The 50,032-nt window shown below is 70.7% G+C and carries 48 protein-coding genes, 2 pseudogenes and 1 riboswitch; of the genes and pseudogenes, 35 read left to right on the top strand and 15 right to left on the bottom strand.

The genetic code is table 11. The features are described 5' to 3' along the window. Positions 1–119 (bottom strand): annotated as a pseudogene (locus BFF76_RS32125) (CDP-alcohol phosphatidyltransferase family protein); the annotation flags it as partial. A gap of 77 nt (positions 120–196) precedes the next feature. On the opposite strand from BFF76_RS32125, the gene clsA reads away from it, so the two are divergent. The 10 genes from clsA to BFF76_RS06630 all read left to right on the top strand — a co-directional run bounded on the left by clsA (position 197) and on the right by BFF76_RS06630 (position 10,215). Then, a complete protein-coding gene (gene clsA / locus BFF76_RS06585; RefSeq protein WP_053931191.1) occupies positions 197–805 on the top strand; it encodes a cardiolipin synthase ClsA in 609 nt (202 codons plus the stop codon). 112 nt (positions 806–917) lie between these two features. After that, entirely contained in the window at positions 918–3,413 is a 2,496-nt protein-coding gene (locus BFF76_RS06590) for a mannose-1-phosphate guanyltransferase (RefSeq protein WP_031094294.1), read from the top strand. A 98-nt stretch (positions 3,414–3,511) separates the two neighbouring features. Next, complete coding sequence (locus tag BFF76_RS06595; protein ID WP_051834607.1) at positions 3,512–4,432, top strand: DUF881 domain-containing protein; 921 nt, start codon at positions 3,512–3,514, stop codon at positions 4,430–4,432. Then, positions 4,429–4,770: a small basic family protein gene (locus BFF76_RS06600; protein ID WP_065847594.1), complete on the top strand. Its 342-nt coding sequence runs from the start codon at positions 4,429–4,431 to the stop codon at positions 4,768–4,770. Before BFF76_RS06595 ends, BFF76_RS06600 begins: the two co-directional genes overlap by 4 nt. Beyond that, positions 4,767–5,606: a DUF881 domain-containing protein gene (locus BFF76_RS06605; protein WP_031094290.1), complete on the top strand. Its 840-nt coding sequence runs from the start codon at positions 4,767–4,769 to the stop codon at positions 5,604–5,606. Before BFF76_RS06600 ends, BFF76_RS06605 begins: the two co-directional genes overlap by 4 nt. A gap of 61 nt (positions 5,607–5,667) precedes the next feature. Continuing rightward, positions 5,668–6,579 (top strand): FHA domain-containing protein, encoded by a 912-nt coding sequence (locus tag BFF76_RS06610; protein WP_199831639.1) that lies wholly within the window; start codon positions 5,668–5,670, stop codon positions 6,577–6,579. Between the two features lie 42 nt (positions 6,580–6,621). Continuing rightward, on the top strand, positions 6,622–7,365 hold the full coding sequence (gene ftsR / locus BFF76_RS06615) for a transcriptional regulator FtsR (protein WP_053931192.1): 744 nt from the start codon (positions 6,622–6,624) through the stop codon (positions 7,363–7,365). A gap of 53 nt (positions 7,366–7,418) precedes the next feature. Next, positions 7,419–7,892, top strand: coding sequence for a bifunctional nuclease family protein (locus BFF76_RS06620; RefSeq protein WP_006123076.1), 474 nt, complete (start codon positions 7,419–7,421; stop codon positions 7,890–7,892). A gap of 169 nt (positions 7,893–8,061) precedes the next feature. After that, complete coding sequence (locus BFF76_RS06625; RefSeq protein WP_031094284.1) at positions 8,062–8,682, top strand: MerR family transcriptional regulator; 621 nt, start codon at positions 8,062–8,064, stop codon at positions 8,680–8,682. A 69-nt stretch (positions 8,683–8,751) separates the two neighbouring features. Then, positions 8,752–10,215: a DNA polymerase IV gene (locus BFF76_RS06630; RefSeq protein ID WP_065847596.1), complete on the top strand. Its 1,464-nt coding sequence runs from the start codon at positions 8,752–8,754 to the stop codon at positions 10,213–10,215. Here the strand turns inward: BFF76_RS06630 and BFF76_RS06635 are convergent. Beyond that, complete coding sequence (locus BFF76_RS06635; RefSeq protein ID WP_031094280.1) at positions 10,137–10,508, bottom strand: PRC-barrel domain-containing protein; 372 nt, start codon at positions 10,506–10,508, stop codon at positions 10,137–10,139. The two genes, BFF76_RS06630 and BFF76_RS06635, sit on opposite strands and share 79 nt — an antisense overlap. A gap of 132 nt (positions 10,509–10,640) precedes the next feature. Then, positions 10,641–10,736, top strand: a riboswitch (glycine riboswitch). Between the two features lie 191 nt (positions 10,737–10,927). Between BFF76_RS06635 and gcvP the strand changes: the two genes are divergently transcribed. Continuing rightward, positions 10,928–13,813, top strand: a complete 2,886-nt coding sequence (gcvP, locus tag BFF76_RS06640; protein ID WP_065847598.1) for an aminomethyl-transferring glycine dehydrogenase — start codon at positions 10,928–10,930, stop codon at positions 13,811–13,813. Between the two features lie 74 nt (positions 13,814–13,887). On the opposite strand, the gene BFF76_RS06645 is transcribed toward gcvP, so the two are convergent. Together BFF76_RS06645 and BFF76_RS06650 are read right to left on the bottom strand one after the other, a co-directional pair. Beyond that, the gene (locus BFF76_RS06645; RefSeq protein WP_031094274.1) at positions 13,888–14,094 is read right to left on the bottom strand and encodes a DUF5999 family protein; all 207 of its coding nucleotides are present in this window, start codon (positions 14,092–14,094) and stop codon (positions 13,888–13,890) included. Positions 14,095–14,385: 291 nt separating this feature from the next. Next, positions 14,386–15,000, bottom strand: a complete 615-nt coding sequence (locus tag BFF76_RS06650) for a hypothetical protein (protein ID WP_031094271.1) — start codon at positions 14,998–15,000, stop codon at positions 14,386–14,388. A gap of 492 nt (positions 15,001–15,492) precedes the next feature. On the opposite strand from BFF76_RS06650, the gene BFF76_RS06655 reads away from it, so the two are divergent. Both BFF76_RS06655 and BFF76_RS06660 read left to right on the top strand, forming a co-directional pair. Continuing rightward, on the top strand, positions 15,493–16,998 hold the full coding sequence (locus tag BFF76_RS06655) for a glutamate-cysteine ligase family protein (RefSeq protein ID WP_065847600.1): 1,506 nt from the start codon (positions 15,493–15,495) through the stop codon (positions 16,996–16,998). A gap of 96 nt (positions 16,999–17,094) precedes the next feature. Continuing rightward, a complete protein-coding gene (locus tag BFF76_RS06660) occupies positions 17,095–17,874 on the top strand; it encodes a CPBP family intramembrane glutamic endopeptidase (RefSeq protein WP_065847620.1) in 780 nt (259 codons plus the stop codon). Positions 17,875–17,898: 24 nt separating this feature from the next. On the opposite strand, the gene BFF76_RS06665 is transcribed toward BFF76_RS06660, so the two are convergent. After that, positions 17,899–18,720, bottom strand: coding sequence for a PhzF family phenazine biosynthesis protein (locus tag BFF76_RS06665; RefSeq protein WP_031094266.1), 822 nt, complete (start codon positions 18,718–18,720; stop codon positions 17,899–17,901). A 44-nt stretch (positions 18,721–18,764) separates the two neighbouring features. Beyond that, positions 18,765–19,259 carry a hypothetical protein gene (locus tag BFF76_RS06670; protein WP_031094264.1) on the bottom strand — a complete coding sequence of 165 codons (495 nt, stop codon included), beginning with the start codon at positions 19,257–19,259 and terminating at the stop codon, positions 18,765–18,767. Positions 19,260–19,483: 224 nt separating this feature from the next. On the opposite strand from BFF76_RS06670, the pseudogene BFF76_RS06675 reads away from it, so the two are divergent. The 5 genes and pseudogenes from BFF76_RS06675 to BFF76_RS06695 form a co-directional block, all read left to right on the top strand. After that, positions 19,484–20,035, top strand: a pseudogene (locus BFF76_RS06675) (dienelactone hydrolase family protein); the annotation flags it as partial. Positions 20,036–20,514: 479 nt separating this feature from the next. Continuing rightward, on the top strand, positions 20,515–21,111 hold the full coding sequence (locus tag BFF76_RS06680) for a PadR family transcriptional regulator (protein WP_079122331.1): 597 nt from the start codon (positions 20,515–20,517) through the stop codon (positions 21,109–21,111). Between the two features lie 189 nt (positions 21,112–21,300). Beyond that, complete coding sequence (locus BFF76_RS06685) at positions 21,301–21,849, top strand: Clp protease N-terminal domain-containing protein (RefSeq protein ID WP_199831638.1); 549 nt, start codon at positions 21,301–21,303, stop codon at positions 21,847–21,849. Between the two features lie 60 nt (positions 21,850–21,909). Beyond that, positions 21,910–22,944: an EamA family transporter gene (locus BFF76_RS06690; RefSeq protein WP_053931198.1), complete on the top strand. Its 1,035-nt coding sequence runs from the start codon at positions 21,910–21,912 to the stop codon at positions 22,942–22,944. Positions 22,945–23,098: 154 nt separating this feature from the next. Continuing rightward, a complete protein-coding gene (locus BFF76_RS06695; RefSeq protein ID WP_065847607.1) occupies positions 23,099–24,055 on the top strand; it encodes a DMT family transporter in 957 nt (318 codons plus the stop codon). Between the two features lie 9 nt (positions 24,056–24,064). Here BFF76_RS06695 and BFF76_RS06700 read toward each other — a convergent pair whose 3' ends face one another. Further along, complete coding sequence (locus BFF76_RS06700; RefSeq protein ID WP_053931200.1) at positions 24,065–24,790, bottom strand: pyridoxamine 5'-phosphate oxidase family protein; 726 nt, start codon at positions 24,788–24,790, stop codon at positions 24,065–24,067. A gap of 36 nt (positions 24,791–24,826) precedes the next feature. On the opposite strand from BFF76_RS06700, the gene BFF76_RS06705 reads away from it, so the two are divergent. Beyond that, entirely contained in the window at positions 24,827–26,158 is a 1,332-nt protein-coding gene (locus BFF76_RS06705) for an aminotransferase class I/II-fold pyridoxal phosphate-dependent enzyme (RefSeq protein WP_079122332.1), read from the top strand. Positions 26,159–26,314: 156 nt separating this feature from the next. Next, positions 26,315–27,304 carry a LysR family transcriptional regulator gene (locus BFF76_RS06710; RefSeq protein ID WP_079122333.1) on the top strand — a complete coding sequence of 330 codons (990 nt, stop codon included), beginning with the start codon at positions 26,315–26,317 and terminating at the stop codon, positions 27,302–27,304. Here the strand turns inward: BFF76_RS06710 and BFF76_RS06715 are convergent. The 3 genes from BFF76_RS06715 to BFF76_RS06725 all read right to left on the bottom strand — a co-directional run bounded on the left by BFF76_RS06715 (position 27,220) and on the right by BFF76_RS06725 (position 29,599). After that, entirely contained in the window at positions 27,220–27,690 is a 471-nt protein-coding gene (locus BFF76_RS06715; RefSeq protein WP_031094239.1) for a pyridoxamine 5'-phosphate oxidase family protein, read from the bottom strand. The genes BFF76_RS06710 and BFF76_RS06715 overlap by 85 nt on opposite strands. An 87-nt stretch (positions 27,691–27,777) precedes the next feature. Beyond that, complete coding sequence (locus BFF76_RS06720) at positions 27,778–28,233, bottom strand: Rieske (2Fe-2S) protein (RefSeq protein ID WP_031094237.1); 456 nt, start codon at positions 28,231–28,233, stop codon at positions 27,778–27,780. Between the two features lie 160 nt (positions 28,234–28,393). After that, the gene (locus tag BFF76_RS06725) at positions 28,394–29,599 is read right to left on the bottom strand and encodes a cytochrome P450 family protein (RefSeq protein WP_208604822.1); all 1,206 of its coding nucleotides are present in this window, start codon (positions 29,597–29,599) and stop codon (positions 28,394–28,396) included. A 638-nt stretch (positions 29,600–30,237) separates the two neighbouring features. Between BFF76_RS06725 and BFF76_RS06730 the strand changes: the two genes are divergently transcribed. Further along, positions 30,238–30,852, top strand: a complete 615-nt coding sequence (locus BFF76_RS06730; protein WP_031094233.1) for a dihydrofolate reductase family protein — start codon at positions 30,238–30,240, stop codon at positions 30,850–30,852. 53 nt (positions 30,853–30,905) lie between these two features. Here BFF76_RS06730 and BFF76_RS06735 read toward each other — a convergent pair whose 3' ends face one another. Further along, positions 30,906–31,100, bottom strand: a complete 195-nt coding sequence (locus tag BFF76_RS06735; RefSeq protein ID WP_065847611.1) for a hypothetical protein — start codon at positions 31,098–31,100, stop codon at positions 30,906–30,908. Between the two features lie 186 nt (positions 31,101–31,286). Here BFF76_RS06735 and BFF76_RS06740 point away from each other — a divergent pair, with 186 nt between their 5' ends. From BFF76_RS06740 to BFF76_RS06790, 11 genes are all read left to right on the top strand, one after another. Continuing rightward, complete coding sequence (locus tag BFF76_RS06740; protein ID WP_065847613.1) at positions 31,287–32,552, top strand: APC family permease; 1,266 nt, start codon at positions 31,287–31,289, stop codon at positions 32,550–32,552. Positions 32,553–32,657: 105 nt separating this feature from the next. Continuing rightward, on the top strand, positions 32,658–33,062 hold the full coding sequence (locus BFF76_RS06745) for a DUF6153 family protein (RefSeq protein ID WP_031094227.1): 405 nt from the start codon (positions 32,658–32,660) through the stop codon (positions 33,060–33,062). A gap of 121 nt (positions 33,063–33,183) precedes the next feature. Continuing rightward, a complete protein-coding gene (locus tag BFF76_RS06750; RefSeq protein ID WP_031094225.1) occupies positions 33,184–33,807 on the top strand; it encodes a DUF305 domain-containing protein in 624 nt (207 codons plus the stop codon). Positions 33,808–33,965: 158 nt separating this feature from the next. Continuing rightward, entirely contained in the window at positions 33,966–34,478 is a 513-nt protein-coding gene (locus BFF76_RS06755) for a DUF4396 domain-containing protein (RefSeq protein ID WP_065847623.1), read from the top strand. 338 nt (positions 34,479–34,816) lie between these two features. Continuing rightward, positions 34,817–35,701 (top strand): HipA family kinase, encoded by an 885-nt coding sequence (locus tag BFF76_RS06760; RefSeq protein WP_065847616.1) that lies wholly within the window; start codon positions 34,817–34,819, stop codon positions 35,699–35,701. Further along, positions 35,698–36,081: a DUF3037 domain-containing protein gene (locus BFF76_RS06765; RefSeq protein ID WP_053931204.1), complete on the top strand. Its 384-nt coding sequence runs from the start codon at positions 35,698–35,700 to the stop codon at positions 36,079–36,081. Before BFF76_RS06760 ends, BFF76_RS06765 begins: the two co-directional genes overlap by 4 nt. A 201-nt stretch (positions 36,082–36,282) precedes the next feature. Continuing rightward, positions 36,283–37,044 carry a 3-oxoacyl-ACP reductase FabG gene (fabG, locus tag BFF76_RS06770; RefSeq protein ID WP_031094216.1) on the top strand — a complete coding sequence of 254 codons (762 nt, stop codon included), beginning with the start codon at positions 36,283–36,285 and terminating at the stop codon, positions 37,042–37,044. Positions 37,045–37,066: 22 nt separating this feature from the next. After that, positions 37,067–37,822, top strand: coding sequence for an SDR family oxidoreductase (locus BFF76_RS06775; protein WP_031094213.1), 756 nt, complete (start codon positions 37,067–37,069; stop codon positions 37,820–37,822). Positions 37,823–37,940: 118 nt separating this feature from the next. Next, complete coding sequence (locus tag BFF76_RS06780; protein WP_031094211.1) at positions 37,941–39,521, top strand: ABC transporter substrate-binding protein; 1,581 nt, start codon at positions 37,941–37,943, stop codon at positions 39,519–39,521. 89 nt (positions 39,522–39,610) lie between these two features. After that, on the top strand, positions 39,611–40,330 hold the full coding sequence (gene ung, locus BFF76_RS06785) for a uracil-DNA glycosylase (protein ID WP_031094209.1): 720 nt from the start codon (positions 39,611–39,613) through the stop codon (positions 40,328–40,330). A gap of 75 nt (positions 40,331–40,405) precedes the next feature. Then, complete coding sequence (locus tag BFF76_RS06790) at positions 40,406–40,900, top strand: tetratricopeptide repeat protein (protein WP_031094207.1); 495 nt, start codon at positions 40,406–40,408, stop codon at positions 40,898–40,900. A gap of 46 nt (positions 40,901–40,946) precedes the next feature. Here BFF76_RS06790 and BFF76_RS06795 read toward each other — a convergent pair whose 3' ends face one another. Beyond that, entirely contained in the window at positions 40,947–41,606 is a 660-nt protein-coding gene (locus tag BFF76_RS06795) for a TetR/AcrR family transcriptional regulator (RefSeq protein ID WP_053931205.1), read from the bottom strand. Positions 41,607–41,686: 80 nt separating this feature from the next. On the opposite strand from BFF76_RS06795, the gene BFF76_RS06800 reads away from it, so the two are divergent. Continuing rightward, a complete protein-coding gene (locus BFF76_RS06800) occupies positions 41,687–42,898 on the top strand; it encodes an FAD-dependent monooxygenase (protein WP_053931206.1) in 1,212 nt (403 codons plus the stop codon). Between the two features lie 33 nt (positions 42,899–42,931). Further along, complete coding sequence (locus tag BFF76_RS06805) at positions 42,932–43,837, top strand: Gfo/Idh/MocA family protein (protein WP_031094201.1); 906 nt, start codon at positions 42,932–42,934, stop codon at positions 43,835–43,837. On the opposite strand, the gene lnt is transcribed toward BFF76_RS06805, so the two are convergent. The 3 genes from lnt to BFF76_RS06820 all read right to left on the bottom strand — a co-directional run bounded on the left by lnt (position 43,761) and on the right by BFF76_RS06820 (position 46,944). Next, positions 43,761–45,392: an apolipoprotein N-acyltransferase gene (gene lnt, locus BFF76_RS06810; RefSeq protein ID WP_053931207.1), complete on the bottom strand. Its 1,632-nt coding sequence runs from the start codon at positions 45,390–45,392 to the stop codon at positions 43,761–43,763. The genes BFF76_RS06805 and lnt overlap by 77 nt on opposite strands. Positions 45,393–45,506: 114 nt before the next feature. Next, entirely contained in the window at positions 45,507–45,977 is a 471-nt protein-coding gene (locus tag BFF76_RS06815) for a nuclear transport factor 2 family protein (RefSeq protein ID WP_031094195.1), read from the bottom strand. 88 nt (positions 45,978–46,065) lie between these two features. Further along, positions 46,066–46,944: a universal stress protein gene (locus BFF76_RS06820; protein ID WP_031094192.1), complete on the bottom strand. Its 879-nt coding sequence runs from the start codon at positions 46,942–46,944 to the stop codon at positions 46,066–46,068. Positions 46,945–47,164: 220 nt separating this feature from the next. On the opposite strand from BFF76_RS06820, the gene BFF76_RS06825 reads away from it, so the two are divergent. Beyond that, positions 47,165–50,032 (top strand): bifunctional nitrate reductase/sulfite reductase flavoprotein subunit alpha (locus tag BFF76_RS06825; protein WP_065847618.1); only part of this gene is annotated, 2,868 nt, incomplete at its 3' end.

The raw sequence follows: 50,032 nt of genomic DNA on the forward strand, positions 1-50,032 counted from the left end.
AGCAGGGCCCAGCCGTCACTGTTGGGCCCGCCGAACACGGGGCGCAGAATCAGCCACAGGAAGAGCGGTACGCCGACGAGACGAGCCATGCTGAGGATGTGGGACACCTCTCTTCGCACCCCTGTGCGCCGATGCCCGGATGGTGAGGGTAGGGTCAGGGGGCATCATTGGCACGTTCTTCACAGGAGGCCCCCGGGTGGAGGTCCAGGAGACTCGAGTTCAGACGGACCGAGTACTCACCATCCCCAACATCCTCAGCATGGCTCGTCTCGTCGGCGTACCGCTCTTCCTGTGGCTGATTCTGCGCCCCGTGTTCGGCGGGCCCAACAGTGACGGCTGGGCCCTGCTGGTCCTGATGCTGAGCGGGATCAGTGACTATCTGGACGGCAAGCTCGCCCGCCGCTGGAACCAGATCAGCAGGCTCGGCCGGCTCCTGGACCCGGCCGCCGACCGCCTGTACATTCTGTCGACCCTCGTCGGGCTCACCTGGCGCGAGATCCTGCCACTGTGGCTTACGGCAGCGCTCCTCGCACGTGAGCTGATGCTCCTCGTCATGGTGGGAATCCTGCGCCGCCACGGCTATCCGCCGCCCCAGGTGAACTTCCTCGGCAAAGCTGCAACATTCAACCTGATGTACGCCTTCCCCTTGTTGCTGCTCAGCGACGGAAGTGGTTGGCTTGCTTCGCTGGGCACCATTTTCGGATGGGCGTTCGCCGGATGGGGTACAACCCTCTATTGGTGGGCAGGAATCCTTTACGTGGTCCAGGTCCGCCGTCTCGTCAAGGCGGATCAAGTAGCCGATTAGCTCGTTGACGTGGTGCCGTGCAGCGTCGCCGGCCCGCACCGGATAGTCGTGGTGTTGCCCCGACGGGCTAAGTCGGCCGGACCGTCGTCTCTTCGAGGAGGACGTTACCGATATGAAGGCCGTCGTGATGGCAGGCGGTGAAGGCACCCGCCTTCGCCCAATGACCTCAAGCATGCCCAAGCCGCTCCTGCCCGTGGCCAACCGGCCGATCATGGAGCACGTGCTACGGCTGCTCAAGAGGCACGGGCTCAATGAGACCGTGGTGACCGTCCAGTTCCTCGCCTCCCTCGTCAAGAATTACTTCGGTGACGGCGAAGAGCTCGGGATGGAGCTCAGCTATGCCAACGAGGAGAAGCCACTCGGTACCGCGGGGAGCGTGAAGAACGCCGAGGAGGCACTGAAGGACGACACCTTCCTGGTCATTTCAGGCGACGCCCTCACCGACTTCGATCTCACGGACCTCATCGCCTTCCACAAGGAGAAGGGCGCCCTCGTCACGGTGTGCCTGACCCGGGTCCCGAACCCGCTGGAATTCGGGATCACCATCGTGGACGAAGAAGGAAAGGTCGAGAGGTTCCTCGAAAAGCCCACCTGGGGCCAGGTCTTCTCGGACACCGTGAACACGGGCATCTACGTCATGGAGCCCGAGGTCTTCGACTACGTCCAGGCCGACACGTCGGTTGACTGGTCGGGCGACGTGTTCCCTCAGCTCATGAAGGACGGCAAGCTGATCTGCGGCTACATCGCAGAGGGCTACTGGGAAGACGTGGGCACGCACGAGAGCTACGTGAAGGCCCAGGCCGACGTGCTGGAGCGCAAGGTCGACGTCGAACTCGACGGCTTCGAGATCTCCCCGGGGGTCTGGGTCGCGGAGGGCGCCGATGTCCACCCCGACGCGGTCCTGCGGGGGCCGCTCTACATCGGTGACTACGCCAAGATCGAAGCCGGCGCCGAGATCCGTGAACACACCGTGGTCGGCTCGAACGTCGTCGTGAAATCCGGTGCGTTCCTGCACCGGGCGGTCGTGCACGACAACGTCTACGTCGGACAGCACAGCAATCTGCGTGGCTGTGTGATCGGCAAGAACACCGACATCATGCGGGCTGCACGCATCGAGGACGGTGCGGTCATCGGCGACGAGTGTCTGGTCGGCGAAGAATCGATCATCCAGGGCAACGTCAGGGTCTACCCCTTCAAGACCATCGAAGCCGGCGCCTTCGTCAACACCTCCGTGATCTGGGAGTCGCGTGGCCAGGCGCATCTCTTCGGTGCCCGCGGTGTCTCCGGGATTCTGAACGTCGAGATCACCCCGGAACTCGCCGTACGGCTCGCCGGGGCGTACGCGACGACCCTGAAGAAGGGCGCTACTGTAACCACCGCCCGTGACCACTCCCGTGGTGCCCGTGCGCTGAAGAGAGCGGTCATCTCGGCGCTGCAGGCGAGCGCCATCGACGTCCGGGACCTGGAGAACGTGCCGCTTCCGGTGGCCCGGCAGCAGACCGCGCGGGGCAGCGCCGGCGGCATCATGATCCGTACGTCCCCGGGCGTGCCGGACTCGGTCGACATCATGTTCTTCGACGAACGGGGAGCCGATCTCTCCCAGGCGCGGCAGCGGAAGCTGGACCGCGTCTACGCCCGTCAGGAATACCGCAGGGCCTTTCCCGGAGAGATCGGGGACCTGCACTTCCCGTCGAGCGTCTACGACTCCTACACGGGCTCCCTGCTCCGCAACGTCGACACGGCGGGCATCGCGGACGCGGGTCTCAAGGTGGTCGTCGACGCGTCCAACGGCAGTGCCGGGCTCGTCCTGCCCAGCCTTCTGGGACGCCTCGGCGTGGACGCGCTGACCATCAACCCGGGCCTCGACGAGTCCCGGCCGACCGAGTCGGCCGAATCGCGGCGTGCGGGACTCGTGCGCCTCGGCGAGATCGTGTCGTCCGCGCGGGCCGCCTTCGGCGTGCGGTTCGACCCCGTGGGTGAGCGGCTGTCCCTGGTGGACGAGCGGGGCCGCATCATCGAGGACGACCGGGCACTCCTGGTCATGCTCGACCTCGTGGCGGCGGAGCGGCGGAGTGGCCGGGTGGCCCTGCCGGTCACCACCACCCGTGTCGCCGAGCAGGTCGCGGCCTACCACGGGACGCAGGTGGAGTGGACGACCACGTCACCCGACGATCTGACCCGGGTGGGCCGGGAGGACACCACCATCTTCGGAGGCGACGGACGCGGTGGCTTCATCGTCCCCGAGTTCAGCAGCGTCTTCGACGGTGCGGCGGCCTTCGTCAGGCTGATCGGCCTGGTGGCCAGGACTCAGCTCACTCTCAGCCAGATCGATGCGCGTATCCCGCGCGCCCATGTGCTGCGTCGCGACCTCGCCACACCGTGGGCCGTCAAGGGCCTCGTCATGCGCCGGGTGGTGGAGGCCGCCGGAGACCGGAGCGTGGACACCACCGACGGCGTCCGCGTGGTCGAGACCGACGGCCGCTGGGTGATGGTCCTGCCCGACCCGTCCGAGGCGGTCACCCATCTGTGGGCAGAGGGCCCCGACGACGCCTCGGCCCAGGCGCTGCTCGACGAGTGGGCGGCCGTGGTGGACAGCGCGGGCGACTGAACCGATGATCCCTCGGTCCGGAAGCCGTGTGCCACGGCTTCCGGACCGCCGGTGGGGCCATTCGGCGGTAGCAGGCATGACGTGCGACGATGTGCGGCATGTCGCAGCCGCCCCCCGATCGGAGTAGCGCTCCGCCGCGTGCCCGCCCCGACGCGTCCATGTCGCTGCTGACCACCGTGATGGAACACAGCCTCGACGAGGGATACGCCGAGGCTTCGGCACGTCGCAGAGCCGAGGGCAAGGAGGGTATGCCCCGCACCCTCAAGGCGAAGCTGGGCCTCGCCGCGGGTCTGGTGCTGGCCGCTCTCGTGGTGACGCTCGGTGCTGCCGAGGCGCAGGTCGCGGCGCCGGTCGTCGCCAAGGAGCGCGAGGAGCTCATCGACCGGGTGAACGCCGAGACATCCACGGCGGACACCCTGGAGGCGGAAGTCGAGAGCCTGCGCAAGGACGTCGGCGAGCGCCAGCGCAAGGCTCTGCAGCAGCACGGTGGGGACCAGGGCGGTCTGGTGGCGCTGCTGTCGGGCGCCACCCCCGTCGAGGGCCCCGGGATCAAACTGGTCGTGGACGACGCCGAGGACACCGACCAGGGCGGTGGCGGGCCCCGTGAGTCCACCGGCTTCGCCGACACCGGGCGCGTACGTGACCGCGACATGCAGCGCGTGGTCAACGGGCTGTGGCAGTCCGGCGCCGAGGCGGTCGCCATCAACGGGCAGCGGCTGACGGCCCTCTCAGCGATCCGGGCGGCGGGCGACGCCATACTGGTCGACAACAGGCCGCTCGTGCCGCCGTACACGGTGCTTGCGGTGGGGGACGGGAAAAAGCTCGCCACGGCCTTCCAGGACAGCGCAGACGGCCAGTATCTTCAGGCGCTGCACGAGAGCTTCGACATCCGCACCAGCCTCTCCGAGCAGGAGAAGGTGCGCCTTCCGGCCGCGCCCAGCCTGATCGTACGTACAGCAGAGCCTCAGGCCGCAGACACGGGCAGTGGTGCGGCAGACACAGGGAAGGGCACATCGTGATCGCCGTACTGGGCCTCGTCGTGGGAGTCGTGGTCGGACTGTTGGTCCGGCCCGAAGTGCCGGCGGTGGTCGAGCCCTATCTGCCGATCGCCGTGGTGGCCGCGCTGGACGCCGTCTTCGGCGGTCTGCGGGCCATGCTCGACGGGATCTTCGTGGACAAGGTCTTCGTGGTGTCGTTCCTGTCGAACGTCGTGGTGGCCGCGCTGATCGTCTTCCTCGGCGACAAACTGGGCGTCGGGGCCCAGCTCTCCACCGGCGTGGTGGTCGTGCTCGGCATCCGCATCTTCTCCAACGCCGCGGCCATCCGCCGGCACGTCTTCCGGGCCTGGGGCCGATGAGCAACGAACAGAACCCGAGCGGCGAACAGAACCACCACCGCCACGCGCGCCCCGGCGGCGCGCTCCCGCCCGAAGCGCCCGCACCGGCACCGCCTCCCGCGGCCCGGCCCGAAGGGACATCGGGGCGCCAGCGGCTGCGGGCAGGACTCTGGCCGCCCAGGGTGAGCAGGGCCCAACTGATCGTTGCGCTCCTGCTGTTCGTCCTCGGTCTGGGGCTGGCCATCCAGGTGAGGTCGAACAGCGACAACAGTGCGCTGCGCGGTGCCCGTCAGGAGGACCTCGTCCGCATCCTCGACGAGCTCGACAACCGCACCCAGCGCCTGGAGGACGAGAAGCAGCGTCTCGACGACCAGCGCACTGAGCTGGAGAACAGCTCCGACCAGGCGGAGGAGGCGCGTAAGCAGACGCGCGAGAAGGAGCGCCAACTCGGCATCCTGGCGGGTACGGTCGCGGCGCACGGCCCCGGCATCACGCTGACCATCAGCGACCCGACCGGTGCGGTGGAGGCGGACATGCTCCTCGACACCATCCAGGAGCTGCGTGCCGCGGGCGCCGAGGCGATCCAGATCAACGGCGTGCGGGTGGTGGCCGATACATACTTCTCCGGTGACGGGGGAGAGCTGGGAGTCGACGGCCGGAAGATCGAGGCCCCGTACGAGTTCAAGGTCATCGGCAAGCCGCAGGACCTGGAGCCCGCTCTGAACATTCCCGGTGGCGTGGTGCAGACGCTCGAGAAGGAGCAGGCCACGGCGGAGGTGACCCGCGCCGAGGACATCGTCGTGGACGCCTTGCGACCGGCGGAGCGGCCTGACTACGCTCGATCGTCGTCCCAGTGAGGCGGTGGCGCGCGGTGTTCGAAGGAGACGGGCGGCAGGTTGCGGGGGGTCGGCGCAACAGATCGGTGACGCGTGGTGGAAACTGTCGGGTGGATACGGACGTTGTGAAGATGTCCGGGTCGGCAGGTGTGTTCATTCAGGGTTCGTCCTGCCCCACGGGCGGGTCTATTTCGGTCAAGGGGAAACGCCCGTGAAGTTGTTTGCGAAGTTGTTCGGAAAGAGTGCCCGCGAGGACAGCAACAGCGCTGCCCGCCACCGCGCTCCGCGTCAGGGTGCCGAGGAGCAGGGCTCGGAGCGCCCCCTGTTCCGCGACGAGGTCCAGGGAGCCGCCGGTGGGTCCGGCGCGCCGTCCGTTGACCCTGGAGGCGCAGGGCGCATAGGTTTCGATGAATCATCGACCTCGAACACGGGTGGAGGCTTCGGCCCCACTGCGGAGGGTTCGTCCATGCCGGTTTGTACGAGGTGCGGGCACAGGAATGCCGAGGCCAGCCGTTTCTGCTCCAACTGCGGTGCGCCGCTGCGGGGCGGAGTGCCCGAGCGCGCCACGGAGACGACCTCGACCATCTCCATCTCCGGGATCGAGGCGTACGAGGCCGAGGCGACAGGCCAGAGCGCCGTTCCCTCGCTCTCCCCGGAGGCTCAGGCCGCCGTCGACGCCCTGCCGGCGGGGTCGGCGCTTCTGGTGGTCCGGCGCGGTCCGAACTCCGGCAGCCGCTTCCTGCTGGACGCCGACCTGACGACGGCCGGCCGCCACCCGCAGGGCGACATCTTTCTCGACGACGTGACCGTGTCGCGGCGTCATGTGGAGTTCCACAGGAGCCCGGACGGTAGTTTCACCGTGGGCGACGTCGGCAGCCTCAACGGCACCTATGTCAACCGCGAGCGCATCGATTCCGTCGCGCTGACCAATGGCGACGAAGTCCAGATCGGGAAGTACCGGCTGGTCTTCTACGCGAGCCAGCGGGGCGTGTGACCCTCCCCCGGACTCCGTCCGGGGGGACCCCCAGGAAGGTCCATGCTGCGAACACCGACAGGCGGTGCCGGTAACGGCACCGCCGCCGCAGGCGAGCGCGCGATGAGCATCGGCACGGTGCTTCTGCAGCTGCGCGACGAGTTTCCTGAAGTCACCATCTCCAAGATCCGCTTCCTGGAGGCGGAAGGCCTGATCGATCCCCAGCGGACGCCGTCGGGCTACCGGAAGTTCAGCCCTGCCGACGTCGAGCGGCTGGCTCAGGTGCTGCGCATGCAGCGCGACCACTATCTGCCGCTCAAGGTCATCCGTGAGCACCTGGAAGCCCTGGCTCGCGGTGAGCAGGCGGCCCTGCCGTCCCACGGCGGGCCGGGAGAGCCGGTCGACCCGCTCAGGGAGCAGGACCCGGGGCAGGCCACAGCTGCCCGTATCGGACGCCCGGAGCTCCTGGCCGCCACGGAGGCCACCGAGGAGCAGCTGGACGAGTGGGAGGCGTACGGGCTGATCGTGCCCGCCTCCGGCGGCAGCTACGACGCCGAGGCGGTGAACGTGGCGCGTCTGGTGGCGGACCTGGGCCGATTCGGCCTGGAGCCCCGGCACCTGCGGGCCGTCAAGGCGGCCGCGGAGCGCGAGGCCGGGTTGGTCGAACAGGTGGTCGCGCCCCTGCGCCGGCACCGGAATCCGCAGACCAGGGCCCATGCGGAGGCCACGGCGAAAGAGCTTGCGGAGCTCTCCGTCCGGCTTCACGCGGCGCTCGTGCAGACCGCACTGAAGGTCAGCTTCCACTGAGTGTGGAGGAGCCCGACTATCCAAACATGGCGGGCACGTCCTAGGGTTGCTGTGTGAACGAGCTCGACGTTGTGGGTGTCCGGGTGGAAATGCCCTCCAACCAACCGATCGTGCTCCTGCGTGAAGTGGGAGGCGACCGGTATCTCCCTATCTGGATCGGCCCTGGGGAAGCGACCGCGATCGCCTTCGCCCAGCAGGGCATGGCTCCGGCCAGGCCGCTGACCCATGATCTCTTCAAGGATGTGCTCGAGGCCGTGGGCCAGGAGCTCACCGAGGTCCGGATCACGGACCTCAGGGAAGGGGTCTTCTACGCGGAGCTGGTCTTTGCCAGCGGGGTCGAGGTGAGCGCCCGTCCGTCCGACGCCATAGCGCTCGCCCTGCGCACCGGTACGCCGATCTACGGCAGTGACGGGGTGCTGGACGACGCAGGCATCGCCATTCCGGACGAGCAGGAGGACGAGGTGGAGAAGTTCCGGGAGTTCCTCGACCAGATCTCGCCGGAGGACTTCGGTACGAACAGCCAGTGACCGTCCTGATGACGGTTGTGTCTGCGCATCCGGCAAGCCGTTCCCGGAAATCAGTCACGGGAAACCACCCTCAGGGTGATTATCACTCGGCGTGCCGAGTGTGGCGATCGTTGACGCACCCCTGGTGACTGCCTACCTTCGAGGTGGCAGGTCTAGGACGGAGGTCGGCGTGAGAAGCAGCGGCGACGGTACGGCTGCGGGTGGGCCGTACCGGCAGCACGGGAGTGCAGCCGACCACTCCATCAGACAGCCGGTTCAGCCGGCGGTGGTGGCAGCGGACGGTGTGGCAGCAGGGGCAGGGGACATCGGCTACCGGGGGCCGACAGCGTGCGCCGCGGCCGGGATCACCTACCGACAGCTCGACTACTGGGCGCGTACGGGGCTGGTGGAGCCGAGCGTGCGCCCGGCATACGGGTCGGGGACACAGCGTCTCTACAGCTTCCGGGACGTGGTTCTCCTCAAGATCGTCAAGCGGTTCCTGGATACGGGGGTCGCTCTGCAGAACATCCGCACCACCGTTCAGCACCTCAGGGCCCGGGGATTCACGGATCTCGAGCGGATGACCCTGATGAGTGACGGTGCGACGGTTTACGAGTGCTCCTCGCCCGACGAGGTCGTGAGTCTGCTGCAGGGCGGCCAGGGCGTCTTCGGTATCGCCGTGGGTGTCGTCTGGCGGGATGTCGACGCGGCGCTGTCCCAGCTCCACGGGGAGCGTGTCGACACCGGCGAGACCCTGATCGGCAACAACCCCGCCGATGAACTGGCGAGGCGTCGCAACCGCGCGGGCTGAGCCGCCGGACGGTGCGGCGCGTGTGCCGGGCGGGGCGGTTGTCAGTGGCGTAGGGCAGCATCGGTCGGTGTGAGAGCCGCGCCGACCATCCTGCATCTGGACATGGATGCCTTCTACGCCTCTGCGGAGCAGGCGGCGAAGCCCAGCCTGCGCGGCAAGCCGGTGGTGGTCGGTGGTCTGGGGATGCGCGGCGTGGTCGCCACCGCGTCGTACGAGGCCCGGCGTCTCGGCGTGCACTCGGCGATGCCCATGGCCCAGGCGAGGCGGCTCGCGCCCAACGCCGCGTATCTGGTCCCGCGTTTCGCGCTCTACCGGACGGTGAGCGACCAGGTGATGGAGCTGCTCGGCCGGCTGTCGCCGCTCGTCGAGCCGCTCAGCCTTGACGAGGCCTTCGTGGATCTCGAGGCGGGCGGGGTGGCGGACGACTCGGCTTCCGCCCGTCTGGTCGGTGAGCAGCTGCGCACGGTGATCAAAGGGGTCACCGGACTCAGTGGTTCCGTCGGTCTGGCCGGCTCCAAGATGCTGGCCAAGATCGCCTCTGAGGAGGCGAAGCCGGACGGGCTGCTGCTGATCGAGCCGGGCACCGAGCGTGAGCTCCTGGCGCCCATGCCCGTGCGTACCCTCGCGGGTGTGGGGCCCGCCACGGGCGACCATCTCCGGCGCGCCGGGATGACCGTCGTCAGTCACCTGGCGGAGGCCGGCGAGGCGGAGCTCGTGAGGCTGCTCGGCAAGGCACACGGGGTGGCGCTCCACCGCATGGCGCGGGGCTACGACGATCGTCCCGTCGTGGCCGAACGGGACGCCAAGTCCGTGTCGGTCGAGGACACCTTCGACGTCGACCTGCACGACCGGGTGCGCGTCAGGACGGAGGTGGAGCGGCTCGCGGACCGGTGTGTGCGGCGGCTGCGGAACGCGGAGCGGTCCGGGCGCACGGTCGTCCTCAAGGTGCGCCGCTACGATTTCTCGACCCTCACCAGGTCCGAGACGCTGCGTGGCCCCACCGACGACCCCACGGTGGTCAGGGAGGCCGCCGCGCGGCTCCTGGAGGCCGTGGACACGACAGGCGGTGTGCGGCTGCTCGGAGTCGGTGTCACCGGGCTGGCGGACTTCACGCAGGAGGACCTGTTCGCGCAGGCGGCCGACGCGGAGCACGCCGCCGAGGAGTCCGCGGTGGCGGATGCCACCCCGGAGGAGCGGGACGGCGCGTCGGAGGGGGCGGCGGGAGCGGAGGCCCGGGGGAGCGAGGGACAGCCGGCCGCGCGGCGCTGGCAGGCAGGGCATGACGTACAGCACGACGTGCACGGTCACGGCTGGGTGCAGGGCAGCGGCGTCGGCCGCGTCACCGTGCGCTTCGAGGAACCGTGGACGCCGCCCGGACGGGTGCGCACGTTCCTCGTCGGTGATCCGGCGCTGAGGCCCGCCGACCCGCTTCCCCTGGTGCGTGACCCGGTGGACTACTCCTCCTGGCCGGCCAGCTTGCCGAAGTCCCTGTCGGGGCCGGTCCCGGCAGAGGAGGACGAGTCGAGTCCGTAGTGGCGGTAGAGCTGCAGTTCCTGCTCAGGAGACAGATGGCGTCCCACGCCGAAGTCCGGTGCGTCCTTGATCAGCGACCTGTCGAAGGGGATCAGCAGCGCACCGTCGACGAATTCGCTCGGCTCGAGTGGGACGAACGCGTCCCTGGTGAACAGGCCGGTGCGGACGGCGGCCCACTCGGGCACCCCGGTGGCGTCGTCGAGGTAGACCTCGTCCACCGTTCCGATCTTGGCACCTTGACGGTCGAAGGCCTTACGGCCGATCAGGCTGCGCGGATCGATGTCGGTCTGCACGGTGCCTCCCACTGTTCACGACTGGATGAGGTGTCGCGGCTGCTCCACAGGCACTACGAAATGCCAGATCCGGACCGTCGGCCACTCGAGACGGCCCGCGCCTGCCCCGCTGGTAGGCTGGAACACGGCTGCTGACCCTGTGCGGGAGAGTCCTCCGGAATGGTCCGGAGGCGCCGAAGGAGCAACTCCTCCCCGGAATCTCTCAGGCCCCCGTACCGCACGGACGAGGTCACTCTGGAAAGCAGGGCGGGATCCGTACGGCAGCGCGCCGCGACGGGTGCCTCCCTCACCGACGGTGAAAGCCGGTATGCCCAGGCGTGCCGGTGAAGCTCTCAGGTCAGATGACAGAGGGGGAGGCCGTCCGGGCAGCCACGCCGTGGCGCCCCTCGCAGGTCGTGACAGACCAGGAGGCCTCCATCATGACCCCCCGTCGCACTCCGCTCTCCCAGCTGGAGCAGGGCATTCCGTTCGAGCACCGCCACATCGGGCCCGATGCCGGGGCTCAGGCGAAGATGCTCGCCCAGGTCGGCTACGGCTCCCTCGACGAGCTCACCGCCGCCGCCGTGCCCGACGTGATCAGGAGTGCCGAGGCGCTGAACCTCCCCGAGGCCCGCACCGAGGCCGAGGTCCTGGCCGAGCTGCGCAGTCTCGCCGACCGCAACCAGGTCCTCGCACCGATGATCGGGCTCGGCTACTACGGGACGTTCACCCCGCCGGTCATCCTGCGCAACGTCATGGAGAACCCCGCCTGGTACACGGCCTACACGCCGTACCAGCCGGAGATCTCCCAGGGACGTCTCGAGGCCCTGCTGAACTTCCAGACGATGGTCGCCGACCTCACCGGGCTGCCGACCTCGGGTGCCTCGCTGCTCGACGAGGGCACGGCCGCGGCCGAGGCCATGGCTCTGGCACGGCGGGTCGGCAAGGTGAAGGGCGGCGTCTTCCTGGTCGACGCCGACACCCTGCCGCAGACCGTCGCCGTGATCGAGACCCGCGCCGAGCCGACCGGTGTCGAGGTCGTCGTCGCCGACCTCACCGACGGCATCCCGGCGGAGGTCGCCGAACGCGGCGTCTTCGGCGTGCTGCTCCAGTACCCGGGTGCCTCCGGCGCCGTACGCGACATCAGGCCCGTCATCGAGCAGGCGCACGGGCTGGGCGCGATCGTGTCCGTCGCCGCCGACCTGCTGGCCCTGACGCTGCTCACCTCGCCCGGCGAGCTGGGCGCGGACATCGCCGTGGGCACCACGCAGCGCTTCGGCGTCCCGATGGGCTTCGGCGGACCGCACGCCGGCTTCATGGCCGTGCGCGAGAAGTTCGCCCGCAGCCTGCCCGGCCGCCTCGTCGGTGTCTCCGTCGACACGGACGGCAACAAGGCCTACCGGCTGGCACTGCAGACCCGGGAGCAGCACATCCGCCGGGAGAAGGCCACCAGCAACATCTGCACGGCCCAGGTGCTGCTCGCCGTCATGGCCGGTATGTACGCCGTCTACCACGGGCCCGAGGGGCTGCGGACGATCGCCCGGCGCACCCACCGGTTCGCCGCCATCCTGGCCGAGGGCCTGCGTGCCGCCGGGACCGAGGTCGTGCACGACGCGTACTTCGACACGCTCACCGTCCGGGTGCCGGGCACGGCGGCCGACGTGGTCACCGGTGCGCGTGAGCGCGGGGTGAACCTGCGCCTCGTCGACGCCGACCACGTCTCCGTCGCCTGCGACGAGACGACCACCCGGGCCCGGATCGCCGCCGTCTGGGCGGCCTTCGGCGCCGGTGGCGACATCGAGGCCCTGGACGCCGAGGCGGCCGACGTGCTGCCCGAGGGACTGCTGCGCTCCGACGCCGTCCTCACCCACCCGGTGTTCCACCAGTACCGCTCCGAGACGGCGATGCTGCGTTACCTCCGCAAGCTCGCCGACCGTGACTACGCGCTGGACCGCGGCATGATCCCGCTCGGCTCCTGCACCATGAAGCTCAACGCGACCGCCGAGATGGAGTCGATCACCTGGCCCGAGTTCGGCGCGCTGCACCCGTTCGCGCCGGCCGAGCAGGCGCAGGGCTTCCTCACCCTCATCCGTGAACTGGAGGAGCGTCTCGCCGAGGTCACCGGTTACGACGCCGTCTCCATCCAGCCCAACGCGGGCTCACAGGGCGAGTTCGCCGGGCTTCTGGCCGTCCGCGCATACCACCGGGCGAACGGGGAGCACGGGCGCACCGTCTGTCTGATCCCGTCCTCCGCGCACGGCACCAACGCCGCGAGCGCCGTCATGGCCGGCATGAAGGTCGTCGTGGTGAAGACCGCCGACGACGGCGAGGTCGACATAGACGACCTCCGTGCCAAGATCGCGAAGCACCGCGACGAGCTCGCCGTCCTCATGATCACCTACCCCTCCACGCACGGCGTCTTCGAGGAGCACGTCGCCGACATCTGCGGCGAGGTGCACGACGCCGGCGGCCAGGTCTACGTGGACGGCGCCAACCTCAACGCGCTGGTCGGTCTCGCGAAGCCGGGCCATTTCGGTGGCGACGTCTCCCACCTGAACCTGCACAAGACCTTCTGCATCCCGCACGGCGGGGGCGGCCCGGGCGTCGGTCCGGTCGGGGTGCGCAGCCACCTGGCGCCCTACCTCCCCAACCACCCCCTCCAGCCCGCAGCAGGCCCGGAGACCGGTGTCGGACCGATCTCGGCCGCGCCGTGGGGCTCGGCGGGCATCCTGCCGATCTCGTGGGCCTACGTACGCCTCATGGGGGGCGAGGGTCTGAAGCGTGCTACGCAGGTCGCCGTACTCGCGGCCAACTACATCGCCAAGCGTCTCGAACCGCACTTCCCGGTCCTCTACAACGGCCCTGCCGGTCTGGTCGCGCACGAGTGCATCGTGGACCTGCGGCCGGTCTCCAAGGCGACGGGTGTCAGCATCGACGACATCGCCAAGCGGCTGATCGACTACGGCTTCCACTCGCCGACCATGTCGTTCCCGGTGGCCGGGACCCTGATGATCGAGCCGACCGAGAGCGAGGACCTCGCCGAGATCGACCGGTTCTGCGACACGATGATCGCCATTCGCGGCGAGATCGACAAGGTCGCCTCCGGTGAGTGGAGCGCGGACGACAACCCGCTGCGCAACGCCCCGCACACGGCCGCGGCGCTCGGCGGGGAGTGGACGCACGGCTACAGCCGCGAAGAGGCGGTCTTCCCGTCCGGCGTCACGCCCTCGGACAAGTACTGGCCGCCGGTCCGCCGGATCGACGGCGCGTTCGGCGACCGCAACCTGGTCTGCTCCTGCCCGCCGCTGGACGAGTACGACCAGTAAGCCGGGCGGACACGCGTCGGGGCCGGTACGGAGACCTCTCCGGGCCGGCCCCCCCGTGTTCCGTCCGGCCGCGGTCAGGCGGCCTTCACCACCCGGCCGCCCTTCAGCGGGCGGTGGGGGGCGATGATCTGCCCGTCGGGGAGCAGCTCACCGGTGTCCTCGAACAGCAGGACGCCGTTGCACAGCAGGCTCCAGCCCTGTTCCGGGTGGTGAGCCATCAGGCGTGCCGCTTCCCGGTCGTTGGAGTCGGCGGTCGGGCAGGGTGGCTGGTGCTGGCACATGGCTGGGTTCTTTCGCTGCGTCGAGTCGAATGTCCTGCGGCCGGATGATGTGATCATGGCCGCCCCCGTATCTAGTCGGTCCGGTTCCAGTGTTGCCCTGCGGACGTCTCTCCGCAGGGATTTCGCGGCAGCTGGTGTTCTCCTTCCGTGACGCATCACCCGGCCGGACGGTTCAATCCAACTGCACTGTCCGTTCGGATGGTTCGGGGTGACCTGTCCGGACTAGTCCGGACAGGCAGTGACGCGCCCCCGCCGGGCAGCGGCTCGGCGGGGGCGCGTGAGGAAGGAGGGTCAGGCGGGCGACCCGAGGAGGCCGGGGATCTCGGGGAGGTCCGGAAGCGGTGCCGGGGCGACACGGAGTGTCATGACGGGAAGCAGGTCGGCGACCCGGTGCGGGCGGTGGGCCGTGAAGCCCGGAGGAGCGGGTGCCAGGGGCACCAGCACATCGGTCGGCGCGAGTGCGCCGCTGCCGGCGTCGGCGTCGACGTCGTGGTGCAGCCACAGCGTGAACATGTACAGCTCGGGCACCGACAGGAGACGTGGCTGGTACTGAGCCGTCGTCGACTCCGCCTGTCTCACTGCCAGTTCGGTGGAGACGATGTACGGGCCCTCGAAGAAGTGCGAGAAGGTCCAGCCGTCGGCGGTGAGCATCGTGTCCGCGGCGGCGACGACGCGCTCACCGCTGCGGATCAGGAAGCGCCAGCCGGCGAGGCGAGTGCGCGGTGCCGTCTCGTTCGGCACGATCCGGTCCAGCACGTGGACGGGAAGCGGCAGTTCGGGACTCAGTGCTCCCTGGACGGAGCGGAGAGCGGGCGTGTGGGCCTCACGGACTGCGGTATGAGAACCGAGTGCCGCGAGAACGCTGCGCAGTGCGGGCGCTGGGGCCGGGGAAACATGCAGCGGCATAATGGGTCGCCTCTCACTTCGGAGACACGGTGATGCGTGGGCGGGTGCAGACGGCGCTGTCGGCGTGTGGGGCCAGAGGGAGGCCGGTGACGGGGCGGACGGGCCGATGCGTCAACTCTCTGCCTCGTTCGCAGAGTTTATACGACAAATGTTCACACCATGTTTCGGCTACCCGTCCCGAGTATTGCGCGCAAGGGGGATTCGAGTCTTTGTATTGCGCGGTTTCTGTGGATCCGGGTCGTGCCCGACCCCCGTCGCCAGGTACTTTCCCGATGCGGCGGTAGGCTGAAACCCATCGGTGTATCAGCCGTGTACCTCGGCCGCGCAAACTGCATATGCCCCATGCCTTCGGAATGTGCCTCCGGCTTCAGGCAACAGACTACTGGGCACCCGTGAGCCGCGGGGGCGTTACGGATCATCTCGGCGGGGCATTATCGATCGTGATACGAGCGGCCTGGGCCGCGGGCCGCCCACTCGAGGAGGGACCCTTCGATGGGCGAGAAGGTCGTGGCGGGTGCCTTTGCCCCGTCCGATCGGCAGGCGTACCGCGAGAAGCTCACCCAGTGCCTGAAGGGACTGGAGAGGCTCCTGTCGGAGCGGAGGTTCGATCGCCCCAGAAATCTCATGGGGCTGGAGATCGAGCTGAATCTCGCGGGTTCGGACGGCATGCCGAGGATGCGGAATGCAGAGGTGCTCCAGCGCATCGCCAGCCGGGATTTCCAGACGGAACTGGGGATGTTCAACCTGGAAGTGAATATTCTTCCCCACCGGCTGAGCGGCCGGGTATTCGATCAGCTGGCTGAGGAGTTGCGCACGGGGCTCGCCTATGCGCACCGGAAGGCCGCGGAGGTAGATGCCGGGATCGTGATGATCGGCATCCTGCCGACCCTGGGGCGGGACGACGTGGTGTCGGCGAACCTGTCGGACGTCGACCGTTATACGCTCCTCAACGATCAAATGGCGGCCGCGCGCGGCGAGGAATTCATCCTCGATATCGAAGGGGTCGAGCGATTGGTCTCGACCTCTGCTTCGATCGCGCCGGAATCGGCGTGCACATCGGTTCAGCTGCACCTGCAGGTGACGCCGGACCGCTTCGCGGACGTATGGAACGCGGCCCAGGCCGTCGCGTCCGTGCAGATCGCCCTCGGAGCCAACTCTCCCTTCCTGTTCGGCAAGGAGCTGTGGCGCGAGTCGAGGCCGCCGCTCTTCCAGCAGGCCACGGACGTGCGGCCGCCCGAACTCCGTAATCAGGGGGTGCGCCCGAGGACCTGGTTCGGGGAGCGCTGGATCAGTTCCGCGTACGAGCTCTTCGAGGAGAACGTGCGCTTCTACCCGCCCCTGCTGCCGATCTGCGACGAGGAGGACCCACTGAGGGTCCTCGACGAGGGCGGTGTGCCGGCGCTGGCCGAACTCGTCCTGCACAACGGCACGGTCTACCGGTGGAACCGGCCGGTCTACGGGCTGGCCGGCGGCGTCCCTCATCTGAGGGTGGAGAACCGGGTCCTGCCCGCCGGCCCCACGGTCGTCGACGTGATCGCCAATGCGGCCTTCTACTACGGGCTGGTGCGGGCGCTCGCCGACGAAACCCGGCCCGTTTGGACCAGGCTGCCCTTCGAGGCGGCAGCGGAGAACTTCGACGCCGCGTGCCGCCACGGGATCGACGCCAAGCTGCTCTGGCCGCGCTCCGGCCGTTCCGGCGGCGTGGCGAAGGTGTCCGCCGTCGACCTCGTACGGGATGAACTGCTGCCGCTCGCGGCCGCAGGGCTCGACGCCTGGAACATCGAACCCGCGGACCGTGACCGCTACCTCGGCGTCATCGAGGAGCGCTGCCGGCTCCGCGTGAACGGCGCGTCCTGGCAGGTCGACACGTACCACCGAGCCTTGGAGGCGGGCCTCGAACGGGAGGGCGCACTGGCGGCCACCACCCGCCGTTACGGGGAGCTCATGCAGGTGGGCGAGCCGGTGCACACCTGGCCCGTCGGCTTTCCCGCCCCCTGAGGGGGACGGCCGCCCGGTGTCCCGCCGCCGCGGCCCCGTCGGGCAAGCTATGACGACGCATGGCTGACGGCAGGTGTACAGGTGGAGGCGGGGCGCGTGGCTGAATCCATTCCTCACGAGGAGGTGTCCCGGCGGGTCCTCCGGTCGGAGACGCTGCTCGTGCTGGCTCTCTCACTCGGGGCCAGCGGGGTGTCCGCCCTGATCAGCTTCATCGGGTCGCTGACGAAACCGGGCGGCCTCAAGGACCAGGCGGCGACGCTGAACGGCTCGTACGCCCCCGGGCGGCCTTGGCTGGACCTTGCCTGGCAGCTGTTCGGCATCGCCTCGGCCCTGGTGCCGGTCGCGCTGGTGGCGCACCTGCTCATCCGGGAGGGCGCCGGTCTGCGGACCCTCGGTCTCGACCGCGCCAGGCCCTGGCCGGACCTGGGCCGGGGCACCCTGGTCGCCGCGGGTATCGGCAGCGCGGGGCTGGCGTTCTACCTCGTGGCGCGGGCCGCGGGATTCAACCTGACGGTGGTTCCCGAGTCCCTGCCCGACGTGTGGTGGAAGTTCCCCGTACTGATCCTCTCCGCGTTGCAGAACTCCCTCGTGGAGGAAGTCATCGTCGTCGGCTATCTGCTGAGGCGGCTGGGGCAGCTCGGGTGGACGCCGATGGCCGCCCTGGTGGCGAGTTCCGTGCTGCGCGGCTCGTACCACCTGTACCAGGGGATCGGCGGTTTCATCGGGAACCTGGTCATGGGCGTCGTCTTCGTGCTGCTTTACAGGCGCTGGGGGCGGGTCGGGCCGCTGGTCGTCGCGCACGCCCTGCTCGACATCGGGGCGTTCGTCGGATACGCCCTGCTCGCGGGCGAGGTGGACTGGCTGCCCACCCCGTGAGCGGGCGGCCCGCTGCCGCCGCTCTCAGAGCCCGGCGAGCAGCTCACCGTCGATCACCGTGACGGCGCTGCCCGTCAGCAGGGTGCGCTCACCGCGCAGCGAGGTCCGCACCAGGCCCGACCGTGCCGAGGCCTGGACCCCGACGAGGTCGTCGCGGCCGAACCTGGCCGACCAGAAGGGCGCGAGAGCGGTGTGGGCGCTGCCGGTCACCGGGTCCTCGTCGATGCCCACCGCGGGGAAGAAGCCGCGGGAAACGAAGTCGTACGCGTCTGCGGGGTCCTCGGCTGCCGCGGTGGCGATGACTCCGCGGCGGGAGCACGAGGCCAGCGCGGCGAAATCCGGCCGCAGAGTGCGAACGGCCCTCTCGTCGGCCAGCTCCACCAGGAGGTCACCGACCTGCTCGCCCGTGTCGTGGACGGACAGCGGCGCCACGCCCAGCGCCGCTGTCAGTCCGGGCGGGGCGGAGACGGGCTTCAGCGGCGCCGTCGGGAAGTCCAGGGTCAGGGTGCCGTCGGCGTGGGCGGTGGTGCGCAGGACGCCGGAACGGGTGGCGTAGCGCACCGTTCCGCCGGCGACTTCAGTGGTGTGCAGGACGTGGGCGGCGGCCAGTGTCGCGTGCCCGCAGAGATCGACCTCGGTGGTGGGGGTGAACCAGCGCAGCGCCCAGTCGGCCTCCCCGCCCGGCGGCAGCGGATGGACGAACGCCGTCTCGGAGAGGTTCACCTCGGCGGCGACGAGCTGGAGGCGGTCCGCTCCGGGGAAGGCCCCGGAGTCCAGGATCACGACGCCGGCGGGGTTACCGGCGAAGGGGCGGTCGGTGAACGCGTCGACGATGCGGATCTTCATGCAGCAGACCGTAGGCGGGGCCGCTCCGAGTGGTCCAAGGCCAATCACGAATGTGCGGCTCCGGATACTTCGGGCCTTACACGCGCGGGGTCGAGATGGAGTTCGTACGCCGTGTAGCACTCGCTGATCTTCGTGCCCACCGAGGCGCCACAGGAACAGAGTTGGTTCGGCCCGTTCCAGCCGTGCAGCCCGCAGCAGCCGGAGTGGTCTCCGTCCCGGTCGGTGTGCAGCTCCGGGGCGTCGTCGCAATGCAGCACGATCGTGTTGCGCGGCCCGCCCGACATGAGAAACCCGTCCCCGTCCGGAGGGGACGCACTGGGGCCGCCCGGAAACATGGGGACCGGCTCGTCGGTGGGCAGGAACGGGGCACCCCAGGGCTCGGGATCGAATGCGTAGAACCCTCTTGCCACGGTGGAGGGCGCCCGCCGGTATCCATCAGGTCCGATCCGGCCGTCGAACTCCGGCCTGGCCGGCATCTCCGACAGCTGGACGTCCCCCGTCAAGGGACCTGAACAGGCGGCGCACAAGAAAATGGTCACGGAGGAGTCCTAGCCCCTCACGGGTGTGGGAGCAAGTGGCTTTCGCCGCGCCCGACTCGCCGTCCGCGAGGCGAGGCGGACGGGTCCATGCTCGGCCTGCCAGGGCATTCCTGATCTCTTCCGGAGTGGGTCCGTCTGTGTCCTGTGCGCACCACCCGTCGGGGTGGGCGGTAGCCATACTCGTGCTGCGGCGCCACCGGGCGCCGCAGCACGAGGGGAGCGAAATGGCTGAGGTGCTGGTGTTCCACCACGGGCACGGGCTGACCATCGGCGTCCAGCAGTTCGCCGAGCGGCTGCGACGGGGCGGGCACACCGTCCACGCCCCGGACCTGTTCGAGGGGCAGGTGTTCGACAGCCTCCGTGAGGGCTTGGGCTACGCCGAGGACGCCGGGTTCGACACGGTCATCGCGCGCGGTACCGCCGCCGCCGAGGAACTGCCCGCGGAACTCGTCTACCTCGGGTTCTCGCTCGGCGTCCTGCCGGCGCAGAAGCTGGCCCAGACCCGCTCCGGCGCGAAGGGCGCGCTGTTGCTGGAAGCATGCGTCCCGGTCGCGGAGTTCGGCGGCGCCTGGCCCCACGATGTCCCGGTCCAGGTCCACGGCATGGACGCGGATCCGTTCTTCGCCGGGGAGGGCGACGTGGACGCAGCCCGGGCGCTCGTCGCGACGGCGGCGGACGCCGAAGTGTTCCTCTACCCCGGCGACAGGCACCTGTTCACTGACAGCAGCCTGCCGTCGCACGACGAACACGCCGCGACGCAGGTTGCCGGTCGTGCTGGGTTTTCTCGACCGCATCGGATAGCCCGACATTTCGGCGAGGAGCACCCAGGCCGAAGGCGGCCCGCGCCGGCCATCACTTCCAGGACTGGCGCGTCGCCGACCCCGAAGCCCGCGTCCCCGCCCCGGGAACAGCGGCGTGGTCCTGTCTCGCTGACCACACCGAGGCCCGTCCCCCGCCCTGGTGGACGGGCCGGCCCATGAGGCCACCGGGACGCGCCGTCACGGAACCGCCCCCGTGGAGGCTGTGTGACCCCGGTTATCCGGGGTGGCTGTTCAGCCGTGCTGCTCGCCTCCTTCGCCGGCGAGGAGGTGCTTCCTCCACGCGTCCAGCGCGACGTCGGCGCTGGACGCCAGGAAGGCCGTCGCTGCCCAGCGTGTGAAGCGCCTTGCCGGGTGATAGTTTCCGATATATCGTTGAGGTATCGCGACAGTTCGGAGAAGGGTCGCGCAGCGATCATGACGAGAGGAGTGCAGTCATGCGTTCACATGGAGACGGCCATGGATGCGGCCCCGGGCGCCGAGGCGCCGGCAGGGGAGAATTCGAAGGCGGCCGCGCCGCGTTCGGCCCGTTCGGGCCGCCCTTCGGCGGCGGGCCCTTCGGCGGCGGCCGCGGCCGGGGAGGTGGCCGGGGGAGGGCCAGGCGCGGTGACGTGCGCGCGTCGATCCTCGCGCTGCTCACGGGCCGCTCGATGCACGGTTACGAGATGATCCAGGAGATCGGTGAGCGCAGCGGAGGGGCCTGGAAGCCCAGTCCCGGCTCGGTGTACCCCACCCTCCAGCTACTGGAGGACGAGGGTCTGATCGTCAGCGCCAGCGAGGGCGGCAAGAAGATGTTCACCCTCACCGGTCTCGGTCGCAGCGAGGCCGAGTCGGGCCCCGACGCCCCCTGGGAGGAGGCGGGACGCGGTGTCGACTGGGAGGGCGTGAACGAGATCCGGCAGGCAGGCTTCGGTCTGATGGAGGCGTTCGGCCAGGTCTGGAAGACCGGCTCTGCCGACCAGCGGCAGAAGGCCCTCACGGTGATCAACGACGCCCGTAAGAAGCTGTACCTGATCCTCGCCGACGAGCACTGAGCCGTGCGGCACACGCAAGCGGAGAAGGGCCCCCTCGTGGGGCCCTTCTCCCGTCCGCCGCGCGGCACGCGGGGGGCGCGGCCTCATCCGCAGGGATGAGGGACCTCCCTCCGGTGCCCGCCTTTGGCGGGATGGCGGATGGGCCGCGCCGGGGATGTGTTCGCTCGCCGGGACTGATGGGGTGGAGATGTGCATATCCGGACGTCAGGGATCCCCGAACAAACCCCGCCGAACCACCCGTGGGCCGGTGCCGGGCTGAGCAGCGCGATGACCGTCGTGGTGACCGGGGCGCGAAGGCGGGCCGTGCGCGACGGCGACCGTCATGTCGATACCGCTCATCTCCTGCACTCCCTCGTCGAGGCGGACCCCGCGGTCCGTGAGGTCTTCGACGGCGGGCCGCAGCTGGCCAGGGTGCTCGGATACCTCGTGCAGCGCAGCATCGGGTACGGCCTCCGCTGGCAGGGAGCGCAAGCGGATTCGGGCGGGTTCCCGGCCGTACGGGCACCCGCGGGTGAGGGGTGGTCGCCCGCGGCGGTGGCGGCACTGGACCGTGCCGGCCGCGGAGCGCTGCTGCGCGGGGAGCTCCACGCCGATGGGCTCGATCTGCTGGCGGCGCTGGTCGCGGATCCGCGGAGCCGCGCCGTCGAAGTGCTGGAGCGGGCCGGAGTCGAGGCCGAGTGGCTCGGCGCCCGTGCGGCGGACAGAGAGGGTGGGGGGATCCGCAGGGGTGATCACTGACACTGTGTGGACAGGTGTGAAAGGGGTGACGCTGATGACGCCTGCTGCCATGATGTGCCGATGCACGCGTCTCAGGCGAGAAGTGCCGGTCTGGGCCTGGCCCTTGCCTCGGCCTTCGCATTCGGTGGTTCAGGGGTGGCGGCCAAGCCGCTGATCGAGGCGGGGCTCGACCCGCTGCACGTGGTGTGGCTGAGGGTGGCCGGCGCCGCTCTCGTCATGCTGCCGGTTGCCTGGCGGCACCGGAATCTCGTGCGGGAGCGGCCCGTTCTGCTGGCCGGCTTCGGGCTGTTCGCCGTAGCCGGGGTGCAGGCCTTCTACTTCGCCTCGCTCTCGCGCATCCCGGTCGGCGTCGCCCTCCTCATCGAGTATCTGGCACCCGCACTCGTCCTCGGCTGGGTGCGCTTCGTGCAGCGGCGGCCCGTCACCCGCGCCGCCGCGGCCGGTGTGGTGCTGGCGGTCTGCGGACTCGCCTGCGTCGTCGAGGTGTGGGCCGGCCTGAGCTTCGACGTGATCGGGCTGCTGCTCGCTCTCGGCGCGGCGTGCTGCCAGGTGGGCTACTTCGTCCTGTCGGACCAGGGCGCCGGCCACGGGGACAAGACGGAGGCGGAACCCCCGCATCCCGTGGGCGTGATCGCGTACGGACTGCTCGTCGGCACGGCCGTGCTCACGGTGGTGGCCAGGCCGTGGGGCATGGACTGGTCGGTACTCGGCAGCAGTGCGGACATGGACGGGCGCGACGTCCCCGCGTGGCTGCTGCTCGGCTGGATCGTGCTGCTCGCGACCGTGCTCGCCTATGTCACCGGTGTCGTGTCGGTACGGCTGCTCTCCCCCCAGGTCGCGGGCGTCGTCGCCTGCCTGGAAGCGGTCATCGCGACCGTGCTCGCATGGGTCCTGCTCGGTGAGCACCTCTCCGCGCCGCAGCTCGTGGGTGGCGGCGTGGTGCTGGTCGGCGCCTTCATCGCGCAGTCGTCCGCGCCCAGACCGCCGTCGGGGCCCGTGGCGTCGGGTCCGGGGGTGGCGGCCGCGACGGCGGCGGAAGCGCCCGATCCGGCAGCCGCCGGAAGCGAGTTGTCCCGGCCTCAGGCACCGTCGTAGGGTGTCGATCATGCCGCAGACCGTACTTCCGCCTCCTGCCGCCTAGCGCGAGGCGGCCACTCCGGACGAAGACCGGGCTCGGGTACGCCCCGAGCGGTTCGTCGCTGCCCGCGCGCGGAGCCGAGCGACCGACCACCTTCTTCTGGAGAGTCACGTGTCCCACCCTGTTTCCGGCCTGCCCGTCGGGCGGAGCCTGGTCTATCTCGTCGTCGCCGGCATCGCATGGGGTACGGCGGGCGCGGCCGCGTCCCTGCTGTACCGGATCAGCGATCTCGGGCCTCTGGCCCTGTCGTTCTGGCGCTGTGCGGGCGGTCTCGTCCTGCTGGCCGGGGCGCTGGCGCTGCGTCCCCGCCGCCCGCGTACCCCCACCGAGCCGCGCCGTCGGCGGCTGCTGCGCATTCTGGGAACCGGCATCGGTCTCACCGTCTTCCAGAGCGCGTACTTCGCGGCGGTCGAGGCGACCGGGCTCGCCGTGGGGACCGTGGTCACGCTGGGCGCGGGGCCCGTCCTCATCGCGGTCGGCGCGCGGCTGACCATGGGGGAGCGGCTGGGCAGGGGCGGGCTCGCCGCGGTGGCCGGAGCGCTCGCCGGACTTGCCGTGCTGGTGCTCGGTGGTGAACCGGCCGAAGTGCGGCCCGTGGGGCTGCTGCTGGCCGTACTGTCCGCCGCAGGCTACGCGGCGATCACGCTGCTGACCCGGTATCTCGGCAGGGGCGGCGAGGCGGGCGACTCCCTTGCCACCAGCGCGTGGGCCTTCGGCATCGGCGCCGTGGGGCTGCTGCCCATGGCGGCTGCCGAAGGCATCGTGCCGCACACCGCCGAGACGGGCCACGTGCTGTTGCTGCTCGTCTACGTGGCGGCGGTGCCGACCGCACTCGCGTACGCGCTCTACTTCGCGGGCGCCGCGGCGGTCCGCTCCGCCACCGTGTCCGTGATCATGCTGCTCGAGCCGGTGAGTGCCGCGGTCATCGCGGTGACCGTGCTGCGGGAACGGCTCACCGCGGCCACGGTCGTCGGGACGCTGATCCTGCTCACCGCCGTGGCGGGGCTGGCCCTTGCCGAGACGCGCGGTGCCGCCGCCGCCCGCCGTCGGGCAGCCGTGGCGGCCTGACCCGCCGGATCACGGCGCGGGAGACAGGCCGGCGTCGGGCCGGAGCGCGGTGAGGTAGTCCGGCACCTGGACGTCCGGGTCCAGATCGCCGGACGGCACCGGTGCCGCGTACGACGGGGCCACCGGAACCACGCCCGCCCAGTGCGGCAGCGAGAGGTCCGCCGGCTCGTCGTTCGGGCCGCCCGTCCGGATCTTGGCGGAGACCTCGTCGAGGTCGAGACGGATCACCGCGGTCGCGGCGAGCTCCTTCGCGTCCGCCGGACGCGAGTCCTTCGACCGGCCCGGCACCACCTGGTCGACGATGGCGTCCAGTGCGATGCGCCGTTCCTCCGGGTCCGTCACCGTGCGCGCCGTGCCGTGGACCACGACGGAGCGGTAGTTCATCGAGTGGTGGAAGGCGGAACGGGCCAGCACAAGGCCGTCCACATGCGTCACGGTCAGGCAGACGGCCAGGCCGGGATCCGCCGCGCCCGCCGCCCGCAGCGGGCGCGAGCCGGTCGAACCGTGCACATAGATCCGCTCACCGACCCGGCCGAAGAGCGTCGGGAGGACGACGGGCGCGCCGTCGCGGATGAAGCCCAGGTGGCAGAGGTATGCCTCGTCGAGTATGGAGTGGACCGTCTCCCTGTCGTACGAGGCGCGTTCCTTGGCGCGGGTCGGGACCGTGCGCTCCGTCGTCGGGTAGGCCGCGGCCCCGGGAAGGCCGGTGCTGTCGTGCATGGCGGTGTCCGGCATTTGCTTACTCCATTGCACTAGTGCATAGTAATTTTTGTGCTAGGAGAGTATCGGATCGGTGGGCGGCGTGCATCCGACATTGCCGCGAGTGTGGAGCAGGGTGTCGCTGCGGGTGACCTGGAGCCCGGTCATGTGCTGCCGCCCATGCGGGAGTTGGCGACTCTGCTCGGCGTCAATCCGAATACCGTTGCCGCCGCATACCGGACACTGCGCGAGCGCGGAGTGATCGAGACGGCGGGGCGGCGGGGGAGCCGGGTGAGGTCGCGGCCCGCGAGTACGGCGCGTGGATCGCTCCGGGTGGAGGCCCCGGCGGGGGTGCGCGACCTCGGTGACGGCAATCCGGACCCCGCGCTCCTGCCCTCTCTCGGGCCGGCGCTGGCCGCCGCCTCGGACGCGTACGCCCGCCGGCCCGGCATGTACGGGGACGACCCGGTGGTCCCGGAGCTGGCGGAGCTGGTGCGGGCCGGTCTTGACTCCGACGGGGTTCCGTCCGGCCCGGTGGCGCTGGCGTCCGGGTCGCTCGACGCGATCGAGCGGGTGCTGTCGGCGCATCTGCGGCCGGGTGACGCCGTCGCGGTGGAGGATCCGGGGTGGGGCGCACTGCTGGACCTGATCCCGGCGCTCGGCATGCACGCCGTGCCGGTGGCGCTGGACGACGAGGGTCCGCTGCCGGAAGGCGTGGAGCGTGCACTGCGGGCGGGGGCCAAGGCTCTGGTGGTCACCGACCGGGCGCAGAATCCGACCGGTGCCGCCGTGGGGCGGGTGCGGGCAGCTGAGCTGCGGACCGTTCTCGCGGGGCATCCCGGGGTGCTCCTGATCGAGGACGATCACGGCCACGCGATCGTCGACCTGCCGGTCCACCCCCTCGCCGGTGTCACGGAGCGCTGGGCGTTCGTCCGGTCCGTCTCCAAGGCGTACGGACCCGACCTGAGGCTTGCCGTGCTCACCGGGGACGCGCTGACCGTCGACCGGGTGACGGGGCGTCAGCACCTCGGGCCCGGCTGGGTCAGTGGGCTGCTGCAGCGGACCGTGGCGCACCTGTGGGCGACGGGCGCCGTGGACGCTGCGGCGGTCGCCCGCTCCTACGGGGAGCGCCGGGACGCACTGGTGCGGGCGCTGGGGGAACGGGGGATCGCGGCGTACGGGCGGACCGGGATGAACGTGTGGGTGCCCGTGAGTGACGAGACCGGGGCTGTGGCCAGGATGCTGCACTCGGGCTGGGCGGTGGCTCCGGGGGCGCGGTTCCGGCTGGCCTCGCCGCAGGGGGTGCGTCTGACCGTCTCGACGCTGTGCGCCGCCGACATCGACCCACTGGCGGACGCGGTCGCGGCAGCGGTGCCGCCCGCCCGCCCGCTCAGCCATGGCTGACTGCCCGGGTGCGCGCGATCCGGCTGAGCCGCGCGCCCGGCCCTGGGGAGTGCGGCTCCCGCGAGGATCGCCGGTACGGCCGGGGGGTGCTCCCGGCGCACGGAATGACGTAGGACGGCTGATGTTTCGTGTGGCACCTGGCGTAGCATCGCTTATGTGTTGAATCTGGAGCGCCTGCGGACACTGGATGCCCTCGCACGGCACGGCTCGGTCAGCGGGGCGGCCGACGGCCTCCACGTCACCACCTCGGCGGTCTCTCAGCAACTGGCCAAACTGGAACGCGAGGTCGGGCAGCAGCTCCTGGCCAAGAACGGCCGGGGGGTCCGTCTCACCGACGCCGGCCGACTGCTCGCGGGCCATGCCGCGAAGATCCTCTCGCAGGTGGAGACCGCGCAGTCCGACATCGAGGCCCAACGGGGCCAAGTGGTGGGGGAGGTCCGGATCGCGGCCTTCCCGACGGCGGCCCGGGGGCTCTTCCCCGGCGCCCTCACCACACTCCGCGCGAGGCATCCCGAACTCAAGCTGCGTACGAAGGAGCAGGAGCCGGAGAGCGGCATCCGGTCGGTGCTCCGGGGCGATGCGGATCTCGCCGTGGTGCTCGACTGGAGCAACAAGCGCCTGCCGGTCCCCGGCGGTCTGGGCAAGGCCGAACTGCTCGACGACGCGCCGGACATCGCCATGCCCTCGGGTCATCCCCTCGCGGACCGGGCGGAGGTGGACATCGAAGATTTCGCCGAGGACGACTGGGTGTCCTGGCCGGAGGGCGAATTCTGTTACGACTGGCTGATGTTCACCCTGCGGTCCAAGGGGGTCGAACCACGCATCGCGCACCTCGCGGGCGAGCACCACACGCAACTGGCGCTGATCGCTGCCGGATTCGGCGTATGCGTGGCGCCCCGGCTGGGGCGGGGGCCGGTGCCGGACGGTGTGCGTCTGGTGCCCGTGCGGCAGCCGATGCGACGTCATGTCCACGCGGTGTGGCGAGCGGACGCGGACCGGAGACCGTCGATCAGGGCCGCCGTGGATGCCCTGCGCTCCGCGGGCCGGGCACTGCACAGCCCTCAGGCCGGCCCGGACAACTTCCTGAAGTCCCAGGACCTGACGGCCTGCGGTGTCAGCCGGAGCCAGGCGTGCCGTTCGTCGTGAGGCATGGACTCGAGGCCGAAGTACTTCGACGCGAACAGCCGCTCCGGAGACTCCAACTCCGCGCATTCCGCGCCCCTGCGGGGGGCCTCACCCACGAAGGTGACCTCACCGGCGAGCTCCACCCCGCGTAGCTCGCCGTACTCCACCCCGTCGTCCACCACCACGGCGATCTTCGGGTCGCGCCGGAGCTGTGCCCAGCGCAGGCTGCGGGTGAGGGAGTAGAGCCAGACGGAGCCGCCGTCCCACACGAACCACAGGGCCCCCACGTGCGGCATGCCCTCCGGGGAGACCGTGGCGACCCGGCAGGTGCGCCGCTGTGCGAGATAGGCGTCCCGTTCCGCGTCGGTCATCATGATCCGACGGCCACGACGCTGGGCAACGGTCACGGGACGCCCTTCCTGTGTTCCGGCCACGTTCCGGGCATCATGGAGGCTCACTCGCGTTCACGCAACGGGCCCGCCCGGCCCGGTCCCTCAGGCCAGCGTGATCGAGCCGTTCGCCACCCGGATCTGCTTCTCCGGCAGCGGGACGGTCGCCGGCCCGCCGGTCGCCTCGCCGGTCGTGGCGTCGAACGTACTGTTGTGGCACGGGCATGTGATGACGCCGTCGGCGATCCCCTTCACCGCGCAGCCCTGATGGGTGCACTTCGAGGAGAACGCCTTGTACGTGCCGGCCGTGGGCTGCGTCACCACGACGCCCTTGTCGGCGAAGACCATGCCGCCGCCCTCGGGGATGTCGGAGGTCTTCGCGAGGACCATGCCGTCGCCGGTCGCTCCGTCACCGCTCCCGGCCGGCCTGACCGTGTCCGAACCTCCGGTGTCCTGCGTACCACCGCACGCGGTGAGGGCGGCGGCCACGCCTGCGGCGCCGACCGCCGCCACGACCGAGCGACGCCCGAAGTGGGCCTGGCTCTCCTGCGATGCGCTCATGCCAACATTCCCTTCATCGGAGTGACAAGACCTCGGAAGTGGATACGCATCGGTGGCCCCACGCGTTCAGCCGCGTCCGGCCAGGCAACGATCGTGAGGAGCGGCACGGCGAGCGAGGCGGGCCCCGGCGAGGCGGTCCAGGCAGGTCATACGGGCGTGCTCAGCCGTGCAGCCGCACCGGCAACGCCCGCACGCTGTTCCCCACGAAGGAGGCGTGCCGCGGCAGTTGGGCCTCCGGAACGGCGAGGTCAAGGTCGGGAAAGCGCGCGAACAGCTGCGCGAGCGCGACAGTGCTTTCCATCCTGGCCAATGGCGCTCCCATGCAGAAGTGGGCGCCGTGCCCGAGTGAGAGGTGCCTGTTCCCAGCGGTGCGGGTGATGTCGAACCGGTCGGCATCGTGGCCGTGCGCCTTCCTGTCGCGGCCGGCCGCGGAGTAACCGGCGAGCACCGGAGTCCCCTTGGGGATCACGGTGCCTTCGAGCATCAGGTCGCGGGTCGGGTAGCGGAAGGGGAAGTAGCTGACGGGGCTGTCCCAGCGCAGAGTCTCCTCCACCACGTCCGCCCAGCTCGCCTCGCCCGACCGGACGAGCGCGAGCTGATCCCGGTGGGTGCACAGGGCGCGTACGGCGTTGGTGATCAGATTGAGCGTCGTCTCGTGTCCCGCGATGATCGTGAGCATCAGAGTGCCGATCAGTTCGTGGGGGCCGAGCCGGTCGCCGTCCTCCTCCCGGGCGGCGATCAGGGCACTGGTCAGGTCATCCCCCGGCTTCTCGGCCCTGGCGGCTGCGACGCCGCTGAGCACCTCGACCATCTCCCGGTTGGCCGCGACCGCCTCCTCGGGACCGATGTCGGTGGCGACGACGCGGTTGGACAGATGGTGCAGCCGGTCGTGATGTCCGGCGTCCACTCCCAGCAGCTCACAGATCACGCCCATGGGCAGCGGCAACGCGAAGTGCGTACGCAGGTCGGCCACACCGCCACCGGAGGTGGCGGCACGGTCGAGACCGTCCAGAAGCGATGCGGTCAACGCCTCGACGTGAGGGCGCAGTTCCTCCACCCGTCGCGTGGTGAACGCTTTGCTGACGAGGGCCCGCAGCCGTCGGTGGTCGGCCCCGTCGGCGGTGGTCATCCCCTGCACCGTCGCGAAGGTCCTCAGTGGCCATCCGTCCGGGATCCCACCGGCCTGGAGCGCCGCGAAGTGCCGGGCGTCCTTGGCCACATCGGGGTGTGCCAGGAACTCCTTGAGGGCCGCATGGCCGAGCACGGCCATGCCCTCCACCCCGCCGGGCAGGAGCACTTCGGTCACCGCTCCCCGGGACAGCAGGCGGGCGTTGGCCGCGTGCGGGCAGCCGCCGGAGGGGTCCATGGGGTGCGGGCTGCCGGGTGCGGCGTTCGCCGGTGACGTATTCACAAGCGCTCCAGTTCGAAGGGCGGACGGGTGTGCGAGTCGGGCACATCGCGCTCTACGGTGGGTGGCCTCGGCCTCTCGGGTGGGCCGGCGCACTCTCGGGCAGTTGCTGGGCGGGCCCCGCAGCCCTCGGTCACGCGAGCGGGAGCCCCGGGACGCGTCGAACTGGGCTGTGATGCTGGGGACATGGGCAGCGTAGACCAAAGGGTGCTGTCCGGCACCGGTCATCTTCCGGCGGCGCGTTGTGCGCGTGAGAATCCGGGCAGGAGGTGTCCGCGGCTCGGGGCAAGGGGGCCTCAGGGGAGGGCGTCCCTGTCTCCCCTGCCACGCACGCGGCACGTCAAAGACGGCTCGCGAGCGGGAGGACCGAAGGGGCCCGGCTCAGGCACCGTGCGGCAGCCGGATCGACCGCTCCCGAACCGCCCGTGCCCGTGCGATCGTCGCAAGCGGGGCGGTGCGACGTGGGCGGGTGCAACGCCGGTCCGCATCCGGACCGATGAGTTTCCGTGTTCCGCGGTGTCCAAGGAGCGGAGGCGGTGGCGCCTCCCGCCTGACAAGCTGAAACGGCCATCGAGGCCGAAGAGGAGTGGTGCACCGTGAAGCTGGTTGTGCAGGAGTTCCTGACGCTCGACGGTGTCTCCCAGGGACCCGGTTCCCCGGACGAGGACACCAGCGGCGGGTTCGAACGGGGTGGCTGGTTCGTGCCGTACCTGGACGAGGAGTTCGAGCGGGTCGCCGGCTCCTGGCTCGGCGAGGCGGACGCCTTCCTGTTCGGCCGCCGTACGTACCAGAACTTCGCGCGGGACTGGCCGACCATGACCGACCACCCCTTCGCCGCCGTCCTGAACGGCCTGCCGAAGTACGTGGCCTCCCACAGCCTGACCAAGGCTGAGTGGAACCCGACCACGATCCTGTCCGGCGACATCCCCGCCCAGGTCGCCGACCTGAAGAGGCAACCGGGCCGCGAACTGCAGATCCACGGCAGCGCCCGGCTGGCACAGTCCCTGCTGGCCGCCGGGCTGATCGACACGCTGCGGCTGGTGATCGCCCCAGTCGTGGTGGGCCAGGGCCGACGCCTGTTCCCGGACGGCGGCGCACCGGCCGGTCTGCGGCTCGTCAGCCACCGGACGACACCGGGCGGCCTGTCGGTGCACATCTTCGAATCCGCGGGGCGTCCGGAGTTCGGGACCTACGGGGCCGACACGCAGTAGGCCGTGGCTGCGCCTGCGCCGGGTCATGACACGGGTTGGAACGGTGCTTCTCGTCAGTCGGCCGGCCCGGTGCGGAGCCGCCGTACGTCCCGCACGAGCGTGTACGAAGCGCTCAGAAAGATCACAGATGCAGCCCCGAACCAGAGTGCCGACGCCCCGGAGCCGTACTCGCGAACGGCGAGAACAAGCAGCATCAAGCCGGCAAGGACGCCGAAGGCTGAGATCAGAGCGCTGATGCGGGGCGTCATACAGGCATCATCAACGACAACCCCGGCCAACGCCAGTGATCCAGTGGACAGCTGGGCACGTTGCGTCCGTACGGACCGGGTCGGCGGCAAGCGTGGACCGGGGCAGCCCGGATGCACAGGCTCATATATCGTCTGCCGATGTCGGATGCCGTAGCAGAATGCGGCTGTGCCGCGAGGAGCGACCTGATGGGCAAGCCACCGACCTCCGACGAACTGCCTGACGAATTGCAACGCCGTCTCGGGCTGCCCGATGCCGTGGTGATCGGCCTGGGATCGATGATCGGCGCCGGTATCTTCGCGTCACTCGCTCCGGCGGCGCACGCCGCCGGGTCCGGGCTGCTGCTCGGCCTGGCCCTGGCCGCCGTGGTTGCCTACTGCAACGCTTCCTCCTCCGCGCGGCTCGCCGCCCGGTACCCGGCGTCCGGCGGGACCTACGTCTACGGGCGCGAGCGCCTCGGCGACTTCTGGGGCTACCTGGCAGGCTGGGGCTTCGTGGTCGGCAAGACGGCCTCGTGTGCCGCCATGGCGCTGACGGTCGGCTGGTACGTGTGGCCGGGCCAGGCACACGCGGTTGCGGTGGCCGCGGTGGTGGCGCTGACCGCGGTGAACTACGCCGGTGTACAGAAGTCCGCACTCCTGACCCGCGCGATCGTGGCAGTGGTCCTGGCGGTGCTCGCCGCGGTGGCGGTCGCTGCTCTCAGCTCGGGCGACGCGGATGCCGCCAGGCTGGATGCCGGCTCCGACGCGACGCCCGGCGGGGTGCTCCAGGCGGCGGGTCTGCTCTTCTTCGCCTTCGCCGGATACGCGCGCATCGCGACCCTGGGCGAGGAGGTCCGTGACCCCGCGCGCACCATTCCCCGTGCCATTCCGCTCGCACTGGGCATCACCCTCGTCGTCTACGCCGTCGTCGCTGTCGCGGTCCTGAGCGTTCTCGGCCCGCAGCAACTGGCGGAGGCCACGGCGCCGTTGTCGGACGCCGTCCGGGCCGCGGGCGTGGACTGGATGACACCGGCGGTACGTGTCGGGGCGGCTGTGGCGGCGCTCGGCTCACTTCTCGCGCTGGTCCTCGGTGTCTCCCGCACCACGCTGGCCATGGCCCGCGACCGGCATCTGCCGCACGCGCTGGCCGCCGTTCATCCACGGTTCAAGGTGCCGCACCGGGCCGAGCTGGCTGTCGGCGCCGTGGTGGCGGTGGCCGTCACGACGGCGGATGTGCGCGGGGCGATCGGGTTCTCGTCCTTCGGGGTGCTCGCGTACTACGCCATCGCCAACGCCTCTGCCTGGACCCTGACCCCGGAAGAAGGCCGCCCCCCGCGTTTCGTTCCGGTCCTCGGGCTGGCCGGCTGTCTGGTTCTGGCTTTCGCCCTGCCCGTCTCCTCGGTGATCTCCGGGAGCGCGGTGCTGGCTGTCGGTGCCGTCGCCTACGGCATCCGGCGCGGCCTTACGCAGTAACCGTTCCAGCGCCGTCCCGAGATCACCGGCAGTCCTGTCACGCGGTCGGTGGATCTTCGGCGGCGGGGGGAGCGCGGGCGCCGGGTCGGATCGTACGATGACCGCATGACCAGCACGATGCAGCCGTCGAGTCGTCGCCCTGCCGGGCGCGGCTTCCTGCTGCTCGTCCTGGCGGTGCTCGCCGGTGTGCTCGCGATGCACGGCCTTGCACCGGGGTCCGCTCCCACGAAGGCGTCGGCGGTCGCAGGCGGCCACGCCATGATGCCGGCACACGAAGAGGCCGGTCACCAGGTGGTCGGAGACTGCTCGCACGGCGATGGCGGAGCGAATCATCACGCGGACGCCACCTGCGCGGCGACCGGCACCGGTGCTCCGTACGCGCCTCCCGTCCCGGCCGCGGCACTCGACGCCGGGCCCGTACCCGTGGCGCTGCCCGGCAGTGCGGCGGGGACCCCCGAGAGCGGCCGGGCGCCGCCCGACCTCGCTGAGCTGCAACTTCTGCGGATATAGGACCGCCCGCACGGCACCTCCTCGCCCGGCTCGGCCGGCGGGTGATGCCGCGCTTCGGCACATCCTCGTTCCGCATCCGCGCCTGCCTGATCAGGGCGGCGCACCAAGGAGTCGCACCACCATGAAGAAGAACCTCATCCGCCGGACCGCCCTCGTCGTCGCCGCAGGCGCCGCTTCCCTCGTGCTCGCCGGGTGCGGGTCGGGTGACGGCACCTCCGGCGCGCATGACGGTCACGGCTCGTCGTCCTCGGCCTCCTCGTCCGCTCCGGCCCCCCGGGGCCAGCACAACGCCGCCGACGTCGCGTTCGCCAAGGGGATGATCCCTCACCACCGTCAGGCCGTGGAGATGGCCGGCCTCGCGACCGGCCGGGCCGAGTCCGCCGAGGTCAAGAAGCTCGCCGACGAGATCAGGAAGGCCCAGGACCCGGAGATCAGGACACTGTCGGGCTGGCTGACATCCTGGGGTGAGCAGGGTCCCGCCGAGGGCGCCATGGACCACTCCATGCACGGGTCGGGCGGCATGATGACGCCCGAGGAGATGGGCAGTCTGAAGAAGGCGTCCGGCGAGGCGTTCGACACTGCCTTCATGGAGATGATGATCAAGCACCATGAGGGTGCCGTGGCGATGGCCAAGACGCAGAAGGCCGACGGCGCCTTTCCGCAGGCCATGACGATGGCGGATGCCATCATCACCTCGCAGACCGCCGAGATCGCCACCATGAACGGCTTGCTCCGCAAGAGCTGACTCACCCGACAAGGGGGGGTGTGCCGGGCCACACGGCCCGGCACACCCCCCCTTGCCTTGCCGGGCTCACTGCGGGGAATACCCCCAGGGGGTATGTTGTTATTCGGTGGGTCCGCGGGGAGCGGGTCACACTGGACGGGAGATTGGGGTTGACGGTCATGGACCACAGCGCACACCACACCGGCATCGCTCACGACCACGCCGCGCACCGGGCGCACGGCGGCCACGGGCAAGGGGGCGCGTCCTGGGGGACAGCGGCGAAGGCGACGCTGCACTGCCTGGCCGGTTGTCTCATCGGCGAGGTCCTCGGCATGGTCATCGGCACCGCCCTGATGTGGGGCAACATCCAAACGATGATCCTGGCGATCGTTCTGGCGTTCACCTTCGGCTACTCCTTCACCCTCTTCGCGGTCCGGCGGGCCGGCCTGGACTGGAAGAGCGCGGTCAAAGTCGCGCTGGCCGCGGACACCGTCTCGATCGCGGTCATGGAACTCGTCGACAACGGCATCATCGCCCTGACGCCAGGGGCGATGGACGCCCACTTGTCCGACGCGCTGTTCTGGACGGCGCTGCTGGGCGGCTTCGCCGTGGCTTTCGTGATCACGACGCCGGTCAACAAGTGGATGATCGGCCGGGGCAAGGGCCACGCCGTCGTCCATGCCCACCACTGATCCGTCGGCTCGGCGCCGCGCCCGGCCGCACCCTTCACGGTGCGGCCGGGCGCGTTCGCACGGCTGACCGTCCTCCGCTGTCCGTCCTGCGCGGCCTCAATCCGCAGGAGGGGCATCCGGTCGCTGGTGAAAGGGTGATCGGCATCCTCACTGCCGCGAACCTCGACCGGCTCGCCACCGCCGTGAAACGCGGCTCAAGAAGACTCAGTACCCGGAGCGTGCCGCCGGTCAGCACGCCCCGGATTCTCCCCAGGGGCTGATCGGTGCGATTCCCCAGGTTCCATGACCCTGCCCCGGTCCATGGATCTTCAGGGAGCCCGGCCGTATAACCTGGGGAAATGCTGACAGAAGTCACCGCGACCCGCTATGTCACGCCCCTGCGGGAGGGCGGATCGCTGCCCGGGATCGTCGAGGCCGACGACCTGGGCACGTATGTCATGAAGTTCACCGGAGCGGGGCAGGGCCGCAAGACCCTGGTCGCGGAGGTCGTCTGCGGGGAGCTCGGCCGTAGGCTGGGGCTGCGGGTGCCGGAGCTGGTGACCATCCAGCTCGACCCCGTCATCGGTCTCGCCGAGCCGGACCAGGAGGTGCAGGAGCTCCTCAAGGCCAGCGCCGGACTGAACCTCGGGATGGACTACCTTCCGGGCTCGCTCGGATTCGACCCGCTCGCCTACGAGGTCGGCGCCGCTGAGGCCGGAAGAGTCGTGTGGTTCGATGCGCTGATCAACAACGTGGACCGTTCGTGGCGGAACCCCAACATGCTTGTCTGGCACGGCGATCCGTGGCTGATCGACCACGGGGCCACCATGATCTGGCACCACAACTGGCCCGGCGCGCAGGCCTCCGCGGCGAAGCCGTACAACGCCTCCGACCACGTCCTCGCGCCGTTCGGGCCCGACATCGCCACCGCGGCTGCCGAGCTCGCGCCGCTCGTCACGGAGGAACTGCTCACCGAGGTGACGGCGGCGGTGCCGGATGAGTGGCTGGCAGGCGAACCGGGCTTCGAGACAGCGGATCAGCTGCGCCGCGCATATGTGGAGCCCCTGCTGGCACGCGCCGGCAGCATCCACGAGCGCATCGTCCTGGAAGCGCCCACGAAGACCCGGCCGTCCCAGGCCCCCGGATGGCTCACCGGACGCCTGAGCCCACGGCCGAATTCCACCGAGAAGGACCGCGACGTGCAGGCGGGCGCCGCACACGACAGCAAGGGCGGCGGCCGATGAGCAAGCGCGATGTCTTCGAGTACGCGGTGCTGCGCGTCGTTCCCCGGGTGGAGCGCGGTGAGTGCTTCAACGCGGGTGTGCTGGTCTACTGCCGGGCCAAGTCCTTCGTCGCCGCGCGGACACACCTGGACGAGCGCAAGCTCGAGGCCCTGGACCCGCAGGCCGACGTGCTCGGTGTGCGGGCCGCCCTGCGGGCGGTCGAAGGCCTCTGCGGCGGCGGTGAGGCGGCGGGCCAGGCGGCCGGTGACGACGCGGGGCGGCGCTTCCGCTGGCTGATCGCGCCACGCTCCACGGTCGTCCAGCCCGGTGCCGTGCACAGCGGTCTGACCGCGGATCCGGCCGCTGAGGTCGAGCGCCTGCTCGACCTGCTGGTGCGCTGACCTGAGGGCCGTCGCCGCCACCCGGGGGCGTGGGGCGGCGGCGCCGTCGGGTGTGACATGCGCCCATGCCCCCGTGTGCCGTTGACACCGGGTGCCGTGGCTTCTAGCGTCTCGTCTGCTGAAGGTACTAAGCGGTTGCTCAGTTATCGGGAACTTCCTGACGTCCGCTGAGCCGCGATCCAAGGGCGAGGAGAACCAAGCATGTCCACCACCGAGCAGCGCGTCGCCATCGTGACGGGAGCGGCACGGGGCATCGGCGCCGCCACCGCCGTACGCCTGGCGGCCGAGGGCCGCGCCGTCGCCGTACTCGACCTCGACGAGGCGGCGTGCAAGGACACGGTCGAGAAGATCACCGATGCCGGGGGCAGGGCCCTCGCCGTCGGCTGCGATGTGTCGGACAGCGCCCAGGTGGAAGCCGCCGTCGCGCGTGTGGCCGCCGAGCTCGGCGCCCCGACGATCCTCGTCAACAACGCTGGTGTGCTCCGCGACAACCTGCTCTTCAAGATGAGCGAGTCCGACTGGGACCTCGTGATGAACGTGCACCTGAAGGGCGCGTTCCTGATGGCGAAGGCCGTCCAGGCGCACATGGTCGAGGCCAAGTTCGGCCGCATCGTCTCGCTCTCGTCCTCCTCGGCGCTGGGCAACCGGGGCCAGGCCAACTACTCCGCCGTCAAGGCCGGTCTCCAGGGCTTCACCAAGACGCTCGCCAAGGAGCTCGGCAAGTTCGGTGTGACCGCCAACGCCGTCGCCCCGGGCTTCATCGTCACCGAGATGACCGCCCAGACGGCGGAACGCGTCGGCATGGGCTTCGAGGAGTTCCAGGCCGCCGCCGCCACGCAGATCCCGGTGCAGCGCGTGGGGCGTCCCGAGGACATCGCCAACGCCATCGCCTTCTTCACGGGCGAGGACGCGGGCTTCGTGTCCGGGCAGGTCATGTACGTCGCCGGCGGACCGCTCAACTGACCCCGGAAGGGCAAAGGACAACATGACTGTGCAGGACACTGGCAAGGTCGCGCTCATCACGGGCGCGAGCCGGGGCATCGGCTACGGCATCGCCGAGGCGCTCGTCGCCCGCGGCGACCGGGTCGTCATCACGGGCCGCGGTGAGGACGCCCTGAAGGAGGCCGTCGAGAAGCTCGGGGCCGACCGGGCGGTCGCCATCGCGGGCAAGGCGCACGACGAGGCGCACCAGGCCGCAGCCGTCGAGCGTGCCATGGAGGCGTTCGGCCGGGTCGACTACCTGGTCAACAACGCGGGCACGAACCCCGTGTTCGGGCCGATGGCCGAGCTCGATCTCAACGTCGCCCGCAAGGTCTACGAGACCAACGTGATCTCGGCGCTCGGGTTCGCCCAGCAGACCTGGAAGGCATGGCAGAGGGAGAACGGCGGGGCGATCGTCAACATCGCCTCCGTCGCGGGCGTCTCGGCGTCCCCCTTCATCGGCGCCTACGGCATGAGCAAGGCGGCCATGGTCAACCTGACCCTCCAGCTGGCGCACGAGTTCGCTCCGGTCGTGCGGGTCAACGCGATCGCCCCGGCCGTGGTGAAGACCAAGTTCGCGGAGGCGCTGTACGAGGGCCGCGAGGCCGAGGCGGCGGCCGCCTACCCGCTGGGCCGGCTCGGTGTCCCGCAGGACATCGGCGGTGCGGCGGCGTTCCTCACGTCCGAGCAGTCCGACTGGGTCACGGGGCAGACACTCGTGGTCGACGGCGGTATTTTCCTGAACGCCGGCGTGGCCTGAGAGAGGCCTGCGCCGGTTTGGCCTGATTGGATCAAGTGCCCTGCCGGGCCATCGGATTGTTCCGGCAGGGCGCTGCGGTATGGTCTGCCGACCCCCAGGCCGATCGAGGAGCGTGCACGTGTTCTACCGGGCCAGTCTGCAGGCTGCTGCAGCCCTTGCATCCCTGTCACTGCTAGCCGGCTGCGGCCTGCTGTCCGACAGCAGTTCGGAGACGGACCAGCAGATATCGGTCGGTACGACGAGCTCGCCCTCGACCCTCGACCCGGCGGCGGCTTGGGACGGCTCCTGGGAGCTGATGAGGAACGTCTTCCAGACCCTGGTGAGCTTCCCGACCGGCAGCACCAGCCCCGAGCCCGACGCGGCGGAGGAATGCCTGTTCACCGATGCCACGAGCATGGCCTACCGGTGCACCCTGCGTTCCGGCCTGAAGTTCTCCAACGGGGAGAAGATCGACGCCGAGGCCGTGAAGTACTCCATCGACCGGATCATGAAGATCAAGGTCAAGGGCGGTCCCGCCGGCCTCCTCGGATCCCTCGACCGGGTGGAGACAAAGGGTGATGACACGGTCATCTTCCACCTCGCCAAGGCGGACGCGACCTTCCCGTTCATCCTTGCCACTCCCGCGATGTCGATCGTCGCCCCCGGCGACTACCCGGCGGACAGCCTTCGCGACGACGGCAAGGTCACCGGTTCGGGTCCGTACGTCCTCGATTCGTACGAGCAGGGCAAGCAGGCCGAGCTGACCAAGAACCCCGGTTACAAGGGTTTCGCGGACCGGAAGAACGACGCGGTCACGATCCGGTACTTCGAGGACTCCGCCCCCATGGTGGAGGCGCTGAAGAACAAGGAGATCGACGCCACCTACCGCGGCCTGACCGCCGAGGAGGTCATCGGCCTCGAGGACAACAAGAAGGACAACGACGGCCTGCAGATCGTCGAGTCGGTCGGCGCCGACATCCGTTTCCTCGTCTTCAACCCGGACGACCCGGCCGCCGGCAAGCTCGCCGTCCGGAAGGCCATCGCCCAGGTGGTGGACCGCGACGCCCTGGTCGCCAAGGTCTACCGCGGCACCGCCGAACCGCTCTACTCCATGGTTCCCAAGGGCATTGCCGGACACGCCACCAGCTTCTTCGACTCCTTCGGCGACCCGGACGTGGCCGAGGCCAGGGCGCTGCTCACGGAGGCGGGCATCACCGAGCCGGTCAAGATGACCTTCTGGTACACCACCGACCGCTACGGTTCCTCCACCGCTCCCGAGTTCGCCGAGCTGAAGCGCCAGCTCGAGGCGTCCGGACTCTTCCGGATCACGCTCAAGAGCGCACCGTGGAAGACCTTCCAGGAAGGGTTCACCAAGGGCGACTACCCGGTCTTCGGGCGTGGCTGGTTCCCCGACTTCCCGGACCCGGACAACTTCATCGCCCCCTTCGTGGGCCAGGACAGTGTCACCGGCACCCCGTACGTGACCAACGAGATCACCCAGGAGCTGCTGCCGACCTCCCGCAAGGAGAGCGACCGCGGTGCGGTCTCCGACCAGTTCAAGCGGGCCCAGGAGATCCTCGTGAAGGACGTGCGCCTGCTGCCCCTGTGGCAGGGCAAGCTCTACGTGGCGGCGGGCGAGGACATCGGGGGCGGCGAGCGCGCGCTCGACCCGCAGACGGTCATGCAGATGTGGGAGCTGTACCGCAAGACGAGCTGGTAGAGGGGCTGCGGCGGCTCGGCCGGGCCCGTTGTCAGTGGCCCCCGGTAGGTTCATGGTCAAGAACCGATTGTTTACCGGAGGTTGTGGACGTGACCGACATCGACCTGCTGCCCGAGTCCTGGCGCGGCGTCCTCGGCGAAGAGCTGCGGAAGCCCTACTTCGAGGAGCTCGCGGCCTTCGTCGAGGAGGAACGGGCCCGGGGGCCGGTGTATCCGCCGAGGGAACAGGTCTTCGCCGCGCTGGAGGCCACGCCGTACGACCGGGTGAAGGTGCTCGTCCTCGGGCAGGACCCCTACCACGGTGAGGGCCAGGGCCACGGACTGTGCTTCTCTGTCCGGCCCGGCGTCAGGACGCCGCCCTCGCTGCGCAACATCTACAAGGAGATGAACGACGAGCTCGGCCTGCCGGTCCCGGACAACGGATATCTGATGCCGTGGGCCGAGCAGGGCGTGCTGCTGCTCAACGCGGTGCTGACGGTCCGGGGCGGCGAGGCGAATTCGCACAAGGCCAAGGGCTGGGAGAAGTTCACCGACGCGGTGATCCGTGCGGTGGCCGAGCGCCCCGACCCGGCCGTCTTCGTCCTCTGGGGCAACTACGCCCAGAAGAAGATCCCGCTCATCGACCAGGACCGCCATGTGGTGGTCAAGGGCGCGCACCCCTCGCCGCTCTCCGCCAAGAAGTGGTTCGGCTCCCGCCCCTTCACCCAGATCGACGAGGCCGTCGCCGCACAGGGACACGAGCCCATCGACTGGCGGATCCCGGACCTGGGCCTACAGCCGACCCGGCCGACCGCGGGGGCCCGCGCCTGAGCGGGATCGCCGATGCCTGCGACTAGCGTCTGAGTGACCGGAACAGGCCGGGCGGTGATCAGGGAGACCTCTGTAGTGGATCAGCGGGAAGTGCCGGGCGACGCCGTCATGACCAGGATCGGCCAGGCGGTCATGCTGCTCCACGCGGGGGACAGAGAAGAGGCCCGGAACCGGTTCGGGACCCTCTGGTCGGAGATCGGTGAGAGCGGCGAAGCTCTGCACCGCTGCACCCTCGCCCACTACATGGCCGACACCCAGGACGATCCCGGGGACGAGCTGGCCTGGGACCTCCGGGCACTGACGGCCGCGGAGGGCCTCGCCGGGGCGGTGGTCACGGAGCCGGACGCGGCGTGCCGGGACGCGACCGCGGTGCGGGCCCTCGTTCCGTCGCTGCACCTCAATCTGGCGGCGGACTACGTGAAACTGCAGCGCTTCGAGGCGGCCCGGGTCCACCTGGACAGGGCCTGGGACGCCGTCGAGGTGCTGGAGGACGACGGATACGGTGGAGGCGTCCGCGCCGCCATCGGACGCATGGAACGGCGCATGCGGGGGAGCGCGGCGGGGGAGTGAGACCGGGAAGCGATGGCCCGCCGCCCGCGCGGCACCGGTGTTCCCGTCACCCGCCGGTCGCGGCGTCACCGGACGAGGCCGGCGCGGCCGTTGCGCCGGGACCGAGCATGCCCCGTAGCAACTCGGCGCATCCTGTGGCCAGTTGGGCCTCCGTCGGCACGGCCCGGTGGTAGGACCCCACGGCACACGCGAACATCATCCCTTCGGCCCATGCCACGACCGACAGCGCATGGCGTTCCGGTTCCGCGGACCCCGCCGCGGCCATCAGGGCGACCAGCGGTTCGCGGAACCGTCTGCCCGCCTCGTCGTAGAACGTCCTGAGCGCGGGGCGCCTCGTGGCCTCCAGGGCCAGCTCGTAGCGGCACACCAGGAGCTCGGCGCTGCCGGTCAGATAGCGGTGCAGCGCGTGTGCGAGCCCTGCGGCCATCTCTTCCGGACCGCCGCTCGCCGCCAGTTCCCCGGGTGCGAGCACCTGCCCCTCGAGCTCGGCGAGCCGGCGTACCGCGGCCTCCAGCAGCGCCTCCCTCGTGCGGGCGTGGTTCGACGTCGAACCCTGGGGGAGGCCGGCCCGCTCGTCCACCGCCCGGTGCGTCAGACCCCGCATTCCGCGTTCCGCCAGGAGGCCGAGCGCGGCGTCGGCGATCAGGGCGGCGCGGAGGCTGCCGGCCCGCGGAGCGCTGTCTGGGAGTGTCGAACGTGTGGACATGGAGCCCAATCTACCGTCGCCACTACACCTGTAGTACGGTGAGGTGGTTACTACAGATGTAGTGCGAAGGGGGTTCAGTCATGGCGACATCCCGAGCGGTGGTCATAGGCGGTGGCATCGGCGGACTCGCCGCCGCCGCGGCATTGTCCCGGAGCGGCTGGCAGGTCACCGTGCTGGAGCGCGCCGCCTCGCTGGAGCCCGTCGGAGCGGGCATCAGCCTCGCCCCCAACTCACAGCGCGCCCTCGACGTCATCGGGCTCGGCGACGAGGTAAGGGCCCTGGCCGCCTGGCAGGGCGACGGGGGCATGCGTACGCCGTCCGGGCGCTGGCTCGCCCGAACGGACAGTGCCGCCGCGGCCGAACGGTTCGGCGGGCCGCTCGTGCTGCTGCGCCGGTCCGCACTCATCGGCCTGCTCCGCGCCCTGCTCCCCGAGACCGCAGTCCACACCGGCACACCGGCACAGCTCGTCGCGCCCGGCCGCGCGGACGGGCGCCGGGCCGTGGTCAGGACACCCTCCGGAGACATCGGGGCCGACCTGGTCATCGGCGCCGACGGCATCGGCTCGGCGGTACGCACCACGCTCTTCCCGCGCCATCCCGGACCCTCGTACAGCGGCTTCACCACCTGGCGCGTCATCTCCCCGGGACTCGGCCGCACCTTCAGCTCCCACGAGACCTGGGGCCGCGGCGCGCTGTGGGGCAGCCACCCCCTGAAGGACGGCGGGATCTACGCCTACGCGGCGGCGGCCGTCCCTGCGGGAGCCCGGGCGGCAGACGACGAGAAGGCGGAGCTGCTGCGCAGGTACGGCGCCTGGCACGATCCGGTCCCCGGGATCATCGCCTCGGTCGGGCCGGACCAGGTGCTGCGCCACGACGTGTACCACCTGGACGACCCGCTGCCCTCGTACCACCGCGGCCGCACCGCGCTCGTCGGTGACTCCGCGCACGCCATGGTGCCGTTCCTCGGCCAGGGCGGCAACCAGGCCATCGAGGACGCCGTCGTGCTCGCCCACCACGTGACGCCGGACGGGGACCTGGGCGCGGGCCTCGCCGCCTACAGCGCGGCCAGGGTGCCCCGTACGACCGCCGTGGTCCGCAAGTCGGCGCAGGTCTCCCGGATGACGAGGCTGTCCGGGGCGCCGGCCGTCGCCGTCCGGAACGGGCTGATGTCCGCGGTCTCCCGGCTCGGCCCGGGGCTCGTCCTGCGGACGTTCGACGGCATCTGCGACTGGCAGCCGCCGCAGCGCACGTATGCTGCCGGAACCAGGGAAGGACAGAGCACGCGACCGTGACAACGCCCTGGTCAAGGCGACAGGGAGAACCTCGTGAAGGTCGGCTGCATCGGGCTCGGCGACATCGCGCAGAAGGCGTATCTGCCGGTACTGACGACCCTGCCCGGCGTCGAACTGCATCTGCAGACCCGTACCCCGGCCACGCTGGCAGCCGTGGCCGGGGCACACCGGATTCCCCCGGCGCGGTGTCACGAGGACCTCGGCCCGCTCCTGGCCCAGGGGCTGGACGCCGCCTTCGTGCACGCCCCGACCGCCGCTCATGCGGAGATCGTCGGCCGGCTGCTCGAAGCGGGCGTCCCCACGTACGTCGACAAGCCCCTCTCGTACGAACTCGCCGAGTCCGAGCGTCTGGTGGCCCTCGCCGAGGAGCGCGGCGTCTCGCTCGCGGTCGGGTTCAACCGCAGGCTCGCCCCGTCGTACGCGCAGTGTGCCGAGCACCCGCGCGAACTGATCCTCATGCAGAAGAACCGGGTGGGGCTGCCCGAGGACCCGCGCACCATGGTGCTCGACGACTTCATCCACGTCGTCGACACCTTGCGCTTCCTGGTTCCCGGCCCCGTGTCGAGCGTCGTCGTGCGGGCACGGGTCGCCGACGGGCTGATGCACCATGTGGTGCTCCAGCTGTCCGGCGACGGATTCACCGCCATCGGCATGATGAACCGGCTCAACGGATCGACGGAGGAGATCCTCGAGGTCTCGGGGCAGGACGCCAAGCGGCAGGTCCTCAACCTCGCGGACGTCGTCGACCACAAGGGGCAGCCGACCCTGCGCAGACGCGGCGACTGGGTGCCGGTCGCCCGCCAGCGTGGCATCGAGCAGAGCGTGCTGTCCTTCCTCGACGCCGTCCGGGCCGGGCGGGTGCTCAGTGCCCAGGACGCTCTGGAGACCCACCGGCTGTGCGAGCGGGTCGTCCTGGACGCGGTGGAGCAGGCGTCCTGAAAGACCTCAGCCCCGCCGCGCCGAGGAAGACGGCCAGGACCGCGAGCGCGCCGTACACGGGCCAGGCGCCCAGCCGGACGTAGAGGGTGGTGCCCCCGGCGAGCGGTACGTCGTACACGGCGGCCCCGCTCGCGTCCGTACCGAGCTGTCCTCCCACCCGTTCACCCCGCGGGCCGTACACCGCGCTCACGCCCGTGAGCGTCGCGTGCACCATCGGGCGGCCCGTCTCGGCCGCCCGCAGAGCCCCGAGCGAGGCGTGCTGCGCGGGGGCCCAGCTGTGCTGGAACGTCGAGGTGGACGACTGGGCGACCAGCAGCTGGGCCCCGTCCTTCGCCAGCTGCCGGCTCATGTCGGGGAACGCCGACTCGAAGCACACCAGAGGGCCCACCCGCAGCCCGTCCGGCAGGTCCATCACCACGGGGCCGCTGCCGCGCAGCCGGTCCTCGCCCGCCGCCTTGCCCACGGAGGTGGCCCACCCGAGCACCGCGCGGGCCGGGACGTACTCACCGAACGGGACCAGGCGCATCTTGTCGTACCGGTCCCCGGTCGGGCCCTCCGGGCCCACGAGCACCGCGGATTTGAAGATTCCGGTGCGGTCGGGGCCGTCCGTGCGACGTGCGTCCATGTTGACCAGCACCTCGGCGCCGACCAGACGCGACAGGGCCGCGACACGGTCCGCCGTTGCCCGGCTCCGGGACAGATCGACGCCCACACTGCTCTCGCCCCACACCACGAGGTCCACGTCACGGCCCGCCAGGCCGCGGGTCAGCTCCTCGCCGCGCGTGAAACGGCGTTCGACGCTGCCCGGGCCCTCGACGACACCCGGCTGTACGACCGCGATCCGGGCCGTACCGGAATCGTGGGGCTGCGGCGCCCAGACCGCTGTCGCGCCGACGGCGACCGCCCCCGCCAGCAGACACGCGGCCGCGGCCGTGCGGGCCGCCGGCACGGCGATCAGCAGCGCGAGCGCCGTGTTCGCGGCCACCACGCCCAGACCGACCAGCCACACGCCGCCGACCGAGGCGACGCGCAGCGCCGGTGGTACGTCCCACTGGCTGGCACCGAGCAGCCCCCACGGTCCGCCGAGCCCCTCCCAGGAGCGGACCAGTTCGATCATCAGCCAGCCGGAGGGCACCACGGCCACAGCGGCCACCGAGCGGCGGACGGACGGCGAGCCCCCGAGCAGCCGGGCCACGAGCAGGCCCCAGGGGGCCCACAGCAGACCGAGCAGGGCGGCGAGCACCACGATGAACACATGAAGGCTCGGCATCAGCCAGTGGTGCACGGCGAGCACGAAGCCCACACCGCCGAGCCAGCCGTCGGCCGCCGCGCGGCGCCCCGTTCCCGCCGACCGGATCAGCAGCAGCCAGGGCACCAGGGCGACATGGGCGAGCCACCAGAGCGAGGGTGCCGGAAACGCGAGTGCGGGCAGAGCTCCCGCGCACAGAGCCGCCGCACCCCGCCCGGTACGGGACCGCAGCAGCTGCCGCCCGTACGTCCGTGCGCCGCTCTCGCCCGGCCGCCCGGCCGGAGGCCGCTCGCCCCGCATCGGCATGCGTCTCCTCCTCGCCCGTCCTGCGCTTGCCCCCAGTGTGGTGCAGAAGGTCAGCGGCGCCCAGGGGACGTGCCGGGGCCGGCAGGGCGTGCGGCGGCCGCCACCGGCAGCGGATCAGCCGGCGTCCGCCCCGGGCGCGTACCGCCATTTCCGGTGCGCCGTGGCGGTCCGGATCCGCCAGCCCTCCTCGGTACGCCGCAGTTCGAAGACGTACCGGCCGCCGGTGACCAGGGCCGGAGCCGACTCCCCGTCCCAGGCTTCCGGGCCCGCGGGACTGAGGTAGTCGGCCCGCAGCCGCGCCCGGTCGCCCGGATAGCCACCCAGATCCTCCAGGTCCAGACGCCGGTTGACGATCAGATGCTGGCGGGCCGGGAAGCGCCGCAGGCCCTCCGCGAGCCACCCTCCGGCCTCGGCGGCCGGCCCCTCGGACCCGCCCGCACCGCGGTAGTCGGCACGTCCGTCCGGCGTGAACAGAGCGCCGTAGTCCTCCCAGGCGCCGTCGCCCACCGCCATTGCGTAGTCGGTGATCACCGCATCGATGGAGAGCCGGTCCATCACCGTCGCCAGAGCCACGCGCTGTGTCATCGCCCAAGTCTCGCCCGTCGGGAGCGGCACGCCTAGGGTCGCGCACAGCTCATGACCCCGTGTCAGACGGGGAGACCACGGCCCGGCGTCAGGCGGGGACGACGGCCACCGGACCGAGAGCGTGCGTCACCGTCGTCTGCGCGACGGGGGACAGACCGAGCCCCAGGGACTCGCCGCCCCGGCGCCGCCCGACCACGGTCAGCGCGGCGGTGGCCGATGCCGTCACCAGCATGCGCGCCGCCGAGCCACGGACAGGTTCGCGCACGACGACCACCTGCGGATACTTCTCCTCCCGGCCGGCGGTGAGCTCGGCGAGGGACCGCTCCGCCGAGTCCGCCGCAGCCTCGCTGTCGAACACGGGACCGCCCGACAGCATCGACGAGAACATCGTCCACCCGTGTACGAGCCTCAGCCGTGCGCCCGGCCGGGAGGCGGCGGCTTCGAAGGCGAAGTCGAGGACGGCGCCGCTGCTCTCGTCGGCGGCGATCCCCGCGACGACGTCCAGGAGAGCCGCCCGCCCGGCCTCCTCCGCAGGACCGGCCTCGCTCCCGTCCGTCCGGCCGGTGTGGACGACGACGACCGGACACTGTGCCATCGACGCGGTGGCCAGACTGTCGGACCCCATCGCCAGCGAGCGGAATCCGCCGAGACCGCGGGATCCGACGACCACCATCGAGGCGTCACGGCTGAGCGAGGTCAGCGCCGCCGACGGAAAGTCCAGCGGGGAAAGGGTCGAGGTCGACAGTCCGGGGGTGAGCCGGGCGACCCGCAGCACGGCCTGCGCGAGCAGCTCCTCGGCCTGCTGCAGAGCCTTCTCCTCCTCCGTACGCCGGGCAGGCGGCCGGACATGCACGATCAGCAGTGGCAGACTGCTGCGCACCGCCTCGTGGGCGGCCCAGTCGAGCGCCTCCCAGCTGTGCGCGGAACCGTCCACGGCGGCGATCACGGGAAGGTCGTCGGCGGTCATGCAAGCCTCCAGGGGCGGTCGGAGAGGTACCGGGCCGGGGTCGAGGCAGCCGGAACCGTGATTATGGCCCGGCCGAGTGCCGCAGTCCCGGCGGGCCCCTCACCGGCGTCCGCCGGTGACTGTGCAGGGGACGTAACCACGCTTGATCGGCCCGCGTGACACCCGGGAAACGGGCGTTTCGTACCCTCGCGACATCAGCGTTCCCCATGAAAGGCCGCCCATGACCGTGCCGAATCCGCAGCCGGACACTCCCGCCCAGGTGCGGACGGTCTGCTCGTACTGCGGTGTCGGATGCGGGATGGTCCTCGACATCGGCAGGGGTCCCGACGGGCGGCGTACGGTCCTGAAGGCCACGGGCGACAAGACGCACCCCGCGAACGGTGGCCGGCTCTGCACCAAGGGGGCGACGAGCGCCGAGATGCTGGCCGCCCCGGGCCGGCTGACCGCGCCCCTGGTGCGGGCGGACCGCAGCGAGGAGCCCGCGCCGCTGCCCATGGAGGAGGCGGTCGGGGAGACCGCGCGGCGGCTGCGCGCGATCGTCGACGAGCACGGGCCCGACGCGCTCGCCCTCTATGTCTCGGGGCAGATGACGCTGGAGGCGCAGTACCTCGCCAACAAGCTGGCCAAGGGCTTCGTCCGCACGAGCTGGATCGAGTCCAACTCCCGGCTCTGCATGGCCAGTGCGGGCAGCGGCTACAAGCTCTCGCTGGGTGCCGACGGCCCGCCCGGATCGTACGAGGACTTCGGGCGCGCCGACACGTTCTTCGTCATCGGCTCGAACATGGCGGACTGCCACCCCGTGCTCTTCCTCCGTCTCATGGAGCGGGTGAAGACCGGCGCGAAGCTCATCGTGGTCGACCCCCGGCGCAACGCCACCGCCGAAAAGGCCGACCTGTTCCTGCAGATACGCCCGGGCACGGACCTGGCTCTGCTCAACGGCCTGATGCACCTGCTCGTGGAGAACGGCCACATAGACCCGGAGTTCATCGCCGAGCACACCGAGGGCTGGGAGGCGATGCCCGGCTTCCTCGAGGACTACCCGCCCGCCCGGGTCGCGGAGATCACCGGCATCCCGGAGGCCGACATCCGCCTGGCCGCCCGCTGGATCGGCGAGGCGGGCGAGTGGATGAGCTGCTGGACCATGGGCCTCAACCAGAGCACCCACGGCACCTGGAACACCAACGCCCTCATCAATCTGCACCTGGCCACCGGAGCCATCTGCCGACCCGGCAGCGGCCCTTTCTCGCTGACCGGCCAGCCCAACGCCATGGGCGGCCGCGAGATGGGCTACATGGGCCCCGGCCTGCCCGGCCAGCGCGTACTGCAGTCGGACGACGACCGGGCCCACGTCGAGGAACTGTGGGGCGTCGAGCCGGGGACGCTGCGCACGGACGCGGCGGGTACGGGCACCGTCGACATGTTCCGGCGTATGTCGGACGGCGAGATCAAGGCGTGCTGGATCATCTGCACCAACCCGGTGGCGTCCGTGGCCAACCGCCGGACCGTCATCGAGGGGCTCGAAGCGGCGGAGTTCGTCGTCACCCAGGACGTGTTCGCCGACACCGAGACCAACGCCTACGCCGATGTAGCCCTGCCCGCCGCACTGTGGGGCGAAGCCGAGGGCGTCATGATCAACTCCGAACGGAATCTCACGCTCGCAGGACAGGCGGCCGACCCGCCGGGGGAGGCATGGCCGGACTGGCGGATCATCGCGCGCATCGCCTGCGAGATGGGCTACGAAGAGGCCTTCGGCTACAGCAGCGCCGAGGAGGTCTTCGAGGAGATCAAGCGGGCCCACAACCCGAAGACCGGATACGACCTGCGCGGAGTCACCTATGAACGGCTGCGCCGCACCCCCGTCCAGTGGCCCAGCGCCGCCCCGGACGGGCCCGACCGCAACCCGGTCCGCTACCTGAACGACGGCGTCAGCCAGACCCTGGCGGTCCGCCCCGACGGGAGCGTGCCCCGGCTTGCCTTCCCCACCGCGAGCGGCCGGGCGGTGTTCTTCGCCCGCCCGCACATGCCCGCAGCCGAGATGCCCGACGACGACTTCCCCTTCGTGCTCAACACCGGCCGCCTGCAGCACCAGTGGCACACGCTGACGAAGACCGGCAAGGTCACCAAGCTCAGCAGACTGAACCCGGGCCCCTTCGTGGAGATCAACCCCCAGGACGCGGCAGCCCTCTCGATCGCGGAGGGCGACCCGGTCGAGGTCGCCTCACGGCGCGGCAGGGCGGTGCTGCCGGCCGTCGTGACCGACCGGGTGCGGCCCGGTGACTGCTTCGCACCGTTCCACTGGAACGACCTATTCGGTGAGTACCTCAGCGTCAACGCGGTCACCAACGACGCCGTCGACCCGGTGTCCTTCCAGCCCGAGTTCAAGGTCTGTGCCGTGACACTGGTGAAGGTCGCCGCCCCCGTGCCTCCCTCCGGCCCGGTGCCCGTGGAGGCCGGAGCCGCGGCCCCGGCCGCCGCCCTCGCCGGGGTGTTCGGGATCGCGGACTCAGCCCCGCCCGTACTCGCCGCACACGAGCGGCGCTACTTGTCCGGTTTCCTGGCGGGGCTCGGCACGCAGCCCGTCGGCACCCCCGTGCTGCCCGTGCACGCACCGTTCGATCCGGACCACGCCCTGTGGGTCAACGGCGTGCTGGCCGGCATGTTCTCCCGCGCTCCCGGCGCTGCCGCCCGGGGCGCGGAACCCGGGACGCGGCGGGAACCCGACGCCGTATCGGGCAGGCAGATCGTCGTGCTGTGGGCGTCTCAGACCGGGAACGCCGAGGAGGTGGCCGCTGCGGCGGCCCGGCGGCTGGCCGCCGAGGGGCGGACTGCGACGCTCCTCGGGATGGATGACCGGCCCCTGGCGAGCCTCCCGCGCACAGCCGATCTCCTGGTCGTCACCAGCACGTTCGGAGACGGCGACGCGCCGGACAACGGTTCCGGATTCTGGCAGTCGCTCAACGAGCCCGACACGCCCCGGCTGGACGGCGTGCGCTATGCCGTACTCGCCCTCGGGGACTCCTCGTACGACGACTTCTGCGGGCACGGCAGGCGCCTGGACGAACGCTTCGGCGAACTCGGCGCCGTACGG

It is taken from the genome of Streptomyces mutomycini (genome assembly GCF_001700505.1).
Classification (GTDB): Bacteria; Actinomycetota; Actinomycetes; order Streptomycetales; family Streptomycetaceae; genus Streptomyces; species Streptomyces mutomycini.

Coding starts and splice junctions, on each gene's coding strand:
- BFF76_RS06750 (WP_031094225.1), top strand. CDS start 33,184: ATGAAGAAGAACCTCATCCGCCGGACCGCCCTCGTCGTCGCCGCAGGC.
- BFF76_RS06765 (WP_053931204.1), top strand. CDS start 35,698: ATGAGCAAGCGCGATGTCTTCGAGTACGCGGTGCTGCGCGTCGTTCCC.
- BFF76_RS06820 (WP_031094192.1), bottom strand. CDS start 46,944: ATGACCGCCGACGACCTTCCCGTGATCGCCGCCGTGGACGGTTCCGCG.
- gcvP (WP_065847598.1), top strand. CDS start 10,928: ATGACCCCCCGTCGCACTCCGCTCTCCCAGCTGGAGCAGGGCATTCCG.
- BFF76_RS06645 (WP_031094274.1), bottom strand. CDS start 14,094: ATGTGCCAGCACCAGCCACCCTGCCCGACCGCCGACTCCAACGACCGG.
- BFF76_RS06740 (WP_065847613.1), top strand. CDS start 31,287: ATGGGCAAGCCACCGACCTCCGACGAACTGCCTGACGAATTGCAACGC.
- BFF76_RS06655 (WP_065847600.1), top strand. CDS start 15,493: ATGGGCGAGAAGGTCGTGGCGGGTGCCTTTGCCCCGTCCGATCGGCAG.
- BFF76_RS06745 (WP_031094227.1), top strand. CDS start 32,658: ATGACCAGCACGATGCAGCCGTCGAGTCGTCGCCCTGCCGGGCGCGGC.
- BFF76_RS06665 (WP_031094266.1), bottom strand. CDS start 18,720: ATGAAGATCCGCATCGTCGACGCGTTCACCGACCGCCCCTTCGCCGGT.
- BFF76_RS06700 (WP_053931200.1), bottom strand. CDS start 24,790: ATGCCGGACACCGCCATGCACGACAGCACCGGCCTTCCCGGGGCCGCG.
- BFF76_RS06760 (WP_065847616.1), top strand. CDS start 34,817: ATGCTGACAGAAGTCACCGCGACCCGCTATGTCACGCCCCTGCGGGAG.
- BFF76_RS06590 (WP_031094294.1), top strand. CDS start 918: ATGAAGGCCGTCGTGATGGCAGGCGGTGAAGGCACCCGCCTTCGCCCA.
- BFF76_RS06650 (WP_031094271.1), bottom strand. CDS start 15,000: ATGCCGCTGCATGTTTCCCCGGCCCCAGCGCCCGCACTGCGCAGCGTT.
- fabG (WP_031094216.1), top strand. CDS start 36,283: ATGTCCACCACCGAGCAGCGCGTCGCCATCGTGACGGGAGCGGCACGG.
- BFF76_RS06735 (WP_065847611.1), bottom strand. CDS start 31,100: ATGACGCCCCGCATCAGCGCTCTGATCTCAGCCTTCGGCGTCCTTGCC.
- BFF76_RS06815 (WP_031094195.1), bottom strand. CDS start 45,977: ATGACACAGCGCGTGGCTCTGGCGACGGTGATGGACCGGCTCTCCATC.
- BFF76_RS06720 (WP_031094237.1), bottom strand. CDS start 28,233: ATGAGCGCATCGCAGGAGAGCCAGGCCCACTTCGGGCGTCGCTCGGTC.
- ftsR (WP_053931192.1), top strand. CDS start 6,622: ATGCTGCGAACACCGACAGGCGGTGCCGGTAACGGCACCGCCGCCGCA.
- BFF76_RS06690 (WP_053931198.1), top strand. CDS start 21,910: ATGCACGCGTCTCAGGCGAGAAGTGCCGGTCTGGGCCTGGCCCTTGCC.
- BFF76_RS06795 (WP_053931205.1), bottom strand. CDS start 41,606: ATGTCCACACGTTCGACACTCCCAGACAGCGCTCCGCGGGCCGGCAGC.
- BFF76_RS06725 (WP_208604822.1), bottom strand. CDS start 29,599: ATGGACCCCTCCGGCGGCTGCCCGCACGCGGCCAACGCCCGCCTGCTG.
- BFF76_RS06755 (WP_065847623.1), top strand. CDS start 33,966: ATGGACCACAGCGCACACCACACCGGCATCGCTCACGACCACGCCGCG.
- BFF76_RS06605 (WP_031094290.1), top strand. CDS start 4,767: ATGAGCAACGAACAGAACCCGAGCGGCGAACAGAACCACCACCGCCAC.
- lnt (WP_053931207.1), bottom strand. CDS start 45,392: ATGCCGATGCGGGGCGAGCGGCCTCCGGCCGGGCGGCCGGGCGAGAGC.
- BFF76_RS06800 (WP_053931206.1), top strand. CDS start 41,687: ATGGCGACATCCCGAGCGGTGGTCATAGGCGGTGGCATCGGCGGACTC.
- BFF76_RS06595 (WP_051834607.1), top strand. CDS start 3,512: ATGTCGCAGCCGCCCCCCGATCGGAGTAGCGCTCCGCCGCGTGCCCGC.
- BFF76_RS06775 (WP_031094213.1), top strand. CDS start 37,067: ATGACTGTGCAGGACACTGGCAAGGTCGCGCTCATCACGGGCGCGAGC.
- BFF76_RS06680 (WP_079122331.1), top strand. CDS start 20,515: ATGCGTTCACATGGAGACGGCCATGGATGCGGCCCCGGGCGCCGAGGC.